This is a genomic window from Streptomyces griseiscabiei, assembly GCF_020010925.1.
GTDB classification, from domain to species: domain Bacteria; phylum Actinomycetota; class Actinomycetes; order Streptomycetales; family Streptomycetaceae; genus Streptomyces; species Streptomyces griseiscabiei.
Map to the genome: position 1 here is coordinate 2,995,377 of NZ_JAGJBZ010000001.1, position 57,671 is coordinate 3,053,047.

Annotated in this window: 48 protein-coding genes (1 of these 48 only partly in view); 14 read left to right on the plus strand and 34 right to left on the minus strand. The window is 70.2% G+C overall.

What is annotated here, in order from left to right:
• From J8M51_RS13000 to J8M51_RS13025, 6 genes are all read right to left on the minus strand, one after another.
• Positions 1–1,292, minus strand: the 5' portion of a protein-coding gene (locus J8M51_RS13000) for a cytochrome P450 (protein ID WP_267299175.1). Its footprint begins 235 nt before the window's first position; 1,292 of the gene's 1,527 nt are visible here — the first part of the coding sequence; its start codon is at positions 1,290–1,292; its stop codon lies beyond the left edge, outside the window.
• Between the two features lie 58 nt (positions 1,293–1,350).
• Positions 1,351–1,989 carry a GTP-binding protein gene (locus tag J8M51_RS13005; protein WP_216591332.1) on the minus strand — a complete coding sequence of 213 codons (639 nt, stop codon included), beginning with the start codon at positions 1,987–1,989 and terminating at the stop codon, positions 1,351–1,353.
• Entirely contained in the window at positions 1,970–2,401 is a 432-nt protein-coding gene (locus tag J8M51_RS13010) for a DUF742 domain-containing protein (RefSeq protein WP_086764723.1), read from the minus strand. The genes J8M51_RS13005 and J8M51_RS13010 overlap by 20 nt, the downstream gene beginning before the upstream one ends.
• On the minus strand, positions 2,398–2,805 hold the full coding sequence (locus tag J8M51_RS13015; RefSeq protein WP_086764726.1) for a roadblock/LC7 domain-containing protein: 408 nt from the start codon (positions 2,803–2,805) through the stop codon (positions 2,398–2,400). The genes J8M51_RS13010 and J8M51_RS13015 overlap by 4 nt, the downstream gene beginning before the upstream one ends.
• Positions 2,802–4,442, minus strand: coding sequence for a sensor histidine kinase (locus J8M51_RS13020; RefSeq protein ID WP_086764729.1), 1,641 nt, complete (start codon positions 4,440–4,442; stop codon positions 2,802–2,804). Before J8M51_RS13020 ends, J8M51_RS13015 begins: the two co-directional genes overlap by 4 nt.
• 355 nt (positions 4,443–4,797) lie before the next feature.
• Positions 4,798–5,433 (minus strand): TetR/AcrR family transcriptional regulator, encoded by a 636-nt coding sequence (locus tag J8M51_RS13025; RefSeq protein ID WP_086764731.1) that lies wholly within the window; start codon positions 5,431–5,433, stop codon positions 4,798–4,800.
• Between the two features lie 245 nt (positions 5,434–5,678).
• Between J8M51_RS13025 and J8M51_RS13030 the strand changes: the two genes are divergently transcribed.
• The 4 genes from J8M51_RS13030 to atzF all read left to right on the plus strand — a co-directional run bounded on the left by J8M51_RS13030 (position 5,679) and on the right by atzF (position 12,516).
• A complete protein-coding gene (locus J8M51_RS13030; protein ID WP_086764734.1) occupies positions 5,679–6,503 on the plus strand; it encodes an urea amidolyase associated protein UAAP1 in 825 nt (274 codons plus the stop codon).
• Positions 6,500–7,171 (plus strand): urea amidolyase associated protein UAAP2, encoded by a 672-nt coding sequence (locus J8M51_RS13035; protein WP_086764736.1) that lies wholly within the window; start codon positions 6,500–6,502, stop codon positions 7,169–7,171. The genes J8M51_RS13030 and J8M51_RS13035 overlap by 4 nt, the downstream gene beginning before the upstream one ends.
• Entirely contained in the window at positions 7,168–10,686 is a 3,519-nt protein-coding gene (locus J8M51_RS13040; protein ID WP_267299176.1) for a 5-oxoprolinase/urea amidolyase family protein, read from the plus strand. The genes J8M51_RS13035 and J8M51_RS13040 overlap by 4 nt, the downstream gene beginning before the upstream one ends.
• A 171-nt stretch (positions 10,687–10,857) precedes the next feature.
• Complete coding sequence (gene atzF, locus J8M51_RS13045) at positions 10,858–12,516, plus strand: allophanate hydrolase (protein WP_267299177.1); 1,659 nt, start codon at positions 10,858–10,860, stop codon at positions 12,514–12,516.
• Between the two features lie 61 nt (positions 12,517–12,577).
• Here atzF and J8M51_RS13050 read toward each other — a convergent pair whose 3' ends face one another.
• Positions 12,578–15,427, minus strand: coding sequence for a DEAD/DEAH box helicase (locus tag J8M51_RS13050; RefSeq protein ID WP_086754576.1), 2,850 nt, complete (start codon positions 15,425–15,427; stop codon positions 12,578–12,580).
• Positions 15,428–15,602: 175 nt separating this feature from the next.
• On the opposite strand from J8M51_RS13050, the gene J8M51_RS13055 reads away from it, so the two are divergent.
• Entirely contained in the window at positions 15,603–16,100 is a 498-nt protein-coding gene (locus tag J8M51_RS13055) for a hypothetical protein (protein ID WP_236067970.1), read from the plus strand.
• 78 nt (positions 16,101–16,178) lie between these two features.
• Here J8M51_RS13055 and tatC read toward each other — a convergent pair whose 3' ends face one another.
• From tatC to J8M51_RS13105, 10 genes are all read right to left on the minus strand, one after another.
• Positions 16,179–17,138 (minus strand): twin-arginine translocase subunit TatC, encoded by a 960-nt coding sequence (gene tatC, locus J8M51_RS13060; RefSeq protein ID WP_086754572.1) that lies wholly within the window; start codon positions 17,136–17,138, stop codon positions 16,179–16,181.
• 50 nt (positions 17,139–17,188) lie between these two features.
• On the minus strand, positions 17,189–17,476 hold the full coding sequence (tatA, locus tag J8M51_RS13065) for a Sec-independent protein translocase subunit TatA (RefSeq protein ID WP_086754570.1): 288 nt from the start codon (positions 17,474–17,476) through the stop codon (positions 17,189–17,191).
• Between the two features lie 258 nt (positions 17,477–17,734).
• Positions 17,735–17,929, minus strand: coding sequence for a hypothetical protein (locus tag J8M51_RS13070; RefSeq protein WP_086754568.1), 195 nt, complete (start codon positions 17,927–17,929; stop codon positions 17,735–17,737).
• Positions 17,930–17,939: 10 nt separating this feature from the next.
• On the minus strand, positions 17,940–18,200 hold the full coding sequence (locus J8M51_RS13075) for a hypothetical protein (RefSeq protein WP_086754578.1): 261 nt from the start codon (positions 18,198–18,200) through the stop codon (positions 17,940–17,942).
• Between the two features lie 203 nt (positions 18,201–18,403).
• The gene (locus J8M51_RS13080; RefSeq protein ID WP_086754566.1) at positions 18,404–19,402 is read right to left on the minus strand and encodes a helix-turn-helix transcriptional regulator; all 999 of its coding nucleotides are present in this window, start codon (positions 19,400–19,402) and stop codon (positions 18,404–18,406) included.
• Positions 19,403–19,417: 15 nt separating this feature from the next.
• The gene (locus J8M51_RS13085; protein WP_216591062.1) at positions 19,418–20,371 is read right to left on the minus strand and encodes a helix-turn-helix transcriptional regulator; all 954 of its coding nucleotides are present in this window, start codon (positions 20,369–20,371) and stop codon (positions 19,418–19,420) included.
• Between the two features lie 150 nt (positions 20,372–20,521).
• On the minus strand, positions 20,522–20,893 hold the full coding sequence (locus J8M51_RS13090) for an FKBP-type peptidyl-prolyl cis-trans isomerase (RefSeq protein ID WP_086759347.1): 372 nt from the start codon (positions 20,891–20,893) through the stop codon (positions 20,522–20,524).
• Between the two features lie 78 nt (positions 20,894–20,971).
• Positions 20,972–21,964 carry an FKBP-type peptidyl-prolyl cis-trans isomerase gene (locus J8M51_RS13095; protein WP_086759345.1) on the minus strand — a complete coding sequence of 331 codons (993 nt, stop codon included), beginning with the start codon at positions 21,962–21,964 and terminating at the stop codon, positions 20,972–20,974.
• Positions 21,965–22,095: 131 nt separating this feature from the next.
• Positions 22,096–23,457 (minus strand): Pup--protein ligase, encoded by a 1,362-nt coding sequence (pafA, locus tag J8M51_RS13100; protein ID WP_086759343.1) that lies wholly within the window; start codon positions 23,455–23,457, stop codon positions 22,096–22,098.
• A gap of 9 nt (positions 23,458–23,466) precedes the next feature.
• On the minus strand, positions 23,467–24,726 hold the full coding sequence (locus J8M51_RS13105; RefSeq protein ID WP_086759341.1) for an MFS transporter: 1,260 nt from the start codon (positions 24,724–24,726) through the stop codon (positions 23,467–23,469).
• Between the two features lie 108 nt (positions 24,727–24,834).
• Between J8M51_RS13105 and J8M51_RS13110 the strand changes: the two genes are divergently transcribed.
• Positions 24,835–25,854, plus strand: coding sequence for a LacI family DNA-binding transcriptional regulator (locus J8M51_RS13110; RefSeq protein ID WP_267299178.1), 1,020 nt, complete (start codon positions 24,835–24,837; stop codon positions 25,852–25,854).
• An 81-nt stretch (positions 25,855–25,935) separates the two neighbouring features.
• On the opposite strand, the gene prcA is transcribed toward J8M51_RS13110, so the two are convergent.
• The 6 genes from prcA to arc form a co-directional block, all read right to left on the minus strand.
• Positions 25,936–26,679 (minus strand): proteasome subunit alpha, encoded by a 744-nt coding sequence (prcA, locus tag J8M51_RS13115; RefSeq protein ID WP_086762632.1) that lies wholly within the window; start codon positions 26,677–26,679, stop codon positions 25,936–25,938.
• 70 nt (positions 26,680–26,749) lie between these two features.
• Positions 26,750–27,595 (minus strand): proteasome subunit beta, encoded by an 846-nt coding sequence (prcB, locus tag J8M51_RS13120; RefSeq protein ID WP_086762634.1) that lies wholly within the window; start codon positions 27,593–27,595, stop codon positions 26,750–26,752.
• Positions 27,547–28,053 carry an endonuclease VII domain-containing protein gene (locus J8M51_RS13125; RefSeq protein WP_086762636.1) on the minus strand — a complete coding sequence of 169 codons (507 nt, stop codon included), beginning with the start codon at positions 28,051–28,053 and terminating at the stop codon, positions 27,547–27,549. Before J8M51_RS13125 ends, prcB begins: the two co-directional genes overlap by 49 nt.
• A 33-nt stretch (positions 28,054–28,086) precedes the next feature.
• Positions 28,087–28,302, minus strand: a complete 216-nt coding sequence (locus J8M51_RS13130) for a ubiquitin-like protein Pup (protein WP_005485230.1) — start codon at positions 28,300–28,302, stop codon at positions 28,087–28,089.
• A 190-nt stretch (positions 28,303–28,492) separates the two neighbouring features.
• A complete protein-coding gene (gene dop / locus J8M51_RS13135) occupies positions 28,493–30,004 on the minus strand; it encodes a depupylase/deamidase Dop (protein WP_368862422.1) in 1,512 nt (503 codons plus the stop codon).
• Between the two features lie 244 nt (positions 30,005–30,248).
• Positions 30,249–32,015 carry a proteasome ATPase gene (gene arc / locus J8M51_RS13140; RefSeq protein ID WP_086762640.1) on the minus strand — a complete coding sequence of 589 codons (1,767 nt, stop codon included), beginning with the start codon at positions 32,013–32,015 and terminating at the stop codon, positions 30,249–30,251.
• A gap of 256 nt (positions 32,016–32,271) precedes the next feature.
• On the opposite strand from arc, the gene J8M51_RS13145 reads away from it, so the two are divergent.
• Complete coding sequence (locus tag J8M51_RS13145) at positions 32,272–32,577, plus strand: ferredoxin (protein ID WP_086762642.1); 306 nt, start codon at positions 32,272–32,274, stop codon at positions 32,575–32,577.
• Positions 32,578–32,667: 90 nt separating this feature from the next.
• Here J8M51_RS13145 and J8M51_RS13150 read toward each other — a convergent pair whose 3' ends face one another.
• The 3 genes from J8M51_RS13150 to J8M51_RS13160 form a co-directional block, all read right to left on the minus strand.
• Positions 32,668–33,243 (minus strand): hypothetical protein, encoded by a 576-nt coding sequence (locus J8M51_RS13150; RefSeq protein WP_086762644.1) that lies wholly within the window; start codon positions 33,241–33,243, stop codon positions 32,668–32,670.
• Between the two features lie 195 nt (positions 33,244–33,438).
• Positions 33,439–34,341 carry a tRNA (adenine-N1)-methyltransferase gene (locus J8M51_RS13155; RefSeq protein ID WP_037725588.1) on the minus strand — a complete coding sequence of 301 codons (903 nt, stop codon included), beginning with the start codon at positions 34,339–34,341 and terminating at the stop codon, positions 33,439–33,441.
• A 53-nt stretch (positions 34,342–34,394) separates the two neighbouring features.
• Positions 34,395–35,996: a site-2 protease family protein gene (locus tag J8M51_RS13160; RefSeq protein WP_267299179.1), complete on the minus strand. Its 1,602-nt coding sequence runs from the start codon at positions 35,994–35,996 to the stop codon at positions 34,395–34,397.
• A gap of 219 nt (positions 35,997–36,215) precedes the next feature.
• Here J8M51_RS13160 and J8M51_RS13165 point away from each other — a divergent pair, with 219 nt between their 5' ends.
• Both J8M51_RS13165 and J8M51_RS13170 read left to right on the plus strand, forming a co-directional pair.
• The gene (locus J8M51_RS13165; RefSeq protein WP_086760269.1) at positions 36,216–37,145 is read left to right on the plus strand and encodes a RecB family exonuclease; all 930 of its coding nucleotides are present in this window, start codon (positions 36,216–36,218) and stop codon (positions 37,143–37,145) included.
• 84 nt (positions 37,146–37,229) lie between these two features.
• A complete protein-coding gene (locus J8M51_RS13170; RefSeq protein WP_086760267.1) occupies positions 37,230–37,901 on the plus strand; it encodes a response regulator in 672 nt (223 codons plus the stop codon).
• A gap of 97 nt (positions 37,902–37,998) precedes the next feature.
• Here the strand turns inward: J8M51_RS13170 and J8M51_RS13175 are convergent, their stop codons facing one another.
• The 4 genes from J8M51_RS13175 to metH all read right to left on the minus strand — a co-directional run bounded on the left by J8M51_RS13175 (position 37,999) and on the right by metH (position 46,073).
• Positions 37,999–39,582: an ABC transporter substrate-binding protein gene (locus J8M51_RS13175; protein WP_086760265.1), complete on the minus strand. Its 1,584-nt coding sequence runs from the start codon at positions 39,580–39,582 to the stop codon at positions 37,999–38,001.
• A 92-nt stretch (positions 39,583–39,674) separates the two neighbouring features.
• Positions 39,675–41,279, minus strand: coding sequence for an ABC transporter substrate-binding protein (locus J8M51_RS13180; protein ID WP_086760263.1), 1,605 nt, complete (start codon positions 41,277–41,279; stop codon positions 39,675–39,677).
• Between the two features lie 430 nt (positions 41,280–41,709).
• Positions 41,710–42,414 (minus strand): HAD family hydrolase, encoded by a 705-nt coding sequence (locus tag J8M51_RS13185; RefSeq protein ID WP_086760261.1) that lies wholly within the window; start codon positions 42,412–42,414, stop codon positions 41,710–41,712.
• A gap of 128 nt (positions 42,415–42,542) precedes the next feature.
• A complete protein-coding gene (gene metH, locus J8M51_RS13190; protein WP_086760257.1) occupies positions 42,543–46,073 on the minus strand; it encodes a methionine synthase in 3,531 nt (1,176 codons plus the stop codon).
• A gap of 383 nt (positions 46,074–46,456) precedes the next feature.
• Between metH and J8M51_RS13195 the strand changes: the two genes are divergently transcribed.
• The 5 genes from J8M51_RS13195 to J8M51_RS13215 all read left to right on the plus strand — a co-directional run bounded on the left by J8M51_RS13195 (position 46,457) and on the right by J8M51_RS13215 (position 52,398).
• Positions 46,457–47,221, plus strand: coding sequence for an IclR family transcriptional regulator (locus J8M51_RS13195; protein WP_086760255.1), 765 nt, complete (start codon positions 46,457–46,459; stop codon positions 47,219–47,221).
• A gap of 340 nt (positions 47,222–47,561) precedes the next feature.
• Complete coding sequence (locus tag J8M51_RS13200) at positions 47,562–48,350, plus strand: MIP/aquaporin family protein (RefSeq protein ID WP_086760253.1); 789 nt, start codon at positions 47,562–47,564, stop codon at positions 48,348–48,350.
• A 100-nt stretch (positions 48,351–48,450) separates the two neighbouring features.
• Positions 48,451–49,989 (plus strand): glycerol kinase GlpK, encoded by a 1,539-nt coding sequence (gene glpK, locus J8M51_RS13205; protein WP_216589706.1) that lies wholly within the window; start codon positions 48,451–48,453, stop codon positions 49,987–49,989.
• A gap of 46 nt (positions 49,990–50,035) precedes the next feature.
• Complete coding sequence (locus J8M51_RS13210) at positions 50,036–51,652, plus strand: glycerol-3-phosphate dehydrogenase/oxidase (protein ID WP_086761482.1); 1,617 nt, start codon at positions 50,036–50,038, stop codon at positions 51,650–51,652.
• Between the two features lie 173 nt (positions 51,653–51,825).
• Entirely contained in the window at positions 51,826–52,398 is a 573-nt protein-coding gene (locus tag J8M51_RS13215; protein ID WP_086761484.1) for an SMI1/KNR4 family protein, read from the plus strand.
• Here J8M51_RS13215 and mtnK read toward each other — a convergent pair.
• From mtnK to J8M51_RS13235, 4 genes are read right to left on the minus strand one after another with little or no spacing between them, the layout of a single operon-like run.
• A complete protein-coding gene (gene mtnK, locus J8M51_RS13220) occupies positions 52,384–53,559 on the minus strand; it encodes an S-methyl-5-thioribose kinase (protein ID WP_086761486.1) in 1,176 nt (391 codons plus the stop codon). The genes J8M51_RS13215 and mtnK overlap by 15 nt on opposite strands.
• A 42-nt stretch (positions 53,560–53,601) precedes the next feature.
• A complete protein-coding gene (locus J8M51_RS13225; protein WP_086761488.1) occupies positions 53,602–54,648 on the minus strand; it encodes an ABC transporter permease in 1,047 nt (348 codons plus the stop codon).
• Positions 54,649–54,679: 31 nt separating this feature from the next.
• A complete protein-coding gene (locus J8M51_RS13230) occupies positions 54,680–56,239 on the minus strand; it encodes a sugar ABC transporter ATP-binding protein (RefSeq protein WP_086761490.1) in 1,560 nt (519 codons plus the stop codon).
• Positions 56,226–57,335, minus strand: coding sequence for a substrate-binding domain-containing protein (locus tag J8M51_RS13235; RefSeq protein ID WP_086761492.1), 1,110 nt, complete (start codon positions 57,333–57,335; stop codon positions 56,226–56,228). The genes J8M51_RS13230 and J8M51_RS13235 overlap by 14 nt, the downstream gene beginning before the upstream one ends.
• Between the last annotated feature and the right edge of the window lie 336 nt (positions 57,336–57,671).

Here is a 57,671-nt window from a genome sequence, read left to right on the forward strand (position 1 = left end):
TCCATGATGTCCTGCTGGGACTTCGGCGCGAACTTCACCGGCAGTTCCACCAGGTGCCGGTTGCCGATGGACGACCGCCAGCGCAGCTCGTGCTCCTCGCAGGCGAGCTGGATGTCCGGCACGCGTGTCAGCAGCGCGTCGACACCGACGTCGGCGATGGCACGGCCGATGTCCTGGCCCGGGCACTCGTGCGGGCCGCCGCCGAAGGCGAGGTGCGAGCGGTTGCCCTGCATGTTGGCCTTGAGGTCGGGGCGGACGCGGGGGTCGAGGTTGCCCGGTGCCATGCCGAGGAGGAGTCCGTCGCCCTTGCGGATGCGCTGGCCGCCCAGCTCGGTGTCCTGCTTGGCGAAGTAGGCGAAGACGGTGCTGAACGGCGGCTCGTCCCACAGGGACTGCTCGACCGCCTCGGGGACGGTCATCTGGCCGCCCTTCAGCTGGGCGCGGAAGCCCGGTTCGGTGAGCACCATGCGCAGTACGTTGGCGAGGAGGTTCGCCGTGGTCTCGTAGGCGGCGAGGAGCACCACGCGCAGGTGCTCCCTGACCTCGTCCTCGGTGAGCCCGGCCGGGTGGGTGACGAGGTGGCTGGTGAAGTCCTCCTCGGGCTGGGCCCGGCGGCGGACGGCGAGCCGGCTGAGGACCTCCATGAGATAGGCGTGACTGGCGAGCGCGGTCTCACTGCCCTTCAGGCAGTCGCGGGTGGCGTGCACCAGCCGGTCGCCGTACTCCTCGGGCATGCCGAGGATCTCGCACAGGACCGCCATCGGCAGATGCTCGGCGAACTGGCCGACCAGGTCGGCCCTGCCGTCCGCGCAGAACTGGTTGACGAGATGCTGGGTCGCGCGGTTGATGTGGCGGCGGATGCCCCGGTGGTCGATGGTCGACATGGCACCGGTGACCGCGCCGCGCAGCCGCAGATGCTCGTCGCCCTCGCTGTGGGCGCAGATGGGCTGCCAGGCGAAGTACGGCATCAGAGGGTGGTCGGGCTTGACCTTGCCCTCCAGCATGGGGGTCCACAACCGGCTGTCCTTGCAGAACTGCGACGGTGTACTCACCATGTGCATGTTCTCGCCGTGCCCGAGCACCACCCAGATCGGTACGTCGTCATGGAGGAGGGCGGGGGCCACCGAGCCGTGTTCCGCGCGGAGTTTCTCGTAGACGGCTCCCAGGTCCGCCGCCTCGGGGCCGTACAGGCGGCGGAGTCCGCCGGGACCCGTGCCGTGGGCGGGGCAGACGGGGGGCGGGGCGGGGGTCGGGTCGTCCGTGCCCGTCAGGGCGGGTGATTCAGGCGTCACGGTGATCGCTCCGAATTGAGGTGGATCAGGTGTCTGAAAGGGTGTGAGGGGGCGGGCGTCAGGCCGAGGCCGCCCCCGATGCCGCCGCTCCCGACATCGCCAGGGAGTGCAGGAAGGTCATGAGGGTCATCAGGACGTCCCGGCTGGACGACCGGCGGCGTGCGTCGCAGCGGAGGATCGGGATCTCGGCGGCGAGGTCGAGCGCCTGCCGCAGTTCCTCGATGGCGTAACGGGGCGCGTCCGGGAAGTCGTTGACGGCGACGACGAAGGGGACCCCGCGCTCCTCCAGGCGCCCCATGACGTCAAAGCTGACCTCCAGCCGCCGCGTGTCGACGAGCACGACCGCGCCGAGGGCACCCTCGAAGAGGCCGTTCCACAGGAACCAGAACCGCTCCTGCCCGGGGGTGCCGAACAGATAGAGCACCAGCTCGTCCGTGATGCTGATCCGGCCGAAGTCCATGGCCACGGTGGTGGCGGTCTTGGACTTGGAGCCGAAGTTGTCGTCGACCCCGATGCCGGCCTGCGTCATGGTCTCCTCGGTCGTCAGCGGCCTGATCTCGCTGACGGACCCCACCATGGTCGTCTTGCCGACGCCGAAACCGCCCACGATGACGATCTTCGCCGCGGCCTGCGCGGTGTGCGGCAGGTGGTCCTCGGTCCGTGGACCCGTGATGGTGTCAGAGCTTTTGAAGTCCATGCATCACCGCTTCGAGGAGGGAACGGTCTGCCCGCGCCTGCCGGACGACCGGTGCGCGCGCCTGAACCAGTTCGGCCGTCAGCAGCTCGGTGAGCAGGACGGTCACCACGCTGATCGGCAGGTTGAGATAGGCCGAGATCTCGGCCACGGACAGGGGTGCCTGGCAGATCCGGAGCAGCGCCGACTGTTCCGGAGCGGCGGACGGCGGTGGTTCGGCGCGCGCCACGATTAACGTGACGAGGTCGATCGGGGCGCGCTCTCCGTCCTCACCCGTGATGATGTAGAGCCGCTCAGGGGCGCGCGTGTTCGTTTCCCCGGTGGGGCCGTCGCCCTCGGCCGGCGGGAGCGGGGGAGGCGGCGGGGGCGACGGCTCGCGCTTGGGGTGACGCCGCCGGCGTTGCGGAGGCGTCATACGGTCTGCCCGTTCCGCCGCGGCGGACTGGTGAGGTGGGAGCCGATCCGGTCGACGAGGTCGCGCATGCGGTTGCTCATCAGGCCGGGTTCCGCGACCCCGTTGGAGAGCACCGCGAGATAGGCGTTCGAACCGGCGGCCATCAGATAGAAGTTGCCGCCGTTGATCTCGATGATGACCATCCGCATACGGCCGTCGCTGTGCGGGATCTCGTCGGCCACCGCGCCCGCCAGGCTCTGCAGTCCCGCGCAGGCCGCGGCGACGCGGTCGGCGGCGTCCGGGTCACCGCCGTAGCGGGCGATCCGCAGGCCGTCGGCGGAGAGCACCACGATCTGCTGGATGCCGGGTACGCCGTCGGCCAGATCCTTCAGCAGCCAGTCGAAGTTGGCTCGTGGCTGGGTCACTTGAGGTCCCCCTCGTCGTCGGCCTCGGTGCGGGCCGGCTCGGTGTTCGCGGTGCGTGCGGTGCGCGGCGGGTCGTCCGGGTGGTCCCGGAAGGCGTTCGGGTCGGGGTCGGCCTTGAGCCCGGCCATGAACGCCTCCACCCACATGCCCGGCGGGGGCAGCTCCTTCTCGGGCTCGGGCTCCGGCTGCCACACGGGGGCTGCGGCCATGGCTGCCTCGGCCGCGGCCTCCGCTGCGGCGGCCTCGGCGTAGCGCTGGCTGAGCGGGATCTTGTTGCGGCTGCGGCGCTGCGGCAGCCCGTTGGCCGTCCACTCGGTGACGACGGGGACGTCGTCCTCCATGTCCTCCCGGCTCATCTCCTCCGCGGAGCTCGGGATCCGCGGTCCGGTGGTCGGGCGTCGGCGCTTGGGCTTGCGGTTGGGTCCCTCGACACCGCCGTTGTTGATGATCGTCCCGGCGCTGGCACCGATGCCGTGGGCGAAGCCCGGCGCGGGCTCGTCGGTGAGCATGTCGCGCGGTACGACGACGACGGCGCGGACGCCGCCGTAGGCGGAGGGCCGCAGCGAGATGTGCATCTTGTACATGGTCGACAGACGGCCCACGACGGCGAGGCCGAGGCGCGGGGTGTCGCCGATCTCCTGGATGTCCACGCCCTGCTGCGCCTTGGCGAGCATGTCCTCGATCTTGGCGCGGTTCTCCTCGCTGAGGCTGATGCCGCCGTCCTCGATCTCGATGGCGATACCGGTCTGCACCTCCACGGCGGTGACGTGCACCTTGGTGTGGGGCGGCGAGTAGCGGGTGGCGTTGTCGAGGAGTTCGGCGCAGGCGTGGATGACCGGTTCGACGGAGACGCCGTTGACGTTGACCTTGGCGATCGACTCGAGCTCGATGCGGCGGTACTCCAGGATGCGGGACATGGCACCGCGCAGCACGCTGTACAGCGGGACGGGCCGGGACCAGACACGGCCGGGAGGGCTGCCGCCGATGACGGCGATGGAGTCGGCGAGGCGGCCGATCAGGGCGGTGCCGTGGTCGATGCGCAGCAGGTCGTCGAAGACCTCGGGGTTGCGCCCGTGGTCCTCCTCCATCTCGCGGAGTTCGTTGTTCTGCTGGTGGACGATCGCCTGGACACGGCGGGCGATGTTGACGAACGAACGCTGCGAGGAGTCGCGCATCGCCTCCTCACGGTCGACGACCGTGAGCACGCTGCGCAACAAGTCCCGCTGGGACTCGGGAAGTTCACGCCACTCCGCGTCGCCGTCGACGACGTGGCGAATCACCTCTCCGGGGGATTCTCCGCCGCGCAGCCGGTACAGCGCGGCGGGCAGGATCTCCTTGCCCAGCCGCATGAATTCCTGGTCGTGGTCGGCGATCCGCTGTTCGAGGAAGGCGGTCTGCCGTCGCTGTTCGGCACGCAGTTCGCGGACCGAACGGCGGCCGCCGCGGACCGCGACGACGGCGACCGCGATCAGCAGGAGCGTCGCGACGGCTCCGCACAAGCCGACGGCGAGCCGGGCCGACCCCGTCACCAGGGAGACGGTGGTCCCGGTCGCCGCGGCCATCAGTATCGCCGGTAGCGGCAGCACGCGCGCGTAGGGAAGTTCACGGCCACCGGGAGGCGATTGAACACTCACCATGTATGCCCTCTAAAGACGGTTCGGCTGAAGGTCGGGGGACTTGCGGGGAGTTGCTGGAGGTTGCTCTGGTTCATCCGCGAATCAAACTGGATCTTCGGTATTTTTTGGAACAAGCGCCCGAATACATCTCAACTCGGTGCGCTGCGGGCGAGCTTAGTCCGACCGGATCATCGCTGTGTCATATTCAGCAACCGACTGAAATCACCCTCGCGACAGGAGTACGCTCTGGTCATTTACACGCTGGGGCGCCATTCGCACACACTCCGTCATCACGAACGGGCGCGCGAAGAGAGCCTCTTGACAGGGTGAACCGACGGCGGAGACGACGGAGGGACGGCTTGCCCGAAGAGGGCCCTCAGACGCCCACGATGCGCAGCGCGGCGTCCGCCGTCGCCTCGGCGAACGCCGAGACGGGACGGTCGGGGTCGGAGCGGTGGACGAGGATGACACCCTCGATCAGCCCGAACACGAGATCCGTCCGCAGCGCCAGCTCCCGCTTCGCGAGCACCCCGCCCGCCTCGGTCGCCGCGATCAACTGCCGGTAGGCGTCCTTCAGTTCGGCACGCACGGCGTGGAAGCCGGCGAAGCGTTCGGCGCGGACCTCCGGCAGCAGATAGAGGCCACCGAGGTTGTACGGGCCGCCGCACAGGAGCGCGACATCGGCGCGGCACAGCTCCCGCAGCCGCTCCTCGGCACCGGCGCCCTCGCGGGCGAGAAGCTCACGGGCGTACGTCAGCGACGGGGTGACCGTGGACTCCAGCAGCTCGGCGAGCAGTTCCTCCTTGCCGGAGACGTAGTGGTACATGGTGGCCTGCCGCATACCGGCGCGCTCGGCGACGGCCCGGGTAGTGGTGGCCGCGTAGCCCCGCGTCGTGAACAACTCGGCCGCGGCGGCGAGCAGTTCGTCACGGGACGACAGTCCGCTCTCCGGCCGCCCCGCGGCCCGGGGCCTGCCGACCCGCCGCCCGCCGGCACCACCCGCGCTTCCCATGCACCCGATCCTCGCACACGGCCCCCGGACGCCCACCGCCACCGGCCACCCGGCGGCCACCCGACCGCCCCACGTCGCCCACCGCCCGCCGTGACCGTTCGCACGGTTCACCCCGCCCCCTGCGAGGCACGACCATCGTGAGGGGTCGGTAACTGCCCCGCAACGCAAGAGACATGGCACCGACGCGCCCCGCTTCTAATTTCTGTCGCACGACAGAAATCCACGCCGCACCCGGAGGTCCCGCGATGGCGACATCGACGACGTACGGAGCACGTGACCACGCGCGAGCACAGGACGGCGCCCGGGCCGAGGCCATGCCCGTGGTGCCCGCGAGCGACTGGCCCGACCCGCCCGTGGAGGCCGAACGGCTGGTCTGGGCCGAGACGGTGGCGGGCGGCGGCTACACCCACCGGGTGCTGGCCCGGGGCACCGAGTTCCGGCTCACCGATCAGCGCGGCGACGCCTGTGCGCATCTGCTCCTGCACCACGCCGACCGCCCCTGGGAACGGCTGAACGTCGCGGACACCGTCAAGGTCCAGTGGAACGCCTACCTGGGCGAGGGCGTCCTGCTCCTGTCCGACCAGGGCCGTGTCCTCGCCTCGGTGATCGCGGACACCTCCGGCCGCCACGACGCCCTGTGCGGCACCTCCACCCTCGTCCGCAACACCGAGCGCTACGGCGACGGCACCCCGCAGTCCCCCTCCCCCGCCGGACGCGAACTGTTCAAGCTGGCCGCCGCGAAGAACGGCCTCGAACCCCGAGACCTCCCGCCCTCGCTCTCCTTCTTCCAGGGCGTGACCGTCGCCGAGGACGGCACCCTCGACTTCACCGGCTCCGCCGGCCCCGGCGCCGCCGTGACCCTGCGCGCCGAGCAGGACGTGACCGTACTGATCGCCAATGTCCCGCACCCGGCCGACCCCCGCCCCGGCTACACCAGCACCCCGCTGCAGGTGCTGGCCTGGCGCGCCGAGCCGACCCGCCCCGGCGACCCGCTCTGGGACGCCACGCCCGAGGGCCGCCGTGCCTTCCTGAACACCGCCGAGTTCCTCACCGCGAGGGGAATCGCATGAGCACCGTCACCCCGAGGACCGCCGCCACCCCGAGGACCGCCGTCGTCCCGGCCCGCGCCGCCTGGTCGGCCGTGATCCGCGCCGGAGAGTCCCTCACCCTCACCGATCTGCACGGCAACCAGGCCGTCGACTTCCTCGTGTACGACGCCCACGACACCGCCGTCCGCTACAGCGCGCCCGACACGATCCACGCGCAGGGCGGCATCTTCCTCACCACCGGCAGTGTGCTGATGTCGAACGAGCACACCCCGCTGATGACCGTGACCGCCGACGACGTGGGCCGCCACGACACGGTCGGCGGCGCCTGCTCCAAGGAGTCGAACACCCTGCGGTACGGGCATCACACCTGGTCGCAGCACGCCTGTGTGGACAACTTCCTCGCGGAGGGCGCGAAACACGGCCTCGGCAAGCGCGACCTGGTCTCGAACGTCAACTGGTACATGAACGTCCCGGTCGAGAAGGACGGCACCCTCGGCATCGTCGACGGCATCTCCGCACCGGGCCTCGCCCTCACCCTGCGCGCCGAGCGCGACGTGCTCGTCCTGATCTCCAACTGCCCCCAGATCAACAACCCCTGCAACGGCTTCGACCCGACGGCCGTGGAAGTGACGATCACCGCGGGAGCGACACCCGCCGACAGCGTGACGACCCCCGGAGCCGACGTATGACCTTCGACACCCTGCTGGTCGCCAACCGGGGCGAGATCGCCGTCCGGATCATCCGCACCGCCCGCGAACTGGGCCTGCGCACGGTCGCGGTGTACTCCGACGCCGACCGCGCCGCCGCCCACGTCCGCCTCGCCGACGAGGCGGTACGGCTCGGCCCGGCGCCCGCGAAGGAGTCGTACCTCGACGCGGACCTGATCCTGAAGGCCGCCAAGGACACCGGCGCGGGAGCGGTCCACCCCGGCTACGGCTTCCTCGCCGAGGACGCGGCCTTCGCCCGCCGCTGCGAGGACGCGGACCTCGTCTTCGTCGGGCCCACCCCCGACCAGTTGGAGCTGTTCGGCGCCAAGCACACCGCACGGGCCGCCGCCGAGGCCGCGGGCGTCCCCCTGCTCCCCGGCACCGACCTGCTCGCCTCCCTCGACGAAGCCCTCGACCGAGCCGCGGCCATCGGCTATCCGGTGATGCTCAAGGCCACCGGAGGAGGCGGCGGTATCGGTATGTCGGCCTGTCGATCCGCCGCCGAACTGACCGACGCCTGGGACCGGGTGCAGCGCGTGGCCGCCGCCTCCTTCTCCTCCACCGGCGTCTACCTCGAACGCCTCGTCGAACGCGCCCGCCATGTCGAGGTACAGGTCTTCGGCGACGGCGACGGCCTCGTGGTCACCTTCGGCGACCGCGACTGCACCCTGCAGCGCCGCAACCAGAAGGTCGTCGAGGAGGCCCCGGCCCCGGACCTGCCCGACCAGGTCCGTGCCCGTCTGACCGCCGCCGCCCGCGACCTGTGCGCGAGCGTCGAGTACCGCTCCGCCGGAACCGTCGAGTTCGTGTACGACGCCGCCCGCGAGGAGGCGTACTTCCTGGAGGTCAACACCCGCCTCCAGGTCGAGCACCCGGTCACCGAGGAGATCTACGGCGTCGACCTCGTCTCCTGGATGCTCCGCCTGGCGCGCGGCGACTCCGCCGTCGTCCTGGCCCCGGGCCCGCCGCGCGGCCACGCCGTCGAGGCCCGCCTCTACGCCGAGGACCCCTCCCGTGAACACCGGCCGAGCGCGGGCCTGCTGACCCGGGTCGCGTTCCCGGAGGACGTCCGCGTGGACGCCTGGGTGGAGACCGGTACCGAGGTCACCACGGCGTACGACCCGCTGCTCGCCAAGGTCGTCGCGTACGGCCCCGACCGCGCGCAGGCGCTGCGCCGGCTGGACGAGGCGCTGGCGAGGACCCGGGTCGACGGCATCGAGACGAACCTGGGACTGGTCCGCACCGCCCTCGCCGACGAGGACTTCCGGCGGGCCACGCACTCCACGGCCACCCTCGCGTCCGTCACCGACCCGACCCCCCGGATCGAGGTCGTCTCCGGCGGCACCCTCACCACCGTCCAGGACTGGCCCGGCCGCACCGGCCACTGGCAGGTCGGCGTCCCGCCCTGCGGCCCCATGGACGACCTGTCCTTCCGCCTCGGCAACCGGGCGCTCGGCAACCCCGAGGGCGCCCCCGGCCTGGAATGCACCCTCCAGGGCCCGTCCCTCCGCTTCACCCACGCCACCACGGTCTGTGTGACGGGCGCCCCCGCCCCGGTGACCGTGGACGGCTCACCCATCGCGCGGTGGGAGCCGGTGACGGTCCCCGCCGGAGCGGTCCTCACCGTCGGCGCGCCCCCGGAACACGGCCTGCGCACCTACGTCCTCCTCGCCGGCGGCGGCCTGGACGTCCCCGCCTTCCTCGGCAGCGCGGCCACCTTCACCCTGGGCCGCTTCGGCGGCCACGGCGGCCGGGCCCTGCGCACGGGCGACGTCCTGCACGGCGGCACGGCCACCGAAGCGGGCGCCCCCGTCCCACCGGAGGTCCGCCCCCGCTTCCCCGCCACCTGGGAGATCGCCGCCCTCGAAGGCCCGCACGCGGCACCGGAGTTCTTCACCGAGGAGGACATCCACGCGTTCTACGCGGCCGACTGGAAGGTCCACTTCAACTCGGCCCGCACCGGCGTCCGCCTGATCGGCCCCAAGCCCCGCTGGGCCCGCACCGACGGCGGCGAGGCCGGCCTGCACCCCTCCAACATCCACGACACCCCGTACTCGGTCGGCGCCGTCGACTACACCGGCGACATGCCGGTGCTGCTCGGCCCCGACGGCCCTTCCCTCGGCGGCTTCGTCTGCCCCGCCACGGTGGTCTCCACCGAACGCTGGAAACTCGGCCAGCTGCGCCCCGGCGACACGGTCCGCTTCCGCCCCGTCGCGGACGACGCCTCGCCCCGCCCCGCGATCGTCGACGGTGGCGTCCTGGCCCGCGACGGCGATGTGACGTACCGCCGCAGCGGCGACGACAACCTCCTGATCGAGTTCGGCCCCATGCAGCTCGACCTGGCCCTGCGCATGCGGGTCCACGCCCTGATGCGGGCGGTCACGGAGTCCGCCCTCGACGGCGTCACCGACCTCACCCCGGGCATCCGCTCCCTCCAGATCCAGACGGACCCGGCGGTCCTCCCCCCACGCGAACTCCTCGGCACGGTCCGGCGAATCGTGTCGGCGCTGCCCCCCGCCGACGAACTGACCGTCCCCTCCCGCACGATCCACCTCCCGCTCTCCTGGGACGACCCCGCGACCCGCGAGGCCATCGCCCGCTACATGGCGGGCGTCCGCGACGACGCGCCCTGGTGCCCCTGGAACATCGAGTTCATCCGCCGCGTCAACGGCCTGGACACGGTCGCCGAGGTGTACGACACGGTCTTCGCCGCCGAGTACCTGGTCCTGGGCCTCGGCGACGTCTACCTGGGCGCCCCGGTGGCGACCCCGCTGGACCCCCGCCACCGCCTGGTGACGACGAAGTACAACCCGGCCCGCACCTGGACGGCGGAGAACTCGGTCGGCATCGGCGGCGCCTATCTCTGCGTCTACGGCATGGAGGGCCCCGGCGGCTACCAGTTCGTCGGCCGCACCACCCAGGTCTGGTCCCCCTGGCAGCAGCGCGGCGCCTTCGAGCCCGGCTCCCCGTGGCTGCTGCGCTTCTTCGACCGGATCAAGTGGTACCCGGTGGACGCCGACGAACTGCTCTCCCTCCGCGCGGACATCATCTCGGGCCGCTTCGTCCCACGCGTGGAGCAGGGCACGTTCTCCCTGGCCGACCACCAGGCGTTCCTCTCGGAACACGCGGACTCCATAGCCGAGTTCCGAACCCGCCAGCAGACCGCCTTCGCCGCCGAACGCGCGGCCTGGGAGGCATCCGGCGAGTTCACCCGCGCGGACCCGGCGCCCACGCCCCCGCCCACCCCGGCGGAGATCCACGTCCCCGAGGGCAGCCGGCTGATCGAGGCCGAGTTCACCGCCTCGGTCTGGCAGGTGAACGTGAGCCCGGGCGACCATGTCCCGGCCGGCCACCCCCTCCTCACCCTGGAGGCGATGAAAATGGAGTCCCGCATCACCGCCCCCACGGCCGGCACCGTCACCCACGTCCTGACGACCCCGGGCGCCCAGGTAGAACCGGGCACCCCCCTGCTCATCCTGACCCCGAGCACCCTTTAGGGGCGCGAGGAACGGCGCGAGAACCCCTACGGACCCGCACCCGCCACGCCACCCGAACCCCCCACCCATGAGGCGCCAAGAGGGTCAAAGGGGCACAGCCCCTTGAGGATGGGACGGGTAGGGGCGGCGGGGGCGAAAAAAGGAACCCCCGCAACCACCCCAGGAGCACAGATGCCAGACTCCCCCACCCTCACCAGAGTCCGCGCGGCCTACGCCCGCATCGCAGCGGTGAACCGCCCCGAGATCTGGATCGACCTACGCCCCCAGCCGGACGTGGAGGCCGAAGCCAGGGCCATCGATGCCCGCCTGGCCACCGGCACCCCCCTCCCCCTCGCCGGCCGGCTCTTCGCCGCCAAGGGCAACATCGACGTCCAGGGCCTCCCCACCACCGCCGGCTGCCCGGCGTACGCCTACACCCCCACCGCCGACGCCCCCTCCGTCGCCCGCCTCCGCGAGGCCGGCGCCCTCCTCCTCGGCACCACCAACCTGGACCAGTTCGCCACGGGCCTCGTCGGCACCCGCTCCCCCCACGGCGCCGTCCGCAACGCCGTCGACCCGTCCCGTATCAGCGGCGGCTCCAGCTCCGGCTCGGCCGTGGCGGTGGCGCTCGGCATCGTCGACCTCGCCCTGGGCACCGACACGGCCGGCTCCGGCAGGGTGCCCGCCGCGTTCAACGGCATCGTCGGCCTGAAGCCCACCCGGGGCCTGGTCCCGACCACCGGCGTGGTCCCCGCCTGTGCCTCGATCGACTGCGTCACGGTCTTCGCCCGCACCCTCCCGGAGGCCGAACAGGCACTCGCCCACCTGACCTCCCCGCCCGACCGCCCCCTCCCGTCCCTCCCCCCGCGCACCCCGGGCCCCTGGCGGGTGGCGGTCCCGCCGCGCGAGCAGCTGGGCGAACTGGACGAGGGCTGGGCGCAGGCGTACGAGACGGTGGTCGCCCGCCTGGTCGCCGCGGGCGCGGACGTACGCCCCCTGGACCTGACCCCGTTCACCGAGGCCGCGGCCATGCTCTACCAGGGTGCCTTCGTGGCCGAGCGCTACACGGCGGTCGGCGCCTTCGTCGACAAGGCGCTCGCGGACGGCGTCGACTCGCTGGACCCCACGGTCGCCGGCATCATCACCCGGGCCCGTGACATCCCGGCCCACCAGCTCTTCGCCGACCAGGACCGGCTGGCCGAACTGCGCACCCGGGCGCTCACCGAACTGGCCGACGCGGACGCCCTGTTGCTGCCGACGGCACCGGGCCACCCCACGCTCGCCGAGGTCGCCGCCGACCCGCTGGGCGCCAACGCCCGCCTGGGCCGTTTCACCAACTCCACGAACCTCTTCGACCTGGCGGCGGTCGCCGTCCCGGCAGGCGAGGTGAACGGCCTCCCGTTCGGCGTCATGCTGATCGGCCCGGCGTTCACGGACGGCCGTCTGGCCCGTCTCGCCGCGCTCCTCCAGCCGCGGGCCCGGCTGGCGGTCGTGGGCGCCCATCTCTCGGGCCAGCCCCTGAACCCCCAACTCCTGGCCCTGGGCGCCCAGCTGGAGCGCACCACCACGACGGCCCCCGTCTACCGCCTGCACGCCCTGCGCACGACCCCGCCGAAGCCCGGCCTGGTCCACGTGGGCGAGGGCGGCGCCGCCGTCGAGACCGAGATCTGGAGCCTCCCCGCCGAGGGCCTGGGCCGCCTGCTGACGGCCCTCCCCCGCCCGATGACCCTCGGCTCCATCGAACTCGCCGACGGCACCCGCACCCCGGGCTTCCTCTGCGAACCGTCAGCCCTCCAGGACGCCGAGGACATCACGGAGCACGGCGGCTGGAGGAGCTACCTGGCCCGCTGAAACGAGGGCCCGTGTCCTTCAGGGGCGCGGGGAACTGCGCGAGAAGCCCCCCGGCGAACCCTCACCCCACCGAGGAGTAGGCCACGACCCCCCTCAACAACCCGTCCACACCCTTGCGCGCGCTCTTCCCCACGGTCGACCCGGCCGGCGCCGCCGCGGCGATCTGCCCCAGCACATCGATCACCTGCTTGCACCACCGCACGAAGTCCCCCGCCGGCATCTCCGCCTCACGCAGCACCTCGTCCAGCCCCGACCCCGAAGCCCACATGTACGCGGCCCAGGCGAAGCCGAGATCGGGCTCCCGCTGCCCGACCCCTTCGCTCTGCGTGATCCGGAACTCCTCCTCCAGCGCGTCCAGCCGCCCCCAGATCCGCACCATCTCCCCGAGCGCGGCCTTCGCGTTCCCGGACGGCAGCTTCGGCGCCATCGCGTCGTCGCCGACCCGGGCCTCGTAGACCAGAGCCGAGACGCACGCGGCCAGCTCCGCCGGCCCGAGCCCTTCCCAGACACCGGCCCGCAGGCACTCACTGGCGAGCAGATCCAGCTCGCCGTAGAGCCGCGCGAGCCGCTTGCCGTGCTCGGTGACCTCGTCACCCCGCAGATAGTCCAGCTCGGTCAGCAGCGCCACGATCCGGTCGAAGGTCCGCGCGATCGTGTTCGTGCGCCCCTCGATCCGCCGCTCCAGCTGCGCGGTGTCCCGCTTGAGCCGGTAGTACCGCTCGGCCCACCGCGCGTGGTCCTCGCGGTCGTTGCACCCATGGCACGGATGCGCCCGCAGGTCGGCGCGCAGCCGTGCGATCTCCCGGTCGTCCGCGGCGGCGGCTCTGCGCTTGCGGTGCCGGTCGGGCACGAGATGCCCGGCCTTGGTGCGCAGCGCGGACGCCAGGTCCCGCCGGGACTGGGGCGAGCGCGGGTTGAAGGACTTCGGGATCCGCATCCGCTCCAGGGCCTCCACCGGCACCGGGAAGTCCATCGACGCCAGCCGCTTGACCTGCCGCTCGGCGGTCAGCACCAGCGGACGCGGCCCGTCGTGCTGCTCGAACCCCCGGTGGCCGTTGGACCGCCCGGCGGGCAGTCCCGGGTCCAGGACCAGCGCCAGACCGGCGTACTTCCCCGTCGGCACATGGATGACATCGCCGGGCTTGAGCCGCTCCAGCGCGACGGCGGCCTCGGCGCGCCGCTGGGCGGCCCCCTGCTTGGCCAGCTCGGTCTCGCGGTCCTTCAGCTCCCGCCTGAGGCGCGCGTACTCCTCGAAGTCCCCGAGGTGACAGGTCATGGACTCCTGGTAGCCCTCCAGACCCTCCTCGTTGCGCTGCACCTGCCGGGAGATCCCGACGACCGACTTGTCGGCCTGGAACTGCGCGAACGAGGTCTCCAGCAGCTCGCGCGAGCGGTGCCGCCCGAACTGCTCCACCAGGTTGACCGCCATGTTGTACGACGGCTTGAAGCTGGAGCGCAGCGGATACGTACGGGTGCCGGCGAGCCCGGCCAGCTGGTCGGGGTTCATCCCGCGCTGCCAGAGCACCACCGCGTGGCCCTCGACGTCGATGCCGCGCCGGCCGGCGCGCCCCGTGAGCTGGGTGTACTCACCGGGGGTGATGTCGGCGTGCTGCTCGCCGTTCCACTTGACGAGCTTCTCCAACACCACCGAGCGGGCGGGCATGTTGATGCCGAGCGCGAGGGTCTCGGTGGCGAACACGGCCTTGACCAGGCCGCGTACGAAGAGTTCCTCGACGACCTCCTTGAACGTCGGCAGCATGCCCGCGTGATGGGCCGCGATCCCGCGCTCCAGGCCCTCCAGCCACTCGTAGTAGCCGAGGACATGGAGGTCCTCGTTCGGGATGGAGGCGGTGCGCTCCTCGACGAGGGCGCGCACCTTGAGCCGGGACTCGTCGTCGTTCAGCCGAAGGCCGGCGTACAGGCACTGCTGGACGGCGGCCTCGCAGGCGGCCCGGCTGAAGATGAAGGTGATGGCGGGCAACAGGCCTTCGGAGTCGAGCCGTTCGATGACCTCGGGCCGGCTCGGGATCCAGATCCTCGACCGCTGTCTGCGCTCGCGCTCCCGGTCGGCCTCGCGCATCGACCGGCCGCGCCGGCGGTCCTGGTAGGAGGGCCGGCTGGCCTCCATCCGCGCCATCCGGGTGAGGTCGGGGTTGACGGCCTTCCTGCTGCCCTCGCCCTCCTCGAAGAGGTCGTACATCCGCCGTCCGGCCAGCACATGCTGGAACAGCGGTACGGGCCGGTGCTCGGAGACGATCACATCGGTGTCACCGCGCACGGTGTCCAGCCAGTCGCCGAACTCCTCGGCGTTGGACACGGTGGCCGAGAGCGAGACGAGGGTGACCGACTCGGGAAGGTGGATGATCACCTCTTCCCACACCGCGCCCCGGAAGCGGTCGGAGAGGTAGTGCACCTCGTCCATGACCACATAGCCGAGGCCCAGGAGGGTCCGGGAGCCCGCGTACAGCATGTTCCGCAGCACCTCGGTGGTCATCACGACCACGGGGGCGTCGGAGTTGACGCTGTTGTCACCGGTGAGCAGGCCGACCTTGTCGGCGCCGTAGCGGCGGCACAGGTCGGCGTACTTCTGGTTCGACAGCGCCTTGATCGGGGTCGTGTAGAAGCACTTCTTGCCCTGCTGCAGGGCGAGGTGGACGGCGAACTCGCCGACGATCGTCTTGCCCGAGCCGGTGGGGGCGGCCACCAGGACGCCCTTGCCCGCCTCCAGTGCCTGGCAGGCCTCGATCTGGAAGGGGTCGAGACCGAAGTCGTACATCGCGCGGAATCCGGCGAGCGCGGTTGCCTGCTCGGCAGCGCGCGTGCGGGCTGCCGCGTACCGCTCGGCCGGTGAGAGGTCCTCTGTCATCGTGCTTTCGAGCGTACCGGGCCCCACTGACAACAGGACGATCATTATCCGGATCGGACCGCGCTGGTCACGGGGAACACACAGCCGCAACCCGGCGCCCGCCGTTAATCACTTCCCGATTCGATGTTGACAGGTTACGTTCACAAAGCAACGATCACCGGATCAGCGACGGACCGTGACCAGGCCGTCTCACCTTGTTCGTTTTCTTCGGGGAGTTCACTTGAAGCGCTTGACCACGCGCGCAGCAACAACCGGTGCCGCTCTGGGCCTTGCCATGGTCGGCCTCATCGCCGTACCTTCTCCGGCCTCCGCCGCCGCGGCCACCAAATGCACAGGCGAGCAGCACAAGACCTACGACACCATCGGCGCGAACCTCGACGTGTACGTCGACCTGTGTGTGAGCAGGACGTCGAGCAACAACTACCAGGCCACGGTCAGGTTCCGCTGGTCCGACGGCGGTGGCGGCCTCAGCACCGGCATGGACAAGCTGAAGGTCAATCTGCGCCTGGAGCGGAACGACACCGCGCACCGGACGGCTTCCGCCGACTACGCCGCGGCCACCAACGCCTTCCAGTCGGGCAACCGCGGGTTCTCGACCACGACCTTCCACAGCACCACGACCGGCGGCTGGACCGCCGACGGCACCATCGACTGGGACATCAACAACGACGGAACAGGTGGCGGCACCACCCAGTTGCAGGGCTCCGGAGAGATCTAGCAGGACCTCCGCCGTTCCGGGCGAACACCGATGGGGGCCTACCGATATTTCGGTAGGCCCCCATCGTTTGTCCAGCGTCTAGGTGACGTCGTCGTACCCGTTGATCCGTTCCCGCTCGGGCTCCGCCTGCGCGGGAAGCGTCCTGCTCGCGGAGACGGTCTCGATCTCACCGATGCTCTCCGGCGTGAGGTCCAGTTCGGACGCCTCGTCGTCGTCCGGCTGCATCGCCTCGATGCGGGCCCGGCGCCTGTCGTTGACCAGGCCGATGGCACACGCGCAGAAGTAGAGGATCCAGATGGGGGCCGCCAGCGCCATCATGGAGATGGGGTCGGTGCTGGGGGTGGCGATCGCCGCGAACAGCGTGATGCCCAGGATCATCCCGCGCCACCAGCCGGCCATCTTCTTGCCGGAGAGGACACCGCCGAAGTTCAGCATCACGAGCAGCAGGGGCAGCTCGAAGGAGAGGCCGAAGACGATGATCATCCGCATGATCAGGTTCAGCAGATCATCGAGGGGAAGCTGGTTGTCGCTTCCGATGATCGAGAACTGCAGCATGACCGACGCCATCTTGGGCAGCGACCAGTAGGCGAAGTACGAGCCCATGAGGAACAGCGGGAAGCCCGCCGCCACGAACCCGAGGCTGTACTTCTTCTCGTTCCGGTGCAGCCCCGGGGCGACGAACGCCCAGAGCTGGTAGAGCCAGACCGGGGCGGCGAGCACCACGCCCGACGACAGCGACACCGTGAGGGCGAGCGTGAACGGGCTCAGCAGGCCGTTCTGCACGATGCGCGCGCAACTGGTCTGGCTACTGTCCTTCGCCAACTCGGCGAAGCTGTACTGGCATCCCACCGCCTGGAGAATGGGATCCGTGAAGAACTGGATGATGTCCTTGTAGAACATCACCGCCACGACCGTCGTGACGACGATGGCCAGGAGGCTCTTGACAAGGCGGTTTCGCAGCTCGCGCAGGTGCTCCGCGAGGGGCATCCGCCCCTCGGGATCCTTGTCGTTCTCCGTCTTGCGGGCAGACTTGAGCAACCCACATCCTCATCTCGTGCGGCAGGCCGGAAATCCTGTCCGGCCTTGCGTCAGCGCTGGGTCGTGTCCGTCGGCTCGGCCACCGGGCGGGAGCTGGTCACATCACCGGGGGCGGCCTGGATCGTGCGCTGCACCGGGGCTTCGCCGTTCTGGTGCGCGGGCGCGGCGGCCGGGGTCGTGTCGTCCTGTCCGTCCGACTTCATCGCCTTGGCCTCGCTCTTGAGGATGCGGGCGGACTTGCCCAGCGAGCGAGCCATGTCCGGCAGCTTCTTCGCACCGAACAGCAGGATGACGACGACAAGGATCAGAATGATCTCGGTGGGGCCGAGGTTACCCATAGCTGTCTACCTTCTTCACCGAGGCGGCGGGTGGGGGCTGTCCGACCTGTCGGACACGTGTCCGATCGATCGTGCTGGCAGCGATCGTAACTCCCAGGGGTGAACGTCAGGCAATCCCTGTGCGCACTCCCGATTCGCGACCCGGGCCTCGTTCTCCGTGCCGCGACAGGCAGCGTACCTGCCGAAGGTGAGAAGGTGACAGGGCGAAGTGGCGCAAAACGCACTCGGCGGCCAAGTCACAGGAGCCTCGGCGGGAACTCACAGAGCGTCCACAGAGCGGGCCGCGCTCGCCGTCGACCGCTCCAGTTCCTCCGCCGCCCGGTTGATCCTCCGGGCCGACTCCGTGACCTGCGCACCCAGCCTCTGGGCCTCCAGGAAGACCCGCACGGCGAGCACCCCCAGCACGACCAGACCCACGAAACCCACAGCCACCGCGAACATCGCCCAGAACATGGCGACGACCCTAGCCCGCCGAATGCAGTCGCAGTGTTCTTACCCCGCCGCCGGTCAGCAGCTCGACGATCCGCTCACCGGCCGGCTTGCGGACGGCGGTGCCGCACTCGGGGCAGGTGAACGAGTAGAAGGTGGACTTGCTGGTGGCGCCGATGGCCAGCCGCAGCGCGCTCGCCCCCAGCTCGAAGTTGGCCCGGCAGTCGGGGCAGCCGGCCCTGAACACCACGTCGACCGCCTTCTTCATCCCCGCGAAGGCGACCGCCACGGTCATCTCCTGGATCTCCTGCACACCGGATTTGACGCCGGACGTCACACTCGTCACACCCGACACAACCGACCCGCCGCTCACAGCCCTCGTATCTCCCTCTTCCGGTAGTACGCGTCACGATCTGCCGCTGTCACGATCCGCCGTCGCCACGGGGCCCTGCGTAGCCACGATCCGCCGACGGATGCCATGGGTCCCGCCCCTGGACGTCAGGCTCTCGCCGGCCCGGCCTCGCCATAGGCCGCCAGCGCCTCGCGGGCCGCCCGGCGGGCGCTGTCGGCGAGGTCCTGCGGGGAGACGATCCGGCCGTCGCGCCCGAGCCGCAGCGCCAGGCGCCTGAGCGAGGCGGGATCGGGGGTGCGCAGACTGATGCGCAGCCCGCCGTCCGGCAGCTCCTCGGCGCTGTCGTGCGGGTAGTACTCGGCGACCCAGCGCCCGCCGGGACCCACCTCGACGACGACCTCGGGGTCCTCGGCGGCGGGCTGCACCAGCGCCTCCGACAGATCCCGCAGCTCGACCTCGGGCGGCGCGGACGGCTCGTCCAGGATCTTGATCTCGGCGACCCGGTCCAGCCGGAACGTACGCCGGGCCTCGGAGCGGCGGCACCAGGCCTCGACATAGGTGTGCCCCACGCTGACCAGGCGGATCGGGTCGATCTCGCGCTCGGTGAGCTCGTCACGGGCGGGCGAGTAGTAGCGGATCCACAGCCGCCGGCGCTCCGAGATCGCCCGGTCGACGTCCGCGAAGACCCCGCCCTCGGCCTCGAAGGTGACCGACAGCCGTGAGCTGGCGCCCGCCGCGTCCCCGGCCGCGCCCTCGACCTTGGCGGTGGCCCGCAGCAGCGCCTGCCGGTCGCTCTCGCGCAGCCCGGGCAGCGTGGCGACCGCGCGGGCGGCCACCAGCAGGGCGGTGGCCTCGTCGGCGGCGAGCCTGAGCGGCTCGGCCGCCTCCGCGCCCAGGGCGGCCGGGTTGTGCCACCAGATGCGTTCGCCGTCGGTGTCGATGTCGAGCAGATCACCGCCGCGGAAGCTGGTCCCGCACATGGGCAGCACATCGAGGTCCGAGACCAGCTCGTCCTCGGTGATCCCGAAGGCTCGGGCGACGTCCTCGATCCGGGCGCCGGGCCGCTCCCGCAGATAGGTCACCAGGGAGAGCATCCGCCGGGTCTGGTCGATGGCGTTCGCCGGCCGGGCCGGTTTTCCCACCACGTTCTTACGTCCCCCTCAACCCTTGGCCACGGCACGCAGCCGGTCCACCACATCGGCCCGCAGCTCGGCCGGCTCCAGGACCACCACATCGGGCCCGAACTCCACCAGCCAGGCGTCCAGACCGTGCCCGTACGGAATCTCCAACTCGTCCCAGCCGTCTCCGAGTTCCCGTACGGCCGAGGCCTTCGCCCGCAGCGGGTAACCGGCGCCCGTCCGCAGCCGGATCAGCGCGGAGCGGTCGGCGGTCTCACCGGCCCAGCCGGCCACCGTCTCGCGCACGGTGACGACGTCCGGGACCTCGGCGGTGAACGCGGCGCCCCGGCTGCGGACCCGGCCGGTGATCCGGGAGAGCCGGAAGACCCGCTCGGCGCCCCGGTCCCGGTCGAAGCCGGCCAGATACCAGTGACCGCGCCAGCACTCCAGCGCCCACGGCTCGACATGGCGGGGCTCGGGGCGGGCGGCGGTGGCCTTGCGGTAGTCGAACACGACGGGGCGGCGGTCCCGGCAGGCCAGCATCAGGGGCTCGAAGGCGGCCTCGTGCACCGGGATGCGCGGCTCCAGGGCGCCATGCGTCTCGTACGGGTCGACGTCCTCGGGCAGCCCGGCCGCCCGCAGCTTCTGCAGAGCGCCGCTGGCGGCCCCGGCGAAGCGGGCCTGCTGCCACACCTTCGCGGCGAGCCCGAGGGCCGCGGCCTCCTCGGCGTCCAGGGTGATGGGCGGCAGGCTGTTGCTGTCGCGGCGGGCCAGATAGCCGACCTCGCCGTCGAGGTTCTCCACCGTCTCGATGACCAGACCGAGTTCGCGCAGATCGTCCTTGTCACGCTCGAACATGCGGTTGAAGGAGTCGTCGCTGCCGGCTTCGAGATAGGCCTCGATGGACTCCCTCAGCTCGCGCTTGCTGAGCGGCCGGCGCGTCCCCAGCAGACACAGCGCCAGGTTCATCAACCGCTCGGCCTTGGCAATGGCCATCGACGCCCTTCCTCCGGGTGTTTCCGCGGCACGAACCTACCGCTACGAAGCGTCGCGGCAAAAGCCGAGGGCCCATGCCCGAACAGGCATGGACCCCAGACGGTCGAGACCGGTCACGACATGATCAGTCGTGATGCGGTTTCCGACAGATCAGACCCCGAGCAGGTCCACCACGAAGATCAGCGTCTCACCGGGCTTGATCGCCGGGGTGGGGCTCTGGTCGCCGTAGGCGAGGTGGGCAGGGATGGTCAGCTGACGGCGGCCACCGACCTTCATGCCCTGCACACCCTGGTCCCAGCCCTTGATGACACGACCGCCACCGAGCGGGAAACGGAACGGGGCGCCACGGTTCCAGCTGGCGTCGAACTCCTCACCGGTGGAGAAGGACACACCCACGTAGTGCACGGTGACGGTCTGACCCGCCTGGGCCACCTCGCCGTCGCCCTCCCAGATGTCCTTGATCGCCAGGTCCGCCGGCGGCTCGCCCTCGGGGAAGTCGATCTCGGGCTTCTCAATGCTCACGTCTTCAGGCTCCTGCTTGTGTATGTACATATGTGTACGGGGGCAACGCCGGACAGTCTCGCATCCCGGCCCCGGGTGCTACATCTTCGCGAGGATGTCCACGGTGAACACCATCACGGAGTCCTTCTTGATGTCGCTGCCGCTCGGCGGCGTGTCCCCGTAACCCAGCTTGGGCGGGATCACGATGAGAAGGCGACTGCCCACCTTCTTGCCGGTCATGCCCTGCGACCAGCCCTTGACGACCTGCTGCAGCCCGAACGAGCTGAGCGCGTCCCGGCTGTAGGAGGAGTCGAATTCCTTGCCGTTCTCCCACAGCACACCCTTGTACTGCACCAGCAGACTGTCGTCCGCGCCGACCTCCGGGCCGTCACCCTCGATGATGTAGTTGGCCACCAGCTTCGTCGGCGGGTCGACCTTCGGGACCTCGATGGACGGCGCCTTGCCGTCGGTGTTGGTGCCCACCTTCGGCAGATCCACGTCGTCCTGCGCGACCTTCGTGCCCTTCGCCGAGCTCTTGGCGTTGAAGGTGTTCTGCACATCCACGACGAAGACCAGCGTGTCGGTGCCCTTGATCCCCGCCTGCGCGTTCCCGTCCTTGCCGTAGCCCCAGGTCGGCGGCACCGCCATCTGGACCCGGCTGCCGGCCTTCTTGCCCGTCAGCGCATACCGCCAGCCGTCGATGATGCCCTGCGGGGAGAGCTGGATGACCAGCGGCGTCTTACGGTCGTAGGAGTTGTCGAAGACCTTCGCCGTGGACCAGATCTGCCCCAGGTAGTTCGCCTGGATGTAGTCGCCCTCGGCGATCGTCCCGCCGCTGCCCGCGATGACCGTCTTCACCGCCAGGTCCTTCGACGGATCACCGCTGCCCTTGGCGACGGTCGGCTTCTCGTCGAACTTCACCCCGTTCGTGATCGCCGGCAGCGGACCGTCCACGATCTTCGGCGGCTTCGCCGCGCTCGCCGACGCGGACGGGCTGCTGCTGGCCTTGGCCGAGTCGGACTCACCGTCACCACAGGCGGCGAGCGTGACCAGTCCAGCGGGGACGGCGATGAGAAGGGAGCGTCGGCGCACGGTGAAGGCCTCGTATCGGTCGATCTTGTCGGATGGCGTGCGCGCAACTCTACGGCGTGCGAAGGGCGCCGTACGGCAAACGTACGGCGCCCCGCGTTGCGTTCCGACAATCAGGCCTGGAACATTCCGGCTCACATTCCCGCGATGAGCTTCTCCACCCGGTCGTCCACCGAACGGAACGGGTCCTTGCACAACACCGTGCGTTGTGCCTGGTCGTTGAGCTTGAGATGCACCCAGTCGACCGTGAAATCCCGGCGCTGTTCCTGTGCGCGCCGGATGAAGTCACCACGCAGCCGCGCCCGAGTGGTCTGCGGCGGAACCGACTTGCCCTCGAAGATCTTCAAGTCATTGCAGATGCGGGCGGCTTGGCCTTTCCTCTCCAACAGGTAGTAGAGGCCACGACGGCGGTGGATGTCGTGATACGCGAGGTCTATCTGCGCGACCCGCGGATGCGACATGGTCATGTTGTGCTTGGCGCGGTACCGCTCGATGAGCTTGTACTTCATCACCCAGTCGATTTCGGTGCCGATCCGGTCGAGGTCCTCCGCCTCGATCGAGTCCAGCGTGCGGCCCCACAGCTCCAGGACCTGCTCGACGGTGCCCGTACGGATGCCGCGGCGCTCCACGAAGTCCACGGCCTTCTCGTAGTACTCGCGCTGCACCTCCAGCGCGGAGGCCTCCCGGCCGCTGGCCAGCCGCACCTTGCGACGGCCGGTGAGGTCATGGCTGACCTCGCGGATCGCCCGGATCGGGTTCTCCAGCGTCAGGTCACGCATGACCGTGCCCGCCTCGATCATGCGCAGCACCAGGTCGGTCGCGCCGACCTTGAGCAGCATGGTCGTCTCGGACATGTTCGAGTCGCCCACGATGACGTGGAGACGGCGGTACCGCTCGGCGTCCGCGTGCGGTTCGTCACGGGTGTTGATGATCGGCCGGGAGCGGGTGGTCGCCGAGCTGACGCCCTCCCAGATGTGCTCCGCGCGCTGGCTCACGCAGTACACCGCACCACGCGGGGTCTGCAACACCTTGCCCGCGCCGCACAGCAGCTGCCGGGTGACCAGGAACGGAATCAGGATGTCGGCGAGCCGGGAGAACTCCCCGTGCCGCGCCACCAGATAGTTCTCGTGGCAACCGTAGGAGTTGCCCGCCGAGTCCGTGTTGTTCTTGAAGAGATAGACGTCGCCCGCGATTCCCTCCTCGTGCAGGCGGCGTTCGGCGTCGACCAGCAGTCCCTCGAGAATGCGCTCGCCGGCCTTGTCATGAGTGACGAGTTCGGTCACGTTGTCACATTCGGGTGTCGCGTATTCCGGATGTGAGCCCACGTCGAGATAGAGGCGGGCCCCGTTCCGCAGAAACACATTGCTGCTGCGGCCCCATGACACGACACGGCGGAAGAGGTACCGCGCCACCTCGTCAGGAGACAGACGGCGCTGTCCCCTGAACGTGCATGTGACGCCGTACTCGTTCTCCAGCCCGAAAATGCGGCGGTCCATGACTGAACATTACGCCCGATCCACCGAGCTGAAACGGGGTTCGGCAGCACGGTTTGGATCATTTTCCGATGAGACCGCAACCACCGCACCCTCGGAAGGAACGGCGAGAACCCGCCCCGTGGCCAGTAGCACCAGCAACGACACGGCCCCGGCGGCACCCGGCACCACGAACCCCCACAGCGTCCCGCCCCACTCGACGACCGGCCCCGCGACCGCCGTTCCGACCGACTGGCCCACCGTGAACGTCGTCACGATCCACGAGAACGCCTCCGTGACCGTCCCCCGCGGCGCGTGCCGGTCGACGAGGACGAACACACAGGCGATGGCCGGCGCCAGGAACACCCCCGCGAGCGTCGTCAGCCCCGTCATCCCCACCGGCCCCGGCATCAGCGTCAACGGCACATAACAGACCGCCAGCAGCGCCACCAGCACCTGCAGCCGCCGCTCCGGCGCCCCGCCCCACTGCCGCGCGCCGTACACCGTGCCGCCCAGCAGCGCGCCCAGTCCGACACCCGCCATCAGCCAGCCGTAGACGGCGTCCCCGCCGTGGTCGTCCGCGTACGAGACGGCGGCCACGGTGATCGAGCCGAGCGCGATCCCGACGAACAGGAACGCGCCGAGCAGCGCCAGCAGCCCGGGCGAGCGCAGCGCGCCCAGCCAGTGCGCCTCGCGCGGCGCCGAGCGCCAGGCCCGAGACGGCGGCGAGACGACCACCCACAGGGCGCCCAGCACCCCGATCGCGCTGAGCACGACCAGCGCCGCCGACGCCGACCACAGCGCCACGCACAGCGTCACCAGCAGCGGCCCCACGGTGAACATCAGCTCCTGCGCCACGGCGTCCATCGCGTACGCCGTGTGCACCTGCTCCTCCTTGCGCAGGACCGTGGACCACAGGGCCCGCAGCCCGCCCTCCAGAGGCGGCGTGAACAACCCGGCGACGGCCATCGCCAGATACGCCACCGGCAGCGGATCCAGCCCCGACAGCGCGAAGACGACCATCGCGAGGGCCGACACCACGGCTGCCGGCAGCTGCACCCGCGGCTGTCCGAACAGGTCCACCAGCCGCCCCAGCAGCGGCTGCCCCACGGCGTTGGACAGGCCGTACACGGCCGCCAGCGCGCCCGCGAGGCTGTACGTGCCGCCCTCGGCCCGTACGAAGAGCACGATCGCGATCGCGGCGGTGGCGTTGGGCAACCGGCCCACCAGCGTCCCGGCCAGCAGCCGCGCGGCGTGCCGCGTCCTGAGGATGTCGAGATATCCGGCGGCCATGTCCTGCCTCTCGATGGGCTCCCGACGAGGGAAGTGTTACGTATAACGTCGTCTTTCATACGTACCATGTGCCCTGTCCACGAGTCCAGACGAGGGAGCAGGCCGACGGTGGCACGAAGCAGTACGCGCCCCACGAGCCGTGACGTCGCCCAGGCCGCCGGCGTCTCCCAGGCAGCCGTCTCCCTGGTCCTCGGCGACAAATGGCGCGGCCGGGTCTCCGAGACCACGGCCGAACGCGTCCGCGAGGCCGCCCGCGAACTGGGCTACCGGCCCAACCTCGCCGCCCGCAACCTCCGCCTCGGCCGCACCCGCACCGTCCTCCTCGTCGTCCCCGCCCTCACGACCGAGTTCTTCGCTGGCGTCTACACCGGCGCCGCCCGCGTCGCCGCCCGCCACGGCTTCGGCGTCGTGCTCTACCCCTCCCCCGAGGGCGTCGGCCCCGCCCGCGACCCCTTCGCCTCCGCACAGGCCGCCCTCGACGGCGTCATCGCCTCCTCCATGGCCGCCGACGCCCTCACCGCCATCCGCGGCGACCAGCTCCCCCTGGTGATGCTCGACAGCGACCCCGAAGGCAGCCTCGGCGCCGCAACCGTCAACCTCGACATCCGCGACGGGGTCCGCCAGGTCGCCGAACACCTGCTCGCACTCGGCCACCGCCGCTTCCTGCACCTGGCCGCCGACATCCCCTCCTGGACCTTCGACGTCCGCGCACGCGCACTGGCGACACACGTGGGCTCGATGCCGGGCACGTCCCTGCGGACGGCCGCCGCGCCGATCTCCATCGAAGGCGCCCTCGCCGCGGCGGAGGCAGCCCTGTCAGGGGCCGGGGACGACGAGCGCCCCACCGCGATCGTCTGCGACGACGACAAACTGGCCGCCGGCGCCTACAAGGCCGCACGACGCCTCGGCCTGCGCATCCCCGAGGACCTCTCCGTGACCGGCCTCGACGACCTCGCCCTCGCCACGGCACTCGACCCCGAGCTGACCACCGTACGACTCGACGCGGAACTGTTCGGCGAACGAGGCATGGCAGCCCTGCTGGCCGTCCTGGAGGGACGTACACCGGTGGAGGGGGACATCCCCGTGGAACTGGTGGCACGCGGCTCCACCGCACGACCAGGAAGCTGAGAAACGCCGTGCGCCCCGGCCTCGCGTCGGCCGGGGCGCACTACGGACTACAGGAAACGGGCCGTACCGGCCCCGCCGCCCCTACTCGTCCTCCTCCTCGGCGCTCTCCGCCTCCGTGGCCGCGCCACCCGCCTCCAGCAGCCGGTCGAGCTGCCGGCCCACGATGCGCTTGAACTTGCGCTGCTGCGGACGCGTACGGTCCAGCACCGCCACCTCCAGCCGCTCGGCGGGGATCTCCCGCTGCGTGCCGTTGGTGTCACGGGACAGGGCCTGCACGGCGAGCTTCAGCGCCTCCGCCAGGGACATGCCGTCCTGATGACGCTGGTCCAGATAGGTGCTGATCTGCTCGGCGTTACCACCGACCGCCACCGAGCCGTGCTCGTCCACGATCGAACCGTCGTGCGGCAGCCGGTAGATCTGGTCGCCCTCGGGGGTCTCCCCCACCTCGGCCACGACCAGCTCCACCTCATACGGCTTCTCGGCCGCCGAGGAGAAGATCGTGCCCAGCGTCTGCGCGTAGACGTTCGCCAGACCACGGGCGGTCACGTCGTCACGGTCGTAGGTGTAACCACGGAGATCGGCGTACCGCACACCGCCGATCCGCAGGTTCTCGTACTCGTTGTACTTACCGGCGGCGGCGAAACCGATCCGGTCGTAGATCTCGCTGAACTTGTGCAGCGCGCGGGACGGGTTCTCGCCGACGAACACGATGCCGTCGGCGTACTGCAGCACGACGAGGCTGCGACCACGGGCGATGCCCTTGCGGGCGTACTCCGCCCGGTCGGCCATCGCCTGCTGGGGTGAGACATAGAACGGAGTCGACACCGGTTATCCGTCCCTTTCTGTCGAAGTCACTGGATCACCTTGATAAGGGGGCCGTCGCGGGCCGGACCGGCTAGAGCAGCGCGGCCCGGGGACCGTCCGGCTGCTCCAGACGGCGTTCCAGGATCGAACGGGCGATCGCGGAGGACTCCTCGTCGGTGAGCCGGCGGAAGCCGTCATCGGTGATCACGGTGACGATGGGGTAGATCCGGCGGGCCACATCGGGACCACCGGTCGCCGAGTCGTCGTCCGCCGCGTCGTAGAGGGCCTGGATCACCAGGGTCGTGGCCTCGTCCTCGGAGAGGTCGGCGCGGAACAGCTTCTTCATCGCGCCGCGCGCGAAGATCGAACCCGAACCGGTGGCCGCGTAGCCGCTCTCCTCGGAACGGCCGCCCGTCACGTCGTAGGAGAAGATGCGGCCCTTCTCCCGGTCCACGTCGTAACCGGCGAAGAGCGGGACGACCGCCAGCCCCTGCATGGCCATGCCCAGGTTGGAACGGATCATGGTGGAGAGCCGGTTCGCCTTGCCCTCCAGGGAGAGCTGCGCGCCCTCGACCTTCTCGAAGTGCTCCAGCTCCAGCTGGAACAGCTTGACCATCTCCACGGCCAGACCGGCGGTGCCGGCGATCCCGACGGCCGAGTACTCGTCGGCGGGGAACACCTTCTCGATGTCCCGCTGCGCGATCATGTTCCCCATCGTGGCCCGTCGGTCACCGGCGAGCACCACACCACCGGGGAACGTCACGGCCACGATCGTCGTGCCGTGCGGAGCCTCGATCACGCCCTGGGTCGGCGGCAACTGCCGCTTGCCGGGCAGCAGCTCCGGCTGATGGTCCGACAGGAAGTCCATGAAGGACGACGACCCAGGCGTCAGGAAGGCAGCTGGTAGACGCCCGGTGCTACGAGTGTTGGCTTCCACGCGTTTCCTTCCAGGTAGTCGGCAGCTCGGTTCATCGCGTCGGGGTCGTCCCTCAACAGACCGAGGCCTGAATTGCAGTTGAAGCACAGTACGCCTCGGACCCTACCCGTCTTGTGGCAGTGATCCACATGCACAGCCGGGGCCGACAGACAGATACAGCGGACGCCCCCTTGGGAGGCGATCAACTCATCGCGTCCTGCTTCGGTGGGGCCGTACTTACGCCGAAGATGCTCACCAGGCCGAGCCGCCATCCTGCACGCCTTACAGCGACCGGCGAACCCGTCGCGCTTTCGGTGCCACTCGCTGTACGGCTTCACTTGGCCGCACCCATGGTTGCTCGCGCAGTCCCGGCAATGGCGCTGCAGACCGTCCAGATTCGACCGCCTACGAGCGAACGCTGCGTACGGTTTGAACTCCCCGCACCGTACGCAGCGCTTCGCGTATTCTTCGCTTTCCATCCGGAGCGACCCCCGCAACCTTCGATTCGAAGGCTACTCGCCGCCCTTCTGAACGAATGACCGAACGAAGTCCTCGGCGTTCTCTTCGAGCACATCATCGATTTCGTCGAGCACGGAGTCCACGTCGTCGCTCAGCTTCTCCTGCCGCTCCTTGAGGTCCTCCGATGCCTGCGCCTCCGGCGCCGCCTCGGTCTCCTCGGTGGAACGGGTGGCCTTCTGCTGGCCGCCGCCGGTGTCCTTGGTCGCCATAACGCTCACACCCCGCTCTGTTGCCCGACATGGTCGGCAGGTCGGCATTCCTGCCGATCGGTGATGATCAGACCCTACAAGCCGGGTCTGACATTGGCCCTGTTGTTTCCACAACGTCCGGGGACCACCTCGATGATTCCCGGACGGCGCTGTTTCCACCCTGCCCGGCTGATCACGATTGAAGCCTGATTCAGTGGCCCGACAGGACCCTGACCAGGTCTTCTGCCGTACGGCAGCGGTCCAGGAGCTCCTTGACGTGATTTCGCGTTCCGCGAAGCGGTTCGAGGGTTGGGACGCGCTGGAGCGAGTCCCGGCCCGGGAGGTCGAAGATCACGGAGTCCCAGGAGGCGGCCGCGACGTCGTCGGCGTACTGCTCCAGACAGCGACCGCGGAAGTACGCACGGGTGTCCTCCGGCGGCTTCGTACGGGCCTCGTCGACGCCCTGCTCGGTCAGCAGCCGCTTCATCTTGCCGCGGGCCACCAGACGGTTGTAGAGGCCCTTCTCGGCGCGTACGTCGGCGTACTGGAGGTCGACGAGGTGGAGGCGGGCGGCGTCCCAGTCGAGGCCGTCACGGCGCCGGTAGCCCTCCATCAGCTCCCGCTTGGCGACCCAGTCCAGCTCTCCGGAGAGGCTCATCGGGTCGTTCTCCAGGCGGTTGAGGGTGTCCTCCCACCGGGTCAGGACGTCCTTGGTCTGGTCGTCCGCGTCGGCCCCGAACCGCTCCTCCACGTATTTGCGCGACAGCTCGTAGTACTCCATCTGGAGCTGTACGGCGGTCAGGGTGCGTCCGCTGCGGAGGGTGACGAGGCGTTGCAGGGTCGGGTCGTGGGAGACCTGGTGGAGGGTGCGGACGGGCTGGTCCACGGCCAGGTCGACCGCGATGAAGCCGTCCTCGATCATGGACAGGACCAGGGCCGTGGTGCCCAGCTTCAGATAGGTCGAGATCTCGGAGAGGTTCGCGTCGCCGATGATCACATGGAGGCGGCGGTATTTCTCCGCGTCGGCGTGGGGTTCGTCGCGGGTGTTGATGATGGGGCGCTTCAGCGTCGTCTCCAGGCCGACTTCCACCTCGAAGTAGTCGGCGCGCTGGCTGAGCTGGAAGCCGTGTTCGTGGCCGTCCTGGCCGATGCCGACGCGTCCGGCGCCGGCGAAGACCTGGCGGGAGACGAAGAAGGGGGTCAGGTGGCGCACGATGTCGGAGAAGGCGGTCTCCCGCTTCATCAGGTAGTTCTCGTGCGTGCCGTAGGAGGCGCCCTTGTTGTCGGTGTTGTTCTTGTAGAGGTGGATCGGCTGGGCGCCGGGGAGCTGGGCGGCGCGTTCGGCGGCTTCGGCCATGATGCGTTCGCCGGCCTTGTCCCAGAGGACGGCGTCGAGGGGGTTGGTGACCTCGGGGGCGCTGTATTCGGGGTGGGCGTGGTCGACGTAGAGCCGCGCGCCGTTGGTGAGGATGACATTGGCGAGGCCGATGTCCTCGTCGGTGAGCTGGCTGGAGTCGGCGGACTCGCGGGCGAGGTCGAAGCCCCGTGCGTCCCGCAGCGGGTTCTCCTCCTCGAAGTCCCAGCGGGCCCGGCGGGCCCGGTGCATCGCCGCTGCGTAGGCGTTGACGATCTGGGACGAGGTGAGCATGGCATTGGCATTGGGGTGGCCGGGGACGGAGATCCCGTACTCCGTCTCGATGCCCATTACTCGCCGTACGGTCATGCGGCCCTCCTTGCCCGGCGGCGCCCTCGGTCGGGGACGCTGCTCAAGTACCGCTGGCGCTCCGGTGCGTGTGCGGTGCCCGTCCCCGCACTGCGCGACTCGGCGGTACGAAAGAGCCTAGAACGGCTCTGCGCTGGTGGGGAGATCATTTGCGTCATTGCCTTGCTCCGGCCTGTACCCGATTGGACGGGGAAAGCAGTCGGCTGCGGGTACCCCTTGTGGGCACCCGCAGCCGCCCTGTCTTTTACAGGTACTGTCCGGTGTTCGCCACCGTGTCGATGGAGCGTCCGGTGTCGGCGCCCTGCTTTCCGGTGATCAGGGTACGGATGTAGACGATCCGCTCGCCCTTCTTTCCGGAGATTCGGGCCCAGTCGTCCGGGTTGGTGGTGTTGGGCAGGTCCTCGTTCTCCTTGAACTCGTCCACGCAGGCCTGGAGGAGGTGGGAGACGCGGAGGCCCTTCTGGTTCTTGTCGAGGAAGTCCTTGATGGCCATTTTCTTGGCGCGGCCGACGATGTTCTCGATCATGGCGCCGGAGTTGAAGTCCTTGAAGTAGAGGACTTCCTTGTCTCCGTTGGCGTAGGTGACTTCCAGGAAGCGGTTTTCCTCGGATTCGGCGTACATGTGTTCCACTGCCGTCTGGATCATGCTCTGGACGGTGGTGGCCTTGGAGCCGCCGTGCTCGCCGACGTCGTCCGTGTGGAGCGGAAGGCGTTCGGTGAGGTACTTCTGGAAGATGTCCTTGGCCGCTTCGGCGTCCGGACGCTCGATCTTGATCTTCACGTCGAGCCGGCCGGGGCGCAGGATGGCGGGGTCGATCATGTCCTCACGGTTGGAGGCGCCGATCACGACCACGTTCTCCAGGCCTTCCACACCGTCGATCTCGGCGAGCAGCTGGGGGACGATGGTGTTCTCCACGTCCGAGCTGACACCGGAGCCGCGGGTGCGGAAGAGGGATTCCATCTCGTCGAAGAAGACGATGACGGGGGTGCCCTCGCTGGCCTTCTCCCTCGCACGCTGGAAGACGAGGCGGATCTGCCGCTCGGTCTCGCCGACGTACTTGTTGAGGAGTTCGGGGCCCTTGATGTTGAGGAAGAAGCTCTTGCCCTGGGCCTGGCCGGTGACTTCGGCGACCTTCTTGGCCAGGGAGTTGGCCACGGCCTTGGCGATGAGCGTCTTGCCGCATCCGGGGGGTCCGTAGAGCAGGACGCCCTTGGGCGGACGCAGTTCGTGCTCCTTGAACAGGTCCGGGTAGAGGTAGGGGAGCTCGACCGCGTCGCGGATCATCTCGATCTGGTTGCCGAGGCCACCGATCTGCTCGTACCCGATGTCGGGGACCTCTTCGAGGACGAGTTCCTCGACCTCGCTCTTCGGAACGACCTCGTAGACATAGCCGGAGCGGGGTTCGAGAAGGAGGGCGTCGCCGGGGCGGATGGTGATGTCCAGCAGCGGCTCGGCGAGCCGCACCACCCGCTCCTCGTCGGTGTGTCCCTGTACCAGTGCGCGCTCGCCGTCCTCGAGGATCTCCTTGAGGGTGACGATGTCACCGACGCTCTCGAACTCCATGGCCTCGACCACGTTGAGCGCTTCGTTGAGCATGACCTCCTGGCCGCGCCGGAGGTCTTCCAGGTCGACGCTGGGGCTGACGTTCACGCGGAGCTTTCGGCCTCCGGTGAAGATGTCGGCCGTGCCGTCCTCGTTCGCCGTGAGGAAGACACCGAAGCCGGCCGGGGGCTGTGCGAGCCGGTCGACTTCCTCCTTGAGGGCCACGATCTGGTCGCGGGCCTCACGGAGTGTGTTGGCGAGCCGCTCGTTCTGAGCGGACACGCCGGCCAGGTTGGTCTGCAGCTCGACGATCCGCTCTTCGAGAATCCTCGTGTGTCGCGGAGAGTCGGCGAGCTTGCGCCGCAGGACGGCGATCTCCTGCTCAAGGTAGGCAATCTGCCCGGCCGGGTCGTCGGACCCTCGTCCCGGGCGGATGCCGCGGTTCATGTCGTCGTCGTGGGCTGCCACGGTCCTCACCTCCTCCAAGGGGAGCTGGACGCTTCCAGACCCTACCTGGGTGGGTGTCGATTGAAACCCCTAGATCACAAAGACGGTCGGGGTGTGTCCGATCTTCACCCTTGCGCTCTCCCTCACGCCAGGGGAATACCCACCGAACATGATTGGGAAGCCGCCCCGGGTAGGGTCGAAGTGTTCAACACCCGTCAGAGCCTGCATCGTTCCCGACCGGCTCGGCGGATGATCGGCGAACGGGGCGGCGGGAGAGATGAGCGTGCAGCAGGAGGCCGGGGCCGTGGGCGAGGCGCTGGAGGTCTGGATCGACCAGGACCTCTGTACCGGCGACGGTATCTGCGTCCAGTACGCGCCGGAGGTGTTCGAGCTGGACATCGACGGGCTGGCCTATGTGAAGAGCCCGGGGGACGAGTTGTTGCAGGCCCCGGGGGCCACAACGCCCGTTCCGCTGCCGCTTCTCACGGATGTGGTGGACTCCGCGAAGGAATGTCCGGGCGAGTGCATCCATGTACGGCGCGTTTCGGACAGGGTCGAGGTCTTCGGACCTGACGCGGAGTGACCCGGCGGGCACTCCGCGTGACCGTCTGTCTGCTTTCTCACACCGTGTTTGCCGGGTGATCACTTCCCGTTCGCCCGGGGGCGGGCGGTGTCAGACGCTTTGTTCCCCGGCGGGTGTGGAGCGTACGAACGCCCCGTTCCTCCACTGCCACTTGACGGGGTCGGTGACGTCCGGGCAGCAGTTGGGCACCTCGGGCGACGAGTAGCCGTGCAGGGTGGCGGTGACGACGGCGTCACGGACGGCGAAGTCGGAGACGGTCGTGCGGTCCTTGGGGTTCACCAGGGTGGCGACGACCCGGGGCCGGGCGGCGTCGGTGGAGCGGGTGAGGACGTACACGGCGTCGGGCGGGGTGCCCATGCTGGCGTCGCAGTGCACGACGGCGACCGTCTCGGGGCGGCCGTCGCCGTCGAGGTCTCCGGAGGCCTTCTTCTTCACGACGACGCCGACGGGTCCGCAGTCGAGCGGGAGGTCGACCTCGGCGGGGTCGGGGGCCGCCACGATCGCGGGGGCCGGGTCCGCCTTGGTGACGGGCTGGGCCGCTCTCGCCGCGTCGGGCTGGAGGGCGGACGACAGGGCGACGACGCCGGCGAGGGCGGTGGCCGTGGCGAGCCAGTGGATGGGGCGGGTGTGCGTGTGTGCCAGTTCCGGGACGGCGGATTGCTGCACTAGGAGCGTCTCCTGAGGGTGCTGTGCCGGTTGGGATGACCCGCATGGTGCCACACGTCACAGTGGGGTGGAACGGCGGGGTGCGTGGTTCCTGAAGCTTTTCGGTGGCGCGTCAACGGGGAAGCGCCGTGGCCGAGTTCCCGGGCGCTGCGGGGAACTCGGCCACGTCAAGGGCGCGTTCGTCGTACGTCGGTGTCAGCGGCCGGAGCCGCCGTCGGCGTTGGGGCCGGTGTAGTCCTCGCCGTAGGCGCCCTTGGAGGGGCGGCGGCGGCGCATGGGGGGCTCGACGCCGTCGGCGAGGCGGCGGGCGGTGAGCAGGAAGCCGGTGTGGCCGATCATGCGGTGGTCGGGGCGGACGGCGAGGCCTTCGATGTGCCAGTTGCGGATCATCGACTCCCAGGCGCTCGGCTCGTTGAAGCAGCCGATCTCGCGGATGGACTCGACGGTCCGGGCGAGCTGGGTGGTGGTCGCCACGTAGCAGCAGACGATGCCGCCGGGGACGAGGGCCTTGGAGACGGCTTCGAGGCATTCCCAGGGGGCGAGCATGTCGAGGACGACGCGGTCGACCTCGGTGTCGCTGAGGTTGTCCTGGAGGTCGCCGACGGTGAGCTGCCAGGCGGGGTGGGGGCCGCCGAAGTAGCGCTCCACGTTGGCCTGGGCGATCTCGGCGAAGTCCTCGCGGCGCTCGTAGCTGTGCAGCATGCCCTGGTCGCCGATGGCGCGCAGCAGGAAGCTGCTGAGCGAGCCGGAGCCGACGCCGGCTTCGACGACGCGGGCGCCGGGGAAGATGTCGGCGAAGGCGAGGATCTGCCCCGCGTCCTTGGGGTAGACCACGGCGGCGCCGCGGGGCATGGACAGGACGTAGTCGGGGAGCAGGGGGCGGAGCGCCAGGTAGGCGACGTTCCCCGTGGTGCGGACAACACTGCCCTCGGGAGCGCCGATCAGCTCGTCGTGCGGGAAGGAACCCTTGTGGGTGTGGAAGTTCTTTCCCTCTTCGAGCGTGAACGTGTAGTGGCGTCCCTTGGGGTCGGTGAGCTGGACCTGGTCCCCGACCTTGAAGGGCCCGCGACGGCGGGCGGCACCGGTCGGTTCGGACATGTGACCCACCCTACCGGCGATTGCGGGGGCCGCCGACCACGGTGCGGGTGCGCTCAGCTGGGCCGTGCCATCGCTTTGACGAAGGCGCGTTCCACGTCGGCCGCGGACAGGACTCCGTAGATCTCGCCCGAGTCCTCGACCACGAGGTACTCGGTGGCGGGTGCCGCGCGGAGGGCGTCGAGGAGGGCTTCGCCGGCGAGTTCGGCGGAGACGCGCATGCCGTCGGTGAGGTCCTGGGCGAGGCCGCTGACGGCGACCCAGGGGCGGCGGTGTTCGGGGACGCCGACGATGGCGGCCTCGCGGACGAGGGAGAGGGGTTCGCCGTCGGGGTCGACGACGACGAGGGCGCGGGCGCCGGCCTCGTTGGCGCGGCGGAGTGCCTCGGAGAGGGGGGTGTCGGTCTCGACGGGGACGGCGCGGCGGGTGAGGGCGCGGGCCTGGAGTTCGGGCAGGTGTTCGCGCAGTCGGGCCATGCGGAGGCTGTTGCCGGCGCCGGTCCAGATGATCGCGGCGAGGATCGCGGCGAGCAGGGCGTCGAGGACGGTGTCCATGCCGACGCTGTCCTCGGCGGCGGCGCCGAGCAGGCCGGACTGGGTGAGCAGGGGCAGTCCGACGAGGACGGAGACGGCGAGGGCGCGGCCGACCCAGGCGGCGGCGATGGTGCCGGTCATGGGTTTGCCGGTGATCTTCCAGACGACGGCGCGGAGCATGCGACCGCCGTCGAGGGGCAGGCCGGGGAGCAGGTTGAACGCGGCGACGATGAGGTTGGAGACCATCAGGCCGGCGAGGAGGACGCCGGGGACGGTGCCGGGTTCGACGGCGAGCAGGGCGACGTAGAAGACGCCGGCGAGGACCAGGGAGAGCAGGGGGCCGACGAAGGCCAGGACGAATTCGCGGCCGGGGGTCTCGGACTCCTTCTCGATCTCGGAGACGCCGCCGAAGAACTGGAGCTGGATGCGGCGGACCGGCAGCTTGTAGCGCAGGGCGGCGACGGTGTGGGCGAGTTCGTGGACGAGTACGGAGGCGTAGAAGGCGACCGCGAAGAAGAGGGCGACGAGGTAGCGCAGGGCGCCGAGTTGGGGCAGGACGCGGTCGAGTTGGCCGCCGAAGACCCAGGTGATCAGGGCGGCGACGAGGAACCAGCTGGGTGCGACGTAGACGGGGACGCCGAAGGGGCGGCCCATGAGGATGCCGCCGCCTGGTTCCTTGGGGCGCTCGGGGGGCTTGGGGGTGGCGTCCTGGTGGGCGTGGGGGCGTGGGGACGCGGCTGTGCGCTCCGGGTCGTCCGCCGGTGCCTTGCTCAGGTCGGCCGGGGAGGGGGTGGAAGGGGTGGTTCCGGAGGGCGGGTCCGTGGGGGGTTTGTGCTCCGGGGTCGCCCAGGGTTCGTTCCCGGCCTCCGGCGTCGGGTGGTCCGACGGCCGGTGGTCCGAGGACGGGTGGTCCGCCGGGGGCGTGGGCGGTTCGTCGGCGGGGGTGTCCGCCGGCTTCGAAGGGTCCGTCGGGTTCGGGGTGTCGGGGGCGCCGGGGGTGGCGGGGGTGGCGGGTTCCTCGGCGGGGCCGTGCTCCGCCGGTGGCTCGGTCGTGTCGCCGTGTGGGCGCTCCGGCGCCCGGTCGCTGTCGGACCGCGGCTGCCCGCTCCCGCCGCTCGTCTCCACGATGTCCCCTCGTTCGAAGCGTCTTCCGCGCCCGGTGGCCGGGCGGAAGGGTCTGCGCTCGATGCTATGCGGTCGCCGGTGCGCGTTCCGCCCCGGCACCCCCTCTGTTTTTCCCCGCGTCGCACCAGGCACACGGGTGTCGGCGCGGGGGGCGTGGATCGTTGCGGGGGACGGGCCCGTGGCTGTCACTGTCAGTGGTGGGCCGTATGGTCTGGGGTCATGGAAACCAGCACCGACGGCACCCCCGCCGTTCCCGTGGGCGGCGAGGGCGAGCGTCCTGCCGTGCGGGCCGCCGCGCCGCCTGCCTCGCTGTCGCCGTCGCGCGCCAGTGACTTCATGCAGTGCCCGCTGCTGTACCGGTTCCGGGTGATCGACCGGCTGCCGGAGAAGCCGAGCGAGGCGGCGACGCGCGGGACGCTGGTCCACGCGGTGCTGGAGAGACTCTTCGACGCGCCGGCCGTCGAGCGGACGGCGCCGCGGGCCAAATCGCTGGTGCCCGGGCAGTGGGACCGGCTGCGGGAGACCAGGCCGGAGGTCGTGGAGCTGTTCGCGGACGACGCGGAGGGTGAGCGGCTGGCGCGCTGGCTGGGCGAGGCGGAGCGGCTGGTGGAGCGCTGGTTCACGCTGGAGGACCCGACGCGCCTGGAGCCCGCCGAGCGGGAGCTGTTCGTGGAGGCTGAGCTGGAGTCGGGGCTCAGGCTGCGCGGGATCATCGACCGGGTGGATGTGGCGCCCACCGGGGAGGTGCGGATCGTCGACTACAAGACGGGCAAGGCGCCGCGGCCGGAGTACGCCGAGGGCGCGCTGTTCCAGATGAAGTTCTACGCGCTGGTGGTGTGGCGGCTGAAGGGGGTGGTGCCGCGGCGGCTGCAGCTCGTCTATCTCGGCAGTGGTGATGTGCTGACGTACGACCCGGTGGTCGCGGATCTGGAGCGGGTGGAGCGCAAGCTGCTGGCGCTGTGGGAGGCGATCCGGCTGGCCACGGAGACCGGCGAGTGGCGGCCCCGGCCGACCAAGCTGTGCGGCTGGTGCGATCACCAGGCGGTGTGTCCGGAGTTCGGCGGCACTCCCCCGCCGTATCCCCTCCAGGTGAGGTCACCCGGGTCGGCCGAAGGCGGACAGGGCAGAATGGGCCCGGACGCGACCTAGGGGCTGTCCCGTGGTCGGGCCTGGGCCGCGGGGGCCCGAAGCCGGCCTGTTCCGCGGGGACAGGCCCTAGCGAAGGAGACGTTCGTGGCCGTCCGGGTCCTACTGGTCGACGACCAGCCGCTGCTGCGTACCGGCTTCCGGATGATTCTGGAGGCGGAGCAGGACATCGCGGTCGTCGGGGAGGCCGGAGACGGTCTGCAGGCGATCGACCAGGTGCGGGCGCTGCAGCCCGATGTGGTGCTGATGGACATCCGGATGCCGCGGATGGACGGGGTGGAGGCGACCCGGCAGATCACCGGGCCCGGGCGGGACGGCCCGGCGAAGGTGCTGGTGCTGACCACGTTCGATCTGGACGAGTACGTGGTGGAGGCGTTGCGGGCGGGTGCCAGCGGGTTCCTGCTGAAGGACGCGCCGGCCAATGAGCTGGTGCAGGCGATCCGGGTGGTGGCGGGCGGTGAGGCGATGCTCGCGCCGAGCATCACGCGCCGGCTGCTCGACAAGTACGCGGAGCATCTGCCGTCGGGCGACGAGCCGGTGCCGGACACGCTGCACACGCTGACGGACCGTGAGGTCGAGGTGCTGAAGCTGGTGGCCCGGGGGTTGTCGAACGCGGAGATCGCCGCCGATCTGTTCGTCAGCGAGACCACGGTGAAGACGCATGTGGGTCATGTGCTGACCAAGCTGGGGCTGCGGGACCGGGTGCAGGCGGCGGTGTACGCGTACGAGAGCGGGCTGGTGCGCCCCGGCGCGCAGTAGGCGAGCGGACATCGGGTGACGCGCCGAGGGCGCCCCTTTCTTGTGGAAGGGGGCGCCCTCGGGCATGCGGGGCCCGTGGTGGCGGCCCGTGCTCGTGTCAGCCCTTGCTGATCTCCCAGAAGCGGAAGACGGTCGAGGCGTCGAGGCAGTACTCCAGGCCGTAGACGTCGTCGCCGACGACGGCGTACTGCTTGGCCTGCCAGACGGGGATGAGGGGGACGTCGGTGGCGACGATGTTCTGCAGTTCGGCGTACTCCTTCTCCGTGGCGGAGCGCTCGCTCGCGGCGGCGGTCTTGGGGAGGAGCTCACCGGTGATGGTGCTGTTGCTGTAGTTGTTGTCCAGCACGTTGCCCTTGCCGAAGAAGGGGCCGGTGAAGTTGTCGGGGTCCGGGTAGTCGGGGACCCAGCCCTTGACGTACAGGCCGTACTTGCCGGCGGCGATGTCCTTCTCGTACTTGCCGAAGGCGACGGACTTCACCTTGGCGTCGAACAGCCCGCTGTCGTTGAGCTGCTCGGCGATGGCCTCCAACTCCTGGTCGGTGGAGGGGCCGTAGCGCGAGGGCGTGGACCACAGGGTCAGTTCGACCTTGTCGTTGATGCCGTCGGCGCGGAGCGCGGCCTCGGCCTTGGCCTTGGAGGGGCGGGCGCCGTAGGTGTCGAAGAAGGCCGTGTTGTGGCCGGTGATGCCGGCCGGGATGATCGAGTACAGCGGGGTGGCGGTGCCCTGGTAGACCTTGTCCACGAGGGCCTCGCGGTCCAGCAGGTAGGCGACGGCCTGGCGGACGCCGAGCTTGCCGGTGACGGGGTCGTCCATGTTGAAGACGAGGTGCTGGACCTCGGCGCCGGTGCCGTCGACGATGTCGACGCCGTTGGCGGTGGAGGTGTCGGTCTCGATGTCGGAGATGTCGGAGGCGCTGAGCCCGCGGTAGGTGACGTCGAGGTCGCCCTCCAGCAGGGACTTCTTCAGGGCGTCCTGGTCGCCGTGGAAGAACTTGAGGGTGACGCCGGAGTTCTCGACGTCGGCGGTGCCCTTGTAGTTCTCGTTGACGGTGAAGACGGCCTCGTCCTCGCCGAAGGACTCCAGCTTGTAGGGGCCGGAGCCGACGGCCTCGCCGTCCTCGCGGAGTCCGTCGGCGTCGTAGGAGCTCTCGTCGACGATCGAGCCGGCGCCGGAGGCGATCTTGCTGGGGAAGGTGGCGTCGGCGTACTTGAGGGCGAAGCGGACGGTCTTGTCGTCCGGGGTCTCGACCTTGTCGAGCATGGGGAACATGATCGCGGGGCCGGCGTCGTCGTTGATCTTCAGCATGCGGTCGAAGGAGAACTTGACGTCCTTCGCGGTGAGCGCCTCACCGTTGCTGAACTTCAGGCCGTCCTTGAGGGTGCACTCGTAGACGGTGGTGCCGCCGGCCGTGAAGGAGCACTCCTCGGCGAGGTCCGGTTCGGGTTCGGTGGCGCCGTTGGGGAAGCTCAGCAACGACTGGAAGACGTTGTTGAACAGGAGCCAGGAACCGGGGTCGTAGCCGGAGGCGGGGTCGGTGGCCAGGACGTCGTCGGACATCCCCATCACGACGTTGGAACCGGAGTCCCCGGATCCCCCCGAGTCGGAGCCGCAACCGGTCAGCAGGCCGGCGGCAAGCCCTGTCGCCATGGTCAGGACGGGCCACTGGGTGCGTATGTTCACGTATGGATGCCTTGTGTCGTCGGGTGCATTGCGGGCGCTCCGGGCTCCCCCGAGGCCGAACGGCCCCTGTCCGGAGGGATGGTGAGGTCCGGTCACTCGCCTCTGCCGCGGCCCAGCTCCCAGAGCTGGAGGGTGGAGGCGGCGTTGACGGCGTACTCGGCGCCGGTGACGTCGTCACGGGCGGCGACGTACTGGTTGCCCTGCCACAGCGGCAGGATCGGCACGTCGTCGGCGACGATGTCCTGGATGTCGGCGAGGCTGTCCGAGGCGGTGAGGCGGTCGGCGGCGCGACGGGACTCCGGGATCAGCTTGGCGCGGATGTCCTTGTTGTCGTACGGCGAGCCGAGGAAGTTGTCCTTGTCGAGGAAGGGCGCGAGGTAGTTGTCGGCGTCGGGGAAGTCCGGGAACCAGCCCATGCCGTAGACCGCGTACTCGCCCTCCTGCTCGGCGGGGCGGAACGTGGACCAGGGGGTGCCCTTGATGGACACGTCGAACAGGCCGCTGGCGTCGAGCTGCTTCTTCAGCAGCTCGAACTCCTTCTTCGTGGCCGCGCCGTAGTGGTCGGTGGTGTAGTGCAGGGTCAGCTTCACCGGTGTGGTGACGCCCGCGGCCTGCAGGGTCGACTTCGCCTTGGCGGGGTCGGGTTCGCCGTACTTGTTGAAGAACGAGTTGGAGTGGCCCGTGATGCCGGCGGGGACGAGCGAGTAGAGGGGCTCGGCCTGGGAGCCGTACACCTTGGCGACGAGTTCGCCGCGGTCGATGACCTCGGCCATGGCGCGGCGGACGGCCGTGCTCCTGACCGGGGAGGCGTCGGTGTTGAAGGCGAGGTAGCGGATCTCCAGGCCGGCGGACTCGATGACGTCGATGTCGCTGTCGTCGGACTTGGTGAGCTTGTCGATCTGTTCCGGCGTCATGGCGCGGGTCATCAGGTCGATGTCGCCGTCCTTCAGGGCGGCGCCCATGGCGTCGGCGCTCGCGAAGGAGCGCAGTTCGACCTTGTCGTTCTTCGGGTCCAACTGCCCCTTGTAGTGGGGGTTCTTGGTGAAGACGGCCCGGACCAGCTCGTTGTTCTCGACCTCGGCGTCCAGGGTGTACGGGCCGGAGCCGTCGACCGAGAAGCCGTCGCGCAGCCTGCCCTTGTCGTAGTCGGCGGGGTTGACGATGCCGGCGACCGGGGTGGACAGCTTGTACGGGAGGGTCGCGTCGGGGCTGTTGAGGTGGAAGATCACCTCTTTGTCGCCCTTGGTCTCGACGAGGTCGATGGTGGACAGCAGGGCGAAGACACCGCTGTCGGCCTTGAGGGAACGGGCACGGTCGATGGAGAACTTGACGTCCTCGGCCGTGACCGGGGAGCCGTCGGCGAACTTCAGCCCGGAGCGCAGGGTGCAGGCGTAGCGCTCGTTGCCGGTGTCGGTGAAGGAGCAGTTGGAGGCGGCCTCGGGTTCCGGTTCGCCGTCGCCGCGGGGCTGGACCAGCAGGGTCTGGACGGTCTGCCGGAGGATGTTCCAGGTGCCGACGTCGTAGGCGTAGGCCGGGTCGATGGGGGCCGGGGCTTCCTTGGAGGCGGTGAAGTGGTCGGTGGTGCCGACGACGATCGCGTCACCGCTGTCGCCCGCGCTGTCGGTGGCACCGCAGGCGGCGAGTACCGGGGTGAGCAGACCGATCACGGCCGGCAGCACCAAGGTCTTGCGGTTCATGCGCGCTCGTTCTCCAAAGCTGTGTTCCGGGACGGGTGCCGGCGGGGTGGTGCGAGCGTGTCCTGGGCGGTACGGCGATGTTCTCGCGTCGAGATTAGCCCGCACCGCCAGAGGGGCCCGCGCACACCGGAGTTGAGTTCCCCTCACGCTGCGGAACCGGCTGTGGACGGAAACGATGTAGCACGCATGGAATGTTTGGGTGCAGCCTTCACCAATCGGGACACAAGGGCGCGCCGGACACCCCCGAATGCGGGGGTCGGAGGTGCCGGGAGGGCCTCCCGCGGGCTCCGGGAAGTGGTAAAGGTCACAAGTGGAAAGGTATTCCCAAGTCTGGGAATTCAATCATCGCGGTGCCGCTGAATTCCCCGCCGGGCCCCTGTCCCCGCGCCTGCTTCGCCCTCTGTGCGCGATCTTGGAATTCCTTGCGCTTTCAATTGGCCGTGGTCGTCATCAGGCCGCGCAGAAAGGGCAGGTCGACCTCTTCCAGCGAGGTCACGACGGTGCGCCGGGCGGCGGGCGCGATGGGGGCCACGGACGGGACGGCGACCACATGGCAGCCGGCGGCCTCGGCGGCGGCGACCCCGGTCGCGGTGTCCTCGACGACCGCGCAGCGGGCCGGGTCGGCGCCGAGACCGGAGGCCGCGAGGAGGTAGGGGTCGGGGAACGGCTTGGTCCGCTCGACCTCGTCGCCCGCGACGGTCAGCGCGAAGTGCTGGGGGCCCAGCGAGGTCAGGACGCGGTCGATGATGCGTCGGTGCGAGGCGGAGACCAGGGCGGTGGGGACGCCGTGCGCGGCCAGCTCGGCGAGGAGTCTCGCGGCGCCGGGCATCAGCGGCAGCGTGCGCCCGATGCGGGCCTCGAAGCCGTCGTTGAGGAGCACGCTCAGCTCGGGGAGGGTGATGTCCGCGCCGGTGGCCTCGATCAGGAAGCCCGCGCTGCGGCTCATGGGGCCGCCGACGACGACATGGCGCCAGGAGTCGTCGAGGGTGTGGCCGAGGCCGGCGAAGATCTCGACCTCCACGTCCCACCAGAAGCCCTCGGTGTCCACCAGGGTGCCGTCCATGTCGAGGAGCACGGCCTGCAGTGCGGAGCCTTCGGCCGTACGGGTTCCTAGCGCGGGGATCGTCGTGGTCATCCGGCGCACCTCCTTGTGGGACGAGCAGGCCGGTTCCCGGGTGGGGAACCGGCCTACGGTGGACCGACCAGTGTACGACGCCGCGCGGACGCGCGCCTTTCGGTAGGGCGGAGGCCCTGCTCGGGGCGTTACCGGGCGTTGAAGTACTTGGCCTCGGGGTGATGGATGACGATGGCGTCCGTGGACTGCTCGGGGTGGAGCTGGAACTCCTCGGAGAGCTGTACGCCGATCCGCTCGGGCTCCAGCAGACGGGCGATCTTGGCGCGGTCCTCCAGGTCGGGGCAGGCGCCGTAACCGAGGGAGAAGCGGGCTCCCCGGTACTTCAGCGAGAACATGTCCTCGATGTCGGCCGGATCCTCCCCGGCGAAGCCCAGCTCCGAGCGGACCCGGGCGTGCCAGTACTCGGCGAGGGCCTCGGCCAGCTGCACGGACAGGCCGTGGAGTTCGAGGTAGTCGCGGTAGGCGTTGGCCTCGAAGAGCTTGGCGGTCTCCTCGCCGATGCGGGAGCCGACGGTGACGACCTGCAGACCGACCACGTCGGTCTCGCCGGACTCCTCCGGGCGGAAGAAGTCGGCCAGGCAGAGGCGTCGGCCGCGGCGCTGGCGGGGGAAGGAGAAGCGGGTCCGCTCGTTGCCGTCGTCGTCCAGGATGATCAGGTCGTCGTCCTTGGAGACACAGGGGAAGTAGCCGTAGACGACGGCCGCCTCGAGGAGGTTGTCGGTCTGGAGGCGGTCCAGCAGGCCGCGCAGCCGGGGCCGGCCCTCGGTCTCGACGAGTTCCTCGTAGGTGGGGCCGTCGCCGGCGCGGGCCTGCTTCAGTCCCCACTGGCCCTTGAAGAGGGCGCCTTCGTCGAGCCAGGTCGCGTACTCCTTGAGCTGGATGCCCTTGATGACGCGGGTGCCGCGGAACGGCGGGGTGGGGATCGGGTTGTCGGTGGCGACGTCGGAGCGGACGTGGCCCTCCTCCGGGCGGTCCTCGACGGCGGTGGCGGCCGTGGCCGTGGCGCGGACCCGGCGCTGCCTCAGCTCCGGCAGGGTCGCGCCGGGCACGCCGCGCTTGACGCCGATGAGGGCGTCCATCAGGCGCAGGCCCTCGAAGGCGTCGCGGGCGTAGCGGACCTCGCCCTCGTAGATCTCGTGCAGGTCCTGTTCGACGTAGGCGCGGGTGAGGGCGGCGCCGCCGAGGATGACCGGGTAGTCGGCGGCCAGGCCCCGCTGGTTCAGCTCCTGCAGGTTCTCCTTCATGATCACCGTGGACTTGACCAGCAGGCCGGACATGCCGATGACGTCGGCGCGGTGTTCGGCGGCGGCGTCCAGGATCGCGGAGACGGGCTGCTTGATGCCGAGGTTGACGACGTTGTAGCCGTTGTTGGACAGGATGATGTCGACGAGGTTCTTGCCGATGTCGTGGACGTCGCCGCGGACGGTCGCGAGGACGATGGTGCCCTTGCCCTCGGCGTCCGTCTTCTCCATGTGCGGCTCCAGATGGGCCACCGCGGTCTTCATGACCTCGGCGGACTGGAGCACGAACGGCAGCTGCATCTGGCCCGAGCCGAACAGCTCGCCGACGACCTTCATGCCGTCCAGGAGCGTGTCGTTGACGATGTCGAGGGCGGCGCGGGTCAGCAGGGCCTCGTCGAGGTCGGCCTCCAGGCCGTTCTTCTCGCCGTCGATGATGCGGCGCTTGAGGCGCTCCTCCAGCGGCAGGGCGGCCAGTTCCTCGGCCTTGCCGGCCTTCAGGGACTTGGCGGTGGCGCCCTCGAAGAGCGCCATCAGCTTCTGGAGGGGGTCGTAGCCCTCGGCGCGGCGGTCGTGGATGAGGTCGAGCGCGGTCTGCACCTCCTCCTCGCTGAAGCGGGCGATGGGGAGGATCTTGCTCGCGTGGACGATCGCCGAGTCCAGGCCCGCCTTCGCGCACTCGTCGAGGAAGACCGAGTTGAGGAGGATGCGGGCGGCCGGGTTGAGGCCGAAGGAGATGTTGGACAGGCCGAGGGTGGTCTGGACGTCCGGGCGGCGGCGCTTGAGCTCGCGGATCGCCTCGATGGTGGCGATGCCGTCCCTGCGGGACTCCTCCTGACCGGTGCAGATGGTGAAGGTCAGGGTGTCGATGAGGATGTCGGACTCGTGGATGCCCCAGTTGCCGGTGAGGTCGTCGATGAGCCGCTCGGCGATCTCGACCTTCTTCTCGGGGGTGCGGGCCTGGCCCTCCTCGTCGATGGTCAGCGCGATCAGCGCGGCGCCGTGCTCATGGGCGAGCGCGGTGACCTTGGCGAAGCGGGACTCGGGGCCGTCGCCGTCCTCGTAGTTGACCGAGTTGATGACCGCCCGGCCGCCGAGCTTCTCCAGCCCCGCCTGGATGACGTCGACCTCGGTGGAGTCGAGGACGATGGGCAGGGTGGAGGCGGTGGCGAAGCGGCCGGCGAGTTCGGCCATGTCGGCGACGCCGTCGCGGCCCACGTAGTCGACGCAGAGGTCGAGCATGTGGGCGCCCTCGCGGATCTGGTCGCGGGCCATCTCCACACAGTCGTCCCAGCGGGCCTGGAGCATGGCCTCGCGGAACTTCTTCGAGCCGTTGGCGTTCGTGCGCTCGCCGATCGCCATGTACGAGGTGTCCTGGCGGAACGGGACCGTCTGGTAGAGCGAGGCGGCGCCGGGCTCGGGGCGCGGGTCGCGGGCGGTGGGGGTGAGGTCCCGGACGCGCTCGACGACCTGGCGCAGATGCTCGGGGGTCGTGCCGCAGCAGCCGCCGACGAGGGAGAGGCCGTACTCGCGGACGAAGTTCTCCTGCGCGTCGGCCAGCTCCGGCGCGGTGAGCGGGTAGTGGGCGCCGTCCTTGGTCAGGACCGGCAGGCCCGCGTTCGGCATACAGGAGAGCCGGATGCGGGAGTGGCGGGCCAGATAGCGCAGGTGCTCGCTCATCTCGGCGGGGCCGGTGGCGCAGTTCAGGCCGATCATGTCGATGCCGAGCGGCTCCAGCGCCGTCAGCGCGGCGCCGATCTCGGAGCCCAGCAGCATGGTGCCGGTCGTCTCGACGGTCACCGACACGATCAGGGGGACGTCGTAGCCGGCCGTCTCCATCGCGCGGCGGGCGGCGATGACGGAGGCCTTGGTCTGCAGCAGGTCCTGGGTGGTTTCCACCAGGAGCGCGTCGGCGCCGCCGGCCAGCAGGCCCTCGGCGTTCTGCTGGTAGGCGTCGCGGATGGCGGTGAAGGTGGTGTGCCCGAGGGTGGGCAGTTTGGTGCCGGGGCCGACCGAGCCCAGCACCCAGCGCTGCCGGCCGTCGCGGGCGGCGTACTCGTCGGCGGTCTCCCGGGCGATGCGGGCGCCGGCCTCGGACAGCTCGGCGGTGCGCTCGGGGATGTCGTACTCACCCAGTGCGGTGAGGTTGGCGCCGAAGGTGTTGGTCTCCACGCAGTCGACGCCCGCGTCGAAGTACGCGGCGTGCACCGAGCGGACGATGTCGGGGCGGGTGACGTTCAGGACCTCGTTGCAGCCCTCCAGCTGCTCGAAGTCCTCCAGTGTGGGGTCCTGTGCCTGCAGCATCGTGCCCATCGCGCCGTCCGCGACCACCACACGGGTCGCGAGCGCCTCGCGCAGGGCCTCGGCTCGGGCCCGGCCTGCGGCGGCGGACGAAGGGGACGGATTCGGCAACGAGGCCATGGAGCTGCTCCCTGGGATGCGACGGCTGTCGGCTTTGCGGCCTCCCATGGAAGCCGCACGCCGCCAGGGTAGCCCGGAGCGCCCCGGATGGTCAGAGCAGTCCACGGGACGGACTGGCGTGGCGTGGGCGGCCGAGTGCGGTTTACTCCGACGACGCGACGAACCGCGGACACCGCTTCGGCACCGTGCGGACACCTCTCGCCCACAGGGGCGCCGGGGCGGACACCGGACGGGCACGGGAACGTCACGGGACGGCGCGTGTGGCCGAAAAGCCGGTGACGGCCATTAGCGAGAGGTCGGCAACTCCCGGTAGTGTTCGACATTGCCGAACGGTGGTAGTTCAGTCGCGTACGGCGGCCGAAGGGGACGGAGGCAGGACGGCGATGGCACGGAACATCCAGTCGCTCGAACGGGCGGCCGCGATGCTGCGCCTGCTCGCGGGCGGCGAACGGCGACTCGGCCTGTCGGACATCGCCTCGTCGCTGGGCCTCGCCAAGGGCACCGCCCACGGCATCCTGCGCACGCTCCAGCAGGAGGGGTTCGTCGAGCAGGACGACGCCTCCGGGCGCTATCAGCTGGGGGCGGAGCTGCTGCGGCTCGGGACCACGTACCTGGACGTCCACGAGCTGCGGGCGCGGGCCCTGGTGTGGACGGACGACCTGGCCCGCTCCAGTGGCGAGAGCGTCCACCTGGGGGTGCTGCACCAGCAGGGCGTACTGATCGTGCACCACGTCTTCCGGCCCGACGACAGCCGGCAGGTCCTGGAGATAGGCGCCATGCAGCCGCTGCACTCCACGGCCCTCGGCAAGGTCCTCGCGGCCTACGACCCGGTGGCGCACAGCGAGGTCCTGGAGGGCGAGCGCAAGGCGTTCACCGACCGGACCGTGCACACCCTGGACGACTTCGAGGGCGTCCTCGACATCACCCGCGCGCGCGGGTACGCGGCCGACGTGGAGGAGACCTGGGAGGGCGTGGCGTCCATCGCCGCCCCCATCCACGACCGGCGGCGCATGCCCGTCGGCGCGGTCGGCATCACCGGCGCCGTGGAGCGGCTGTGCCGCGAGGGCGAGCTGCGGTCCGAGCTGATCGCGGCCGTCCGGGACTGCGCCCGCGCGGTGTCGCGGGACCTGGGCGCGGCCCGCTTCTGACGGGCGCCGCCCGGGACGGCGCACCATCTGGCACGGCGGAGGCCGGGACACCTCACGGTGTCCCGGCCTCCGCCGTACGCGCGCGCGTGCCGAGCCCCCTGTCCGCGCGCGTGCGCCACGTGCCCGGACGGGCACCCACGGCAGCCGTACCAAGATCCATCGGCCGTTCGATCAGTAACGATCGCACTTCGCACAACACAGCTCTTGACGCACGTGTAACACCGGAGCAAGACTCCCGTCCATCGGTCGGCATTGTCGAACACCTACCGGCAATACGCGTTAGAGTGTGACAAGCCAAGGGCCGAACCTTTCCCCTGGACGAAGGACAAAGGAGTCGCGGGTGTCCAGCTCCGACATCTTCATCGGCGAGACCATCGGTACCGCCCTGCTCATCCTGCTCGGCGGTGGCGTCTGCGCCGCCGTCACACTGAAGGCCTCCAAGGCCCGTAACGCCGGCTGGCTCGCCATCACCTTCGGGTGGGGTTTCGCCGTTCTGACGGCGGTCTACACCTCCGCGCCGCTCTCCGGCGCCCACCTGAACCCGGCCGTGACCCTCGCGCTCGCGCTGAAGAAGGACGGCATCCCCTGGGGCGACGTCCCCATCTACTGGGGCGGTCAGCTGCTCGGCGCGATGATCGGCGCGGCGCTGGTCTGGGTCGCCTACTACGGCCAGTTCCACGCCCACCTCACCGACCGCGAGATCGTCGGCGAGCCGACCCCCGCCAAGTCGGTCGAGGCCCGGGAGAAGGGCGCCGGCCCCGTGCTCGGCATCTTCTCCACCGGACCCGAGGTCCGTGTCGCCTGGCAGAACGTGGCGACCGAGGTCATCGGCACCATCGTGCTCGTCCTCGCGGTCCTGACCCAGGGCCTGAACGGCGACGGCAAGGGTCTCGGCACCCTCGGCGCCCTGATCACCGCGCTCGTCGTGGTCTCGATCGGTCTGTCCCTCGGTGGCCCGACCGGTTACGCGATCAACCCGGCCCGTGACCTCGGCCCGCGGATCGTGCACGCCCTGCTGCCCCTGCCCAACAAGGGCGGGTCGGACTGGAGCTACGCCTGGGTCCCGGTGGTCGGCCCCCTGATCGGTGCCGCCATCGCCGCAGGCCTCTACAACGTCGCATTCGCCTGAGAAAACCGTTGAGCCGCGGTTCCGCGGGCACCGCTCGCGGAACGCTCAGCACGCGCCGTACGTACAGCCCGTTGACCAGTTGACCTTTCAGGAGCACACCGTGAGCGACGCCCACACCGCCGGCCCCTTCATCGCCGCGATCGACCAGGGCACGACCTCGTCCCGCTGCATCGTCTTCGACCGCGACGGACGCATCGTCTCCGTCGACCAGAAGGAGCACGAGCAGATCTTCCCGAAGCCGGGCTGGGTCGAGCACGACGCCACCGAGATCTGGACGAACGTCCAGGAAGTCGTCGCCGGCGCCATCGAGAAGGCCGGCATCACCCGCGACGACATCAAGGCCATCGGCATCACCAACCAGCGCGAGACCACGCTGCTCTGGGACAAGAACACCGGTGAGCCCGTCCACAACGCCATCGTCTGGCAGGACACCCGCACCGACGCCCTCTGCCGCGAGCTCGGCCGCAACGTCGGCCAGGACCGCTTCCGCCGCGAGACCGGTCTGCCGCTGGCCTCGTACTTCGCCGGCCCCAAGGCCCGCTGGCTGCTGGACAACGTCGAGGGCCTGCGCGAGCGCGCCGAGGCCGGGGACATCCTCTTCGGCACCATGGACACCTGGGTCATCTGGAACCTGACGGGCGGTGTCGACGGCGGCAAGCACTACACCGACGTCACGAACGCCTCCCGCACCCTCCTGATGAACCTGCACACTCTCCAGTGGGACGACAAGATCGCCGAGTCCATCGGCGTCCCGCTGTCGATGCTCCCGGAGATCCGCTCCTCCGCCGAGGTGTACGGCGAGGTCACCGGCGGCCGGCTCGGTGAGCTGCTGGGGGGCATCCCGGTCGCGTCCGCGCTCGGCGACCAGCAGGCGGCCCTGTTCGGCCAGACCTGTTTCGGCGAGGGCGAGGCCAAGTCCACGTACGGAACCGGCACGTTCATGCTGATGAACACCGGTGAGAAGATCATCAACTCCTACAGCGGCCTGCTGACCACGGTCGGCTACCGGATCGGCGACCAGAAGCCGGTCTACGCCCTGGAGGGCTCGATCGCCGTCACCGGTTCGCTGGTGCAGTGGATGCGCGACCAGATGGGCCTGATCTCCACGGCCGCCGAGATCGAGACCCTCGCGCTCTCGGTCGAGGACAACGGCGGCGCGTACTTCGTGCCGGCCTTCTCCGGTCTGTTCGCCCCGTACTGGCGCTCCGACGCCCGCGGTGTGATCGCCGGTCTCACCCGGTACGTCACCAAGGCGCACCTCGCGCGCGCCGTCCTGGAGGCCACCGCCTGGCAGACCCGCGAGATCACCGACGCCATGACCAAGGACTCGGGCGTCGAGCTCGCGGCCCTCAAGGTCGACGGCGGTATGACCTCCAACAACCTGCTGATGCAGACCCTCTCGGACTTCCTGGACGCCCCCGTGGTGCGCCCGATGGTCGCCGAGACCACCTGCCTCGGCGCCGCCTACGCCGCCGGTCTCGCCGTCGGCTTCTGGACCAACACCGACGACCTGCGCGCCAACTGGCGGCGGGCCGCCGAGTGGACCCCCCGCATGGACGCGGAGACCCGCGACCGTGAGTACAAGAGCTGGCTCAAGGCCGTCGAGCGGACCATGGGCTGGATCGAGGACGAGGGCTGAGCGGAACTCTCCGTCCGTCGGCTCTGATGAGGAGTAAGAACCCCTAATGACCAGTCAGACCACCCTGCAGACCCTGCCTGCCCTGGGGACGCGCCCGGCGTCCGGCTCGAACCCGAGCCGTGCCGAGACCCGGGAGCAGCTCTCCAAGGCGTCGTACGACCTCCTCGTGATCGGCGGCGGCATCCTGGGCATCTCCACCGCCTGGCACGCCGCGCAGTCCGGGCTCAGGGTGGCCCTGGTCGACGCCGGCGACTTCGCCGGCGCCACCTCCTCCGCCTCCTCCAAGCTCCTCCACGGCGGTCTGCGCTACTTGCAGACCGGCGCGGTGAAGCTGGTGGCGGAGAACCACTTCGAGCGCCGTGCGGTCTCCCGCCAGGTGGCCCCCCACCTGGCGAACCCGCTCACCTTCTACCTCCCCGTGTACAAGGGCGGGCCGCACGGCGCGGCGAAGCTCGGGGCGGGCGTCTTCGCCTACTCCGCGCTCTCCGCGTTCGGCGACGGCGTCGGCCACCTCCTGTCCCCCGCCAAGGCGGCGCAGGACGTGCCCGAGCTGCGCACCGACAACCTCAAGGCCGTGGCCGTGTACGGCGACGACCAGATGAACGACTCCCGGATGGCCCTGATGACGGTCCGCGCGGCCGTCGAGTCCGGCGCGGTCGTGCTGAACCACGCCGAGGTCACCGGCCTGCGCTTCACCAAGGGCCGGGTCACCGGGGCCGAGCTGCGCGACCGGCTCTCCGACGACGAGTTCGGCGTGAGCGCCCGGCTGGTGCTCAACGCGACGGGGCCGTGGGTGGACCACCTGCGCCGTATGGAGAACCCGGACGCGGCGCCCTCCATCCGTCTCTCCAAGGGCGCGCACCTGGTCCTGAAGCGGACCGCGCCCTGGAAGGCCGCGCTCGCCACCCCCATCGACAAGTACCGCATCACCTTCGCCCTCCCCTGGGAGGACATGCTGCTGCTCGGCACCACCGACGAGGTGTACGAGGGCGACCCGGCGGACGTCGCGGTCACCGAGAAGGACACGGCCCAGATACTCGACGAGGCCGCTTTCTCCATCCGCGACCAGCAGCTCGACCGTGATCTGATCACGTACTCCTTCGCCGGCCTGCGGGTGCTGCCGGGCGGACCGGGCGACACCGCGAAGGCCAAGCGGGAGACGGTCGTCACCGAGGGCCGGGGCGGCATGCTGTCCGTCGCGGGCGGCAAGTGGACGACGTTCCGGCACATCGGCCGCACGATCATGAAGAAGCTGGAGGCGCTCCCCGGCCACCCGCTGGGCGAGGACTTCGAGCCGGTCGCCTCCCTTCCCAAGAAGCTGCCGCTGCCGGGTGTCGCCAACCCCCGCGCGGTCGCCCACCGTCTCCTCGTCGACCGCCCGGCACCCGGCCCCCGCATGGGCGCCGACACCGCCCGGCATCTGGCCACGCACTACGGTTCGCTGGCCTTCGACATCGCCCGCCTCGCCAACGAGAACCCCGAGCTGGCCGAGCGCGTCCACCCCGACGCGCCGGAGATCTGGGCCCAGGTCGTCTACGCCCGTGACACCGAGTGGGCCGAGACCGCCGACGACGTCCTGCGCCGCCGCACGACGCTGACGATACGGGGCCTCGCCACCGACGAGGTCCGCGCCAAGGTCCAGGACCTGCTCGACAAGAAGTGACCGGCTCTCGGTCCGGCCCCACCCCCTGACCGGGGCCGGACCGAGCGGAACGGCCCCCTCCGGGGCGGGACCACGGCAAAGGGGCGGCTCTCCACCGAGGGAGCCGCCCCTTTGCCGTCCTTGCCGTCCTTGCCGTCGGGCCGGTTGTCAGTGCCGGGTGCTTTCATGACCGCATGAACATCGATCACGCCGACCCCGCCGAACTGGCCGCCCTGCGCGCGGCCTTCGCCGTCGACGACGGCGGGGAGTCGGCGCTCGGCTGGCCCGCCGTGCGCGCCTTCGAGGCCGAGCACGGGGTGGTGCTCCCGGAGCCGTACCGGACGTTCGTGGCGGAGATCTCCGACGGCTCGTCCCAGGGGCCGCCCGAGTACGGGCTCGTGGGGCTGGCCGAGGTGCCGGCGGACTGGGGCGGCGACGGCGCCGACCGGGCCCTCGGTGAGCCGTTCCCGCTCACCGCGCCCTGGCTGTGGGAGGAGGACGAGGGCCCGTTCGACGACGAGGACGAGGCCGTCGACAGGGTCTCCGGGCATGGCTCGATCGTGCTCGGCACGGACGGGTGCGCCATGAACTGGCATCTCGTCGTCACCGGGCCCCACCGGGGGCACATATGGCAGGTCACCGATGTGGGTGCCATGCCGTTCGGCGCGGAGTTCGGTCATACGACCTCCGCGCCCGGCTTCGGCGGCTGGGTGGCGCACTGGGCCGCAGGGAAGGAGTGGTTCGACGCCGAGTCAGCCGAGTGGTGAGGCCACGAGGTCGCGTACGGCGTCCGGGGACGTCACCTCGGCCCGCCGCACGATCAGTTCGCGCCCCAGCAGCAGGGCCCGGCGTGACGCCGGGACCGGGTCGGCCAGCGTCGTCAGGTCGGTCAGGTGGGCGAAGCCGATGATGCGGCGGATCAGTTCCGTGCCGGCGAAGCCCAGGGACTCCGTCCAGACGCGGTGCAGGAAGCGGTCCAGGTAGGCGTCGTCGAAGAAGGTGTCGACGCGGGTGGGCCAGAGCCGGCGGAACTCGGACGTGAACGCCTCCCAGGAGAGGCGGAGTTGGTCGCCATGGTCCGACAGCGTGCCGAGGGCGCGGGCCCGCTCCTCCGAGACGAGCGCGTTGGCCCAGTACAGGCCCAGGTCGAAGCCGATGGGACCGACGAAGGAGAACTCTGGGTCGAAGACCCGTACGACGGGGGCGCCCGCGCGCTCGCCGACCATGACGCTGCCCGAGTGGAGGTCACCGTGCAGGAGGGCCTGGGCGCTCGTCATGAAGACATGGCGGAGGTCGGCGACCTCGGTGCGGAGCACGGCGTCCGCGCGGAACGCGGCGGCCAGGTCGTCCAAGCCGGGGTGCCAGTGGTTGTGCTCGTGCTCGATGTACGGCTCGGAGAGGACGACGTCCTCGGTGATCTCGCACAGCTCGGGGTTGACCGAGGCGGCGAGCAGGGCCTTGCGGTCGGCGGAGGTCATGCCGAAGTCGCTGGTGGCGAAGGAGAGCCGGGCGACAAGACGGCCGATCTGCGCCGAGGTGTGCGGGCCGTAGGAGGCGCCCTCGTTGAGGAGGGTGCGCAGGACCTCCAGGTCGGAGAGGTCCTCCATGACCAGCGCGAAGTTCTCGGGGTCGTAGCCGTGGATCGCGGGGATCTCGTCGGGGGCGACCTTCCCCAACTGCTCGTACGCGCGGGCCTCGGCGTCCGCCCGCTCGGGGCTCAGCGGCCAGGAGGGCCCGGCGACCCGGACCCAGGGCAGCGCCTGCTTGAGGGCGAGACTCCGGGTGCCGGCCGCGTTCGAGGCGAGGAAGACGCGGTTGACGTTGCCGTCCGACACCTCGCGGACGGTGATGTCGTCCACGTCCTCCCAGTGTCCCCGCTCGCGCAGATACGCGGGGATGTCGTCGGTCTCCAGAATGCGGTAGCCCATGGTCGGTGAACTCCCTCGTACGGCTGATGCGGTTGATGCGGCTTATGGGGTGCGGCGCTTGGACAAGGTGAAGCTGAAGACGAGGGCGAGGATGAGGACCACGCCCTCGACGACGTCCTGGGTGTAGTACGGCAGCCCCTTGATGGTGAGGCCGGTGGTGATGATGCCGATGAGCACCGCGCCGAGGGCGGTGCCCCACACGTTCGGGCGTCCGCGTCCGAGGACCGAGGTGCCGACGAGGGCGACCGCGACGGCCTCCAGGAGCTGGGAGGTGCCGGCGGACACGTCGCCCTGGCCGATGCGGGAGGCCAGGATCAGGCCGCCGACGGAGGCGAGGACGCCGGAGAGGACGTAGGCCAGCGCCCGGTACGCGCCGACGCGGATGCCGGCCAGGCGGGAGGCCTCGGGGTTGGCGCCGATGGCGTAGAAGATGCGGCCCCAGCGGGTGCGGGCCAGGAACACCCAGGCGGCGACCGTCAGCGCGCCGAAGATCAGTACGGAGATGGGGATACCGAGGACCGTGCCCCGGTCGATCTTCAGAAAGCCGTCGGTGAACTTGCCGGGGGCGGTGGTGCCGTCCTCCAGGGTCATGCCGGGGGTGATCGACTGGCCGTCGACCAGGATCAGTTTGGTGCCCTGGATGACGAACATGGTGCCGAGGGTGGCCAGCATGTCGGGGATCTTCATCACCACGATCAGCAGGGCGTTGAGGAGGCCCGCGAGGGCGCCCGCCGCGAGGACGGCGAGGATCGCGACCGTGCCGATCTGGTTGTGGACGACCATCGTGTGCGCGGCGACCGAGACACCGAGGCCGGCCACCGCACCGACAGACATGTCCATGCCGCCGACGGCCATGGTGAGGGTGACACCGAGGCCGAGGATGGCGGCGACGGAGACATAGCGGAGGGTGTCCAGGAGGGTCGCCGACTCACGGAAGGAGCCCTCGGTCAGCGCGAAGTAGGCGAAGAGCGCGACCGTGACGAAGATGAAGCCGTACTTGATGACGGCGTTCTGGACGCGTACGCCGGTGGACGGGCCGGACGGGGTGGCCGCCTTCGCCACGGGCGCGGTGCTCTGGGTGGTGGTCATGGAAGCGCTTCCTCAGGGGGCCGGGCCGGGGTCACACGGACGCCGAGATGGTCTGGATGACGCGGTCGCGTTCCGCGTCCTCGCCGTACGCGTCGAGGTGGATCTCCCCGGCGGCGAGCACGACGACCCGGTCGGCGACCTCCAGGACCTCGTCGACGTCGGCGGACAGGACGAGGACGGCGGCGCCCTCGGCGGCGAGCGCGCGGGCGCGGCGGCCGATGTCGCGCCGGGCGCCGATGTCCACGCCTCGGAACGGCTCGTCCAGGATGAGGACGCGGGGGGTCTCGGCGAGCCAGCGGCCGACGACCACCTTCTGCTGGTTGCCGCCGGAGAGTTCCTCGACGGCGCTGTGCTCGTCGCGGGTGACGACCCCGAGGGCGTCGATGGTGTCGCGGCCGAGGGCGTTCTCCCGGGCCGTGTTCAGCAGGCCCAGCCGGGACAGGGACTTCAGGAACGGCAGGGAGATGTTCTGGGCCACGGACCAGCCGGGGACGAGGGCGTCGGAGTGCCGGTCCTCGGGGACGAGGTGGACGCCGCCGCGGATGGCGTCGGCGGGGCGGCGGGGCGCGTACGCCCGACCGTCCAGCTCGACCGTGCCGGTGGTGAAGGGTTCGGCGCCGAAGAGGCCGCGAGCCAGTTCGGTCTTGCCGGCGCCCAGCAGGCCGACGACGCCGGTGACTTCGCCGGTGCGGAGGTCGAGGTCGAGGGGCGCGCGGCCCTCGAAGAGACGCACCCCGCGCAGGGAGAGGACCACGTCGCCCTGGTCGCCCTCGCGGACCGGGCGGGCGGTGGTGGTCTCCTGGGCCTGGGCGAGCATCGCGCGCAGGGCGGCGTCCCAGTCGAAGGGGCGGGCCTGGTCCTCGGTGAGACGGCCGTCCCGCAATACGACCAGACGGTCGGCCAGTGCGTCGATCTCGCCGAGGCGGTGGGAGACGTAGAGGACCGCGATGCCGTCCGCCCGCATCCGCTCGACCAGCGCGAACAGGCGCTCGGCCTCGGCGGCGGAGAGCGCGGAGGTCGGCTCGTCGAGGATGAGCAGCCGGGGGCGGGTGGCGAGCGCGCGGGCCAGGATCAGCAACTGGCGGTCGGAGATGCCGAGTTCGGTGACATCCCGCTTGAGGACCGCGTCGGACCAGTCGAGGCCGAGGCCGGCCTGGATCTCCCGGGCGCGGGCGAGCAGCTTGCCGCCGTTGAGGAACGGGTTGCCGCGGCGCTGCGCCAGCTCCTCGAAGACCAGGTTCTCGGCGACGGTGAGGCCGGGGACGACGCCCTCACCGATGCGCTGGTGGACGGTCTGGATGCCCAACTGCCGGGCGGCCAGCGGCGACTGGAGAGCCGCGGGCTCCCCCGCGACCCGCACCTCACCGCCGTGGTCCGTGTGCACACCCGACAGGATCTTGATGAGGGTGGACTTGCCGGCGCCGTTCGCACCGAGCAGCGCGACCACGCTGCCCGGTGCGATGTCCAGCGAGACGGAGGCGAGCACCGTCCTGCCGCCGAAGGCCATGCTGACGTCGGTCAGGCTGACGGCTGCCGCTGTCTGCGGCTCCTCCGCCGCCCGGCCGTTGTCGGCGGTGTCAGTGGGCGACATTCGAGATCCAGTCGGCGGTCGAGACCTGCGACAGGTTCAGCGCGGGCAGCGCCTCGCGCAGCTGGTCCATGTTCTCGATCTTCTTCTCGCGCAGGAAGTCCTGGGTGATGGCGACGGCCGGGAACTCCACGGAGGTCTTGTTCAGCTGTCCGGCCAGCTCCAGCGCGGTCGTCCGGACCACGGCGGCACCCACGGCGGACGGGTCGGTGCCCGCGGTGGCGACCCAGGGGCTGTCCTTGGCGGTGATGGCCTGGATGTCGGCGTTGGAGACATCGGCGCCGAAGACCTTCACCTTGTCCTGGAGCTTCTTGTTCTGCACGGCGAGGACGGTGCCCTTGGCCAGCTCGTCGTAGGGGGCGAAGACGCCCGCGACGTCGGAGTTCTGGGTGAGGGCGGCGGAGACGAGGGGAACGTTGTCGGTGGCCGTGGAGTCGGTGACCTTGCCGACCTTGAACGCCTGCTTCCAGCCCTGGGCGTCGACGGTGGACTTCCAGACGGTGTCGCGCTTGTCGAGGGCCGCGTAGCCGGCGACGTTGACGTAGCCGACCTTGGCGTCCTTGCCGATCTCCTTCGCCATCACGTCGAGGACGGCCTGGGCCATGCTCGCGTCGTTCTGCTTGGTGGAGACGACGCCCTTCGTGTCGGTCTCGACGTCGTAGACGACGACCTTGACGCCCTTCTTCACGGCCTTGTCGATCTCCGGCTGGATCGTCGCCGGGAAGCCGTGGTCGATGATGATCGCCTTGGCGCCGGAGTTGATGGCCGAGGACAGGTCGGTGGCCTGCTTGGCGTTGTCGGCCTGGGCGTCGTACACGGTCAGGTCGATGCCGAGGGCCTTGGCCTGCGCCTTCGCGCCGTTGCCCCACTGCTCGAAGTAGTCGCCGGCGCCGCTCTGTCTGACCAGCGCGACCTTGACTGCCCCGTCGGCGAAGGGGGCGGGCTTCTCGCCGGTGGCGGCCGAGGCCTTGGCGGCGGTGTCGCCGGTGTCCTTCGAGGCGTCGGTGGACTGGGCGCAGGCCGACAGCAGCAGGGCCGAGGCGGAGGCGAGGGAGAGCGCGGCGAGCGGGAGGCGGGTACGGCGGGACGAGCGGGACATGACGGCTCCAGGTGCGGTGTGGTGCGAAGGAAAGAAGGGAGGGAGTACTCGACCCGGAGCGGGGGCGGAAACGCGCCACCGTGCGGTGCACGGCGAGCGCCCGGGACGGCAGAGCGCGTCAGGGCGCGTCGGGGCTCCGGCAGTGGTCAGCGACAGCTGGCCGTGGTCGACCGGAGCAGGTCCACGTACAGCCGCCGCACGAGCAGCAGCGTCTTCATACACAGATCATGAGAACGATTTCAGCCATGCGTCAAAGCAATGAGAGCGGTTTCTCACCAGGTGAGACAGCGACTACGTCACACATGTCCGTACATGGACCGGCGTTACCATCGCGGT

What these genes read in the sequence shown, in the direction of transcription:
- J8M51_RS13005 (WP_216591332.1), bottom strand. Translation starts at nt 1,989, where the DNA reads ATGGACTTCAAAAGCTCTGACACCATCACGGGTCCACGGACCGAGGAC.
- J8M51_RS13010 (WP_086764723.1), bottom strand. Translation starts at nt 2,401, where the DNA reads ATGACGCCTCCGCAACGCCGGCGGCGTCACCCCAAGCGCGAGCCGTCG.
- J8M51_RS13020 (WP_086764729.1), bottom strand. Translation starts at nt 4,442, where the DNA reads ATGGTGAGTGTTCAATCGCCTCCCGGTGGCCGTGAACTTCCCTACGCG.
- J8M51_RS13025 (WP_086764731.1), bottom strand. Translation starts at nt 5,433, where the DNA reads ATGGGAAGCGCGGGTGGTGCCGGCGGGCGGCGGGTCGGCAGGCCCCGG.
- J8M51_RS13030 (WP_086764734.1), top strand. Translation starts at nt 5,679, where the DNA reads ATGGCGACATCGACGACGTACGGAGCACGTGACCACGCGCGAGCACAG.
- J8M51_RS13035 (WP_086764736.1), top strand. Translation starts at nt 6,500, where the DNA reads ATGAGCACCGTCACCCCGAGGACCGCCGCCACCCCGAGGACCGCCGTC.
- J8M51_RS13040 (WP_267299176.1), top strand. Translation starts at nt 7,168, where the DNA reads ATGACCTTCGACACCCTGCTGGTCGCCAACCGGGGCGAGATCGCCGTC.
- atzF (WP_267299177.1), top strand. Translation starts at nt 10,858, where the DNA reads ATGCCAGACTCCCCCACCCTCACCAGAGTCCGCGCGGCCTACGCCCGC.
- J8M51_RS13050 (WP_086754576.1), bottom strand. Translation starts at nt 15,427, where the DNA reads ATGATCGTCCTGTTGTCAGTGGGGCCCGGTACGCTCGAAAGCACGATG.
- tatA (WP_086754570.1), bottom strand. Translation starts at nt 17,476, where the DNA reads ATGGGTAACCTCGGCCCCACCGAGATCATTCTGATCCTTGTCGTCGTC.
- J8M51_RS13070 (WP_086754568.1), bottom strand. Translation starts at nt 17,929, where the DNA reads ATGTTCTGGGCGATGTTCGCGGTGGCTGTGGGTTTCGTGGGTCTGGTC.
- J8M51_RS13075 (WP_086754578.1), bottom strand. Translation starts at nt 18,200, where the DNA reads ATGACCGTGGCGGTCGCCTTCGCGGGGATGAAGAAGGCGGTCGACGTG.
- J8M51_RS13085 (WP_216591062.1), bottom strand. Translation starts at nt 20,371, where the DNA reads ATGGCCATTGCCAAGGCCGAGCGGTTGATGAACCTGGCGCTGTGTCTG.
- pafA (WP_086759343.1), bottom strand. Translation starts at nt 23,457, where the DNA reads ATGGACCGCCGCATTTTCGGGCTGGAGAACGAGTACGGCGTCACATGC.
- J8M51_RS13105 (WP_086759341.1), bottom strand. Translation starts at nt 24,726, where the DNA reads ATGGCCGCCGGATATCTCGACATCCTCAGGACGCGGCACGCCGCGCGG.
- J8M51_RS13125 (WP_086762636.1), bottom strand. Translation starts at nt 28,053, where the DNA reads ATGGAAAGCGAAGAATACGCGAAGCGCTGCGTACGGTGCGGGGAGTTC.
- J8M51_RS13130 (WP_005485230.1), bottom strand. Translation starts at nt 28,302, where the DNA reads ATGGCGACCAAGGACACCGGCGGCGGCCAGCAGAAGGCCACCCGTTCC.
- dop (WP_368862422.1), bottom strand. Translation starts at nt 30,004, where the DNA reads ATGACCGTACGGCGAGTAATGGGCATCGAGACGGAGTACGGGATCTCC.
- J8M51_RS13145 (WP_086762642.1), top strand. Translation starts at nt 32,272, where the DNA reads ATGAGCGTGCAGCAGGAGGCCGGGGCCGTGGGCGAGGCGCTGGAGGTC.
- J8M51_RS13155 (WP_037725588.1), bottom strand. Translation starts at nt 34,341, where the DNA reads ATGTCCGAACCGACCGGTGCCGCCCGCCGTCGCGGGCCCTTCAAGGTC.
- J8M51_RS13165 (WP_086760269.1), top strand. Translation starts at nt 36,216, where the DNA reads ATGGAAACCAGCACCGACGGCACCCCCGCCGTTCCCGTGGGCGGCGAG.
- J8M51_RS13180 (WP_086760263.1), bottom strand. Translation starts at nt 41,279, where the DNA reads ATGAACCGCAAGACCTTGGTGCTGCCGGCCGTGATCGGTCTGCTCACC.
- J8M51_RS13185 (WP_086760261.1), bottom strand. Translation starts at nt 42,414, where the DNA reads ATGACCACGACGATCCCCGCGCTAGGAACCCGTACGGCCGAAGGCTCC.
- metH (WP_086760257.1), bottom strand. Translation starts at nt 46,073, where the DNA reads ATGGCCTCGTTGCCGAATCCGTCCCCTTCGTCCGCCGCCGCAGGCCGG.
- J8M51_RS13195 (WP_086760255.1), top strand. Translation starts at nt 46,457, where the DNA reads ATGGCACGGAACATCCAGTCGCTCGAACGGGCGGCCGCGATGCTGCGC.
- J8M51_RS13210 (WP_086761482.1), top strand. Translation starts at nt 50,036, where the DNA reads ATGACCAGTCAGACCACCCTGCAGACCCTGCCTGCCCTGGGGACGCGC.
- J8M51_RS13215 (WP_086761484.1), top strand. Translation starts at nt 51,826, where the DNA reads ATGAACATCGATCACGCCGACCCCGCCGAACTGGCCGCCCTGCGCGCG.
- mtnK (WP_086761486.1), bottom strand. Translation starts at nt 53,559, where the DNA reads ATGGGCTACCGCATTCTGGAGACCGACGACATCCCCGCGTATCTGCGC.
- J8M51_RS13225 (WP_086761488.1), bottom strand. Translation starts at nt 54,648, where the DNA reads ATGACCACCACCCAGAGCACCGCGCCCGTGGCGAAGGCGGCCACCCCG.
- J8M51_RS13230 (WP_086761490.1), bottom strand. Translation starts at nt 56,239, where the DNA reads ATGTCGCCCACTGACACCGCCGACAACGGCCGGGCGGCGGAGGAGCCG.
- J8M51_RS13235 (WP_086761492.1), bottom strand. Translation starts at nt 57,335, where the DNA reads ATGTCCCGCTCGTCCCGCCGTACCCGCCTCCCGCTCGCCGCGCTCTCC.